The following is a 57,671-nucleotide window of genomic DNA, read 5'->3' on the forward strand; positions in this document are numbered from 1 at the left end:
ATGTCGTCGGTGCCGACGTAGGCGTCCAGAATCTCCTGCCAGGGACCGTGATCGAGCGTCTCGGTACTCGCTTCGTCACTGACGTCCCACCCCGCGATCTCCTTCGACTCCGGAGCGCCACAGGCCAGGGCCACCGCCATCACCGCCGCCAGGACTGTCAGGTAGCGATTCGTCATGGCTCTTCCCTTCGTATCTCGCCCCGCCGGCGCAGCGCGATGTCGGCGGCCAGTGCCAGGCTGATCAAGCCGAACTCCAGTCCACGGACCCAGAGCGGCTGTTCGTATGGTTGCAACGTGTAGTCGGGCAGATTGAGCCCGGTGATGTAGCTGAGCAGGATCGCTACCGATGCCGTCCACGCCCAGACGCTCGGAAAGACTACCGCGAAGGGCAGGAGCCAGAGCAGGTACCAGGGATTGATCACCGGCGACAGCACCAGCAGTACACCGAACAGCCAGTCGCCGCGGGGGATTCCGCGTTCCCTGCCGCGGGTGTAGCGAAGGACGTAAGCGGCCCAGAAGGCGGCGAAGAGCAGCGCGACCACGACCCGCGCCCCGGACGGCGCAAGCGCCGTCTTGAGCAACGCGAACACCGCCGAGTTGAACTCCCAGTCCCGCGCAAAGGTCAGAAGCGAGGTGAGATCAGTACCTCCCATGACCACGAACGGCACGTAGACCGCTGCCGCCGTGGCCACGAAGAGGAGCCAATGCCGGAGCCGGGCGCGCAGCAGGATGAGGGGCGCCAGCACCAGAGCGAACGTCTTGGCCGCTACGGCCAAGCCGAGAAGCGCGGCGGAGATCCACCAGCGGTGGTGCCGTTCCGCGGACCGCGGCCGGTCGTCGGAACCCCCTCGCGTCTGCGGCGAGGACGCGCCAATCGGGTCGCGGGCAACAACGATAGCGGCCAGCAGCAAGCCGACGCCGACGCCGTCCGGATGCGCCGTGAAGGCGATTTCCTTGACCACCAGCGGGCACCACGCGTAGAGGAGCACGTTGCGAGCGGGCGCCAGCCGGAGCAGGAGGACGACGACAGCCAGATCGACGGCGATCAGGATCGCCTGCAGCACGGCGACGCTCGCCGGCTTGATCCAGTACGCGATGAGAAAGACGACCTCCGTGACCGGCGCATAGATGGTCGGCAGCTCCGGGTAGTTCACGCCGTCCAGGACGCCCTGGAACAGCACCGGCACCGCCGGGTCGACGAAGAACTCCTCCGGCGCGGTGCCGTAGGGGGTACCGGCAACCGCGAAGCGGTAGGCGTCCCACAGGTAGCGGTAGAAGTCGTCCTCGTAGAACGGACCGCCGACGAGCCCGGTGAGGCGAAAGGCGATGGCCCAGAACAGCAGGCGGGAGACGGGAAACGGTTCCCCCGCCCTATGAAAGTGAAAGAAAAGGCCGAAGGCCGGCAGGCCCGTCCACGCGGCCAGGACCAAGAACGCCCGCAGGTCGGGCTCGCCGGGCTGACGCGCGAGCAGCGCCAGGGCCGCGTAGCCCAGCGCGCACCAGAGACCGACCCCGTCGACGTACGTCAGCGACCGCCGCGACGGCACCGTCGCAGACTCAGCCAACCCACTCCGTCCAACCGAATCCGCGATGACCGAAGTCGAAGACCCCCGGGTGCAGCAGCTCGGCCAGGATCTCCGCCGACTCGACGACCCGGGGCCCCGGCCGGTTGAAGTACTGGTTGCCGTCGGTCAGGAAGACGCGGCCGCTTCGCACCGCGGATAGATCGGACCAGCCGGGCTGAGCCGCCAGTGGCGGCATCTCGGCCGCGGTACGCGGGATGTCGAAGCCGCAGGGCATGACCGCGATCACGTCGGGATCGGCCTCGATCACCTGCTCGAACTCGAAGTAGCCCGAGTGCCTTCCCGCCTCGCCGAGCATGACCTTGCCGCCGGCGATCTCGACCAGTTCCGGCACCCAGTTCTCCGCGTGCATCAGCGGGTCGATCCACTCGATGCAGGCGATCACGGGTCGTTCGCCAAGCCCGCTCGAGCGCTCGCGGATCGCGTCGAGCCGGGCGGTCAACCCGGCGTTCAGCCGCTCTGCCCGCTCCTGGCGGCCGAGGGCCCCGGCAACCGTGCGGATGTCGTCGAACACGTCATCGAGTGCCATCGGCGCCAGCGACACGATGCGCGGCTCGGACGCCACGAGCTCGCACACGGCCTGCTCCACGTCCTTCAGGCTGACCGCGCACACCTCGCACTGAGTCTGGGTCACGATCACGGTCGGCGCGAGCTCGTCGAGGAGGCCCGCGTCGACCCGGTAGACGGAGAGGGCGTCCGCCACGATCGCGCGCACCTGGTCGTCGATCGCGCGGCTCGAGCCGTCGACGTCGACCTTCGACGACGAGCAGACCGGCAGCTTCCCCACTGACTGCGGGTAGTCGCACTCGTGCGACCGGCCGACCATGCGGTCCGCGAAGCCGAGCGCGCACACGATCTCGGTGGCGCTGGCGATCAGCGAGACGATGCGGGGCTCGGTCATCCCGTAGCCGCCTCCGCGGAAACCGGGGAGCCCGCTGCCAGAAGGTCACAGAAGCCAAAGCCGTCGCGTTCCGTGACCTCGCCGATCTCGATCTCGATCGACCAGTCGAAGATCGGGCCATCGAACACGAACGTATGGAACTCGCCGTTCTCGCCGCACGGATCGACTCCGGACGGAAGATCGGCGAGGAAGGCGTCGTCGAAGGCACGTCCGGCGAAGGAGACGGGCAGAACGGCCGGATTGACGCAGACGGTAAGCGCAAGGAAGCCGTCGCCGATGAAGGAGCGTGCCAACTCGTCCGTGGGCGTGTGCCAGATCGGGAACTCGCACTCGAGCCCCGCTTCCGCGAGCTGGCGGACGCGGTACTCGCGGAGATCCTCGAGGAACAGATCGCCGAAACCGACCCGTCTGATTCCCCGTTCGCGGAGCTTCGCGAACGCCTTGCCCATTTCGCGCTCGTAGACCACGTTCGACGGCTCGGGCGGCACGACGACCTCGGTCAGCGGAAGGCCGATCGAGTCCGCCTGCTCCCGCAACAACGAGCGGCGCACGCCGTGCATGCTGACCCGGTCGAAGGCGTCGGTCACGGTCGTGATCAGCTCCACCACGTCGAAGCGCCCGTCGGCGCGGAGTCGCTGGAGGGCCAGACAACTGTCCTTGCCGCCGCTGAAGCAGAGTGCGATCGGTTCCGGCATGGTGGGTCGAGGCTAACGCCTACCGAGGAGGAGTACCGCCGCCGCGGGCAGCACCGTCACCGACGCCAGCAGGCATGCCGGCAGGCCAACCAGCATCACCGCGGCCATCGTCTCCAGGCCAGGGTGATCGGTGAACAGCAGGATCGAGAAACTCGCCGTGGTGGTCAGCGTCGTCATCGCGATCGCCCGGCCTACCGACAGGGCAGCCCCGCGAACGGGCTGAGCCGGATCGTCCAGGAACCTGTGGACGACATGGATGCCGTCGTCGATGCCGAGACCGAAGATCAGCGGCAGCACGAGCCAGGTCATCACGTTGAAGGGGATGCCAACCCAACACAGCACGCCCAGGGTGAACGGCACCGCGGCCAGCACGGGCAGCACCGCCAGCAGGACCGAGGCGGGCCGCCGGAAGTCGACGCAGAGGACGAGGAGCACGAATCCCAGGATCGCCCCGGCGATCCAGGGGATCCACGGCCGGTCGCCGATCATCATTCCCTCCACCACCGCCAACAGCCCGCTGGCACCTGGGTCGATCGCCTGCACCACCTCGCGCTGACGCCGGGCCAGGGCGCCGTCCGCCTTCGAGTCCGCGGCGTAGGCGTAGACCAGCAACTCCCCGGTCGGCGCGATGAACTTGTCGCGCAAGCTGGGCGGCAGGGAGTCGATGTTCGGTGGCCCAGCCGCCGCGGCTCGACGGAGCGCCCCCACTGCCAAGGCCCGGGGATCGCCCATTCCCCCGCCGGCCGCGGCCGTCCCGTCCTCGGCTCCCAACACGCGGTGCAGTGCCGCGGCCCTCTCCGCCAGATCGGCCGGCAGAATCGTGCCGAGGCTGACCGTCTCGCTGAACAGCGGGTGACCGTCCAGCCGGCCCCCGAACTCCCGAGCCTCTTCGAGGCTCTCCGCGGCCAGGATCCACGGTGCGCCGTTCGTGCCCAGGACCTCCTGGATCCGGTCGACCATGGCGATGGCCGGCACGCCGCGGTTCATGATCCGCTCCAGCCGCGTCTCGACCTGCAACCACGGCAAGCCCGCAAGGGCCGCCGCCACGAGGACACCGCTCACCACGAGGCAGCGAACTGGTCGCTCCGTCGCCCACCGCACGACGGAGGGGAGGCCGGGAACGGGGACGGGCGTCGGACGCCCGGCCGGGGCCGCAGCCGCGGTTTCGAGCCGCCGGCGGTGTCGCCGCTGCCGCAGCACCCAGACGGAGGGCAGGACGAGCAGCGTCAACGGCAGACAGAACAGGAGACCCAATCCGCCAGAGAGGCCGAGATGGAGCGCCACCGGGTCCGGCGCGGTCGCCGCGATGAGGAACGCCCCCGTCGTCGTGATGCCCCCGGCGACCACGCCACGGCCGGCGCCGGACAGGGTACGCCGCAACGCCTGCTCGAACGAGCGACCATGAGCCAGTTCCTCTCGCTGGCGCACGAACAGGTGGACGGCGAAGTCGATGCCGAGACCGAAGACGGTGACGCCGAAGAACGTCTCCATGACCGTCAGCTTCCCGGTCAGGAGGCCGACCGCGCCCAGAGCGGCGCCAATCGAGAGGATCAGGACCGCGGCCACCGACAGCATGCCGCCGGGTCGCTTCTCGACGATCCGGAAGAGCAGCAGGACGAGCACGAGGCTGATCGGTGTCAGGCGCTTGATCGCGCCCAACGTCTGCTCCTGGTCGCCCGCCGACAGCGCCGGCAGGCCCGAGAAGCCCGCCGTCACCCCGGAACCGGCCAGGGCGCTCTCGATCGCGGCTTCGATCTCGAAGAACGGGCTCTCGCCCACCTCTTCCGCCAGCGGGTCCTTCGCCATCTTGATCTCGACGAGGCGGGCGCCGGGCACGCTGGCCACCGCGCCGCGAAGCGCCACGGCAGAGGCGGCGAACTCCGCCAGATTCGCAACGTCGTCCGGCCGCTCGACGAGGGCGAGCCAACGGTCGAACAGAGGCCGCTCGACAAGCCACGGCGCCTGCTCCGCGAGCCACTCGAGCGGCAGTGGGCGTCGGGCGGCGGCGACTGACGGCAGCGCCGACGCGGCCTCGATCGTGCGGTCTACGGCCTGATCGAGTCGCTCCTCCTCGCCCTCGAGCAGTACCAGAAGCAGACCGCCGAGTTCGTACTGCTCGGACATCTCGAAGTAACGGCCGACGTGCTCGTTGGCCCGGTTCATGACGCCTGTGAACGTGAGATCGACCGTCGTCGCCGGCAGCAACGCGGCCAGAGCGAGCGCCGGCAAGACGGCACAGGCGATCGCCCTCCACGGCGAGCGAATCGTCCATCGCGCAACCGCGTCGAGTGCCCGTCTCATGCTCATGGAACGCTGCTACAGTCCCGCGCGCCCGTGGCCCTGAAGATGGGGGCCGCAGAACGAGGAGAAGAGATGAAGTTCGGCATCATGTTCGCCAACACCGGCCCGTTCGTCGATGGCCCGCCCGCCGCGGGTCTGGCTCAGGCAGCCGAAGCCGCCGGCTTCGACTCGCTATGGACCGTGGAGCACGTCGTCGTCCCGCGCGGCTACGCCTCCCCCTACCCCTATGACGAAAGCGGCAAGATGCCCGGCGGACGCGAGGACTTCGACATCCCCGACCCGCTCGTCTGGCTATCCTACGTGGCCGCGGCGACCAAGAGCATCAAGCTCGCCACCGGCATCCTGATCGTCCCGCAGCGTAATCCCCTGGTCACCGCCAAGGCCGTCGCCACGCTCGACAAGCTCTCCGGCGGGCGCGCCGTCCTGGGCGTGGGCGTCGGCTGGCTCGAGGAGGAGTTCAACGCCCTCGGCGTGCCGTTCGCCGGCCGCGGACGCCGTCTCGACGACTACATTCGCGCCTTCCGGGCCCTGTGGACCGAGGACTGCCCGAGCCACGACGGCGAGTTCGTCTCCTTCGCCGACTGCTATAGCCGGCCGCAGCCCGTCCAGGACTCCGTGCCGATCGTCGTCGGCGGCCACTCGGACCGCGCCGCCCGCCGCGCCGGCGAACTGGGCGACGGTTTCTTCCCCGCTCTCGGCGACGTCGACAAGCTGAAGCACCTGCTCGGCATCATGCGCGAGAGCGCCGAGGCGGCGGACCGCGACCCGGACGCCATCGAGATCACCGCCAACGGCGGACCGCCGGATCACGTCGCACGCATGGCCGAACTCGGCGTCTCCCGCGTCATCTTCCCGCCGATGCCGCCCGACCGGCTCGCCCAGTTCGGCGAAGAGGTCATCTCGAAGTTCAGTTGAGCCCCACTGGGTGCGCCGGCGTGACATCCGACCGCCCGCAGACGGGCGCTCGGACTGTGACGCTGGTGGCGCGCGGACGCGCCACCAGGGTTCCCGCCGACATCAGGCGCGATGCCGCGCAGCGGCGAGCCTACGCGGTGGTAACTTCCCCCGCATGATCCAAGCTCAAAGTCGCATTCGCCCCCTGCTCCTCGCATTCGCCCTGCTGCTCGCCGCTGCCACCCCCTCAATCGCCTCCGAATCCAAAGCCGACGACCCCGTCCGCATCCTCTTCCTCAGCAAGTCCTCCGGCTTCCAGCACTCGGCGATCAAGCGCACCGACGGCCATCCCAGCCACGTCGACACCGTGCTCGCCCAGGTAGCGACCGAGCGGGGCTTTGAGATCACGTCCACCAAGGACGCAGGCCTCATCAACGCCACCCAGCTCGCCAACTTCGACGTCGTCATCTTCTACACGACCGGCGACCTGACCCAGCGCGGCGGCACCGGCGAGGGCTTCTTCCGCGGCGACGGCAATCCCCCGATGAGCGCCGACGGCGTCTCCGACCTGATCGCCTGGATCGAAGCCGGCGGCGGTTTCGTCGGCTTCCACCCCGCGACCGACACCTTCCACGGCGAGAACGACGAGGTCACCCCCTACGTCGGCATGATCGGCGGCGAGTTCGTCCACCACGGCGCCCAGTTCCCGGGGATCGTCCGTGTCGCCGACGCCGGCCACCCCACGATGAAATCCATCGAAGACGGCTGGAAGATCATGGACGAGTGGTACCTCTTCAAGAATGTCGCGAAGGACCACCTCCACGTCCTGGCGCTGATGGACCCCGGCGAAGAGCGGGCCAAGCAGGAGGTCTACGACATCCCCCCGTACCCCATCGCCTGGTGCCGCGAACTCGGCTCCGGCCGCGTCCTCTACAACGCGATGGGCCACCGCGAGGACGTCTGGGACCACGAGATGTTCCAAGCCTGGGTCGGCGACACAATCGCGTGGGCGGCAGGCGAAGGTGAGGCAGCCGCCACGCCGAACTGGGGGGACGTGGTTCCGTAACCTACTGATCGCGCTCCTGCCGGATTCTCTCGAGTTCCTGTTGGAACAGCTCGTTGTACCGTTCCTCATCGAACGATGGACTACCCATCGGACCTCCGTGTGGACTATCTGCCGTTGACAACATCCAGCGAGCCAAACCGCCGAACACCGAGAGTCCGACGACAATGGAGCCGAGCAATACACCGGCGAGGATCTGACCCAAGGCCACTGCCCACACCGTCTGCCAGAAAGATATGGGTTCTCTACTCATTTCTCTTACCTCCACTCCGATAGTCAGCGTGAACGCGACGTACTCTGCCCTCGCGCCGCCGTAGTCCCTTCAGTGTAGCCACACCGCACTCGCAGTTCGGCACGCTCGGCGGGAGCAGCAACGAAAGACTGAAGAGGGGCATCTCCAAGAGGACGATCTCGGCTCCACTTCATTGGATTTCTTTGTGTTCCTCGATGCCTAGGTGATAGATTCAGTCACCCAAACGGAGGTCCCCGACGGGCCGGTCTCGCGGCCTCCGACACCGCCAAGCCGACCGTCAGGTCCAGCATCGGATGACAACCGAATGATTGACAAGGAAACCGGCATGAGCACCAAGGAGCGCCTGGGCGAGGAGATCGCCACGCTCGCAGCGCGGATCGACGCGGCGACGTACGAGTTGCTTGTTCTCATTCGCAGGTTCGACGAAGAGGAGGGCTGGAACTGCGGCTTCCTCACTTGCGCCCAGTGGCTCACCTGGCGAATTGGCCTCGCACCCGGCGCGGCCCGCGAGAAGGTGCGGGTCGCTCGCGCCCTGGGCGAACTGCCCCTGATGAGCGAGGCGATGAGAGGGGGTCAACTCTCCTACTCCAAGGTGAGAGCGTTGACGCGCATCGCTCGGCCCGAGACGGAGAAGGACCTCGTCGAACTCGGGAAGGCCGGAACCGCGGCCCACATCGAGCGGGTCGTCCGGTCCTGGCGGAGGATCGACCGTTCGGTCGAGGCTGCCGACGACGAACTGCGCGACGCGTCGAGCCACGTGAGAACGCACATCGACGAGAACGGCATGTTCGTGATCCGCGGGCGTCTGGCGCCGGAAGCGGGCGAGGTAGTGATGAAGGCGCTCAAGGCGGCCAGCGAGAAGCTCTACGCGGAGGGCCAGGAGGACCGGCAACCCGCCGGCAAGGTGCGGGCCGATGCGCTGGTGCTCGTCGCCGAGAGCGCGCTCAAGCGCGGTCTCGACCCTGGCTCAAGCGGCGACCGGTTCCAGGTCGTCGTTCATGTGAGCGACGAGGAACTGAGGGCCCCGGAGGAAGGTCCGGCGGTCGGCTGCGCGTCGTGTGCTTCCACCGAAGCGCAGGCGGCAGACGTTTCCGCGGAAACGTCACCGACTCGCCCGCAGCAACATTCCGCAGCGAGGGCTGAAGCCGAACACGTTTCCGCGGAAACGCCCGACGGATTACAACCGGCACATGGGCGATCCTCAGTCGGCGGCGCCTGGCTGGGGGACTCGCACATCCCTGTTTCCGCGGAAACAGTCAGACGGATCGCCTGCGACGCCGGCAAAGTCCGGATCACCCACCGATCGGGCCAGATTCTGAGCGTCGGCCGCAAGACGCGCACGATTCCACCTCCGATCCGGCGCGCCCTGGAGTTCCGCGACCAGGGTTGCCGCTTCCCCGGATGCACCTCAAAGCACTGCGATGCCCACCACATGGTCCATTGGGCCGACGGCGGCGAGACGAAGCTCTCGAACCTCTTGCTTCTCTGCCGGCGGCACCACCGACTGCTCCATGAAGGCGGCTTCAATGTGCGGATGAGCGAGGACGGCGCCGTGCAGTTCTTCCATCGCCGGGGACGGCCGCTGGAGGAGAGTCCGGCGCCACCGCCGGTCGGACTCCACGCCGCACGGGAGTTGGTCGAGCACCTGGAGAACGCCGGCATCCTGGTCACGGGCAAGGAGTCAATGCCGAGTTGGGACGGCCGGCCGCTCGACCTGCCCTACGTCATGGAGTGCCTGTGGAAACCGCCACCGCACCTCGAAGCGGCGGCAGCCCGCGACGAAACACAGCCCGCGCCGCGTAGGGGCCAACGGTTCGGAACTGCGGCATGAACAGGATGACCGACCAGCGGTACCTGCTCGAGGACCAGTACCGGGACCCCGCAAACCTGCAAGATCGCGCCCGGTTGCATGCCCGCTTCAGCGTCAATCCGCGAGGCTGGTTGCCATGGGTCTTCGATCGGTTCGCCTTCGGGAAGGAGGCGCGCCTGCTGGACCTGGGATGCGGGCCAGGAGACCTTTGGCGTGCCAATCGAGCACGGATTCCGTCGGGATGGGACATCACGCTGGCTGATCTCTCTCCTGGCATGCTCGACGCTGCCGCCACACAGCTTGGCAAGGAACGGTTCTCCTATCGCGTCGCCGACGCCCAGGATCTGCCGTTCGACGACGACTGGTTCGACGGAGTGATCGCCAACCACATGCTCTACCATGTGCCCGATCGGGAACGGGCACTGGTCGAGTTGCGCCGGGTACTCAAGGCTGACGGACGTCTGTACGCCGCGACCAATGGGCTCCCTGACGGAATCGGCCTGGGCGCCTGGGTACGGCAAGCGTTGCATCAGGAGGACCAGCGCCCGGAGGAGAGCACGATCGACCTCTTTAGTCTTGAGACCGGCCGAGCCCAGTTGAAAAGGGTGTTCGCCTCCGTCGCAATTCACCGCTATGAGGACGCCCTGGAGATCACCGAGGTCGAACCCCTGATCGCCTATGTGCGCTCGACTGGCGGAACCCTGGCGAATCCCGACAAAATAGACGAGTTACGCGACGCGGCGGCCATGGAGATAGAACGCCATGGCTGTCTACGTCTGGCCAAGAACGCCGGGATGTTCGAGGCAAGCGCGTGCGCCGAGCTTTGACAACGTCCGGACTGGGAGCGGGCTACCGTTTCCGAGGCACGATGGAGATCCCATGAAGAACCCACCTGAAGGCTGGCCGAGAATCTCGCCCTCCCTCTTCTACGAAGACGCCGCAGCCGCGATCGACTGGTTGACCCGGGCCTTCGGATTCGCGGTGCAGGAGAGGGTAGAGGACGAGCAGGGGCGAGTCGTCCATTCGCAGCTCGTCCTGGACGGCGGCCTCATCATGGTCGGGCAGACAGGTCTGCAGCGGGACCGGGAGTTCCAGAAGTCTCCGCAGGCGGTCGGCGGCGCGAACACGCAGTCCCTGGCCGTGTACGTCGACGACGCCGACGCGCACTGCGAGCGGGCACGGGCAGCGGGCGCCGTCATCACGATGGAGCCAGCGACCCAGGACTACGGCGAGGGCTACTGGGTCGACCGGAGCTACGGAGCCCTGGACCTGGAGGGACACCACTGGTGGTTCCTCCAGCGACTGCGTTAGCCCGGCGGCACCGGGAACAGACACCGGCCGCGGGCGGGTTCTGCACTACAGCGTCACTCGACGCGCTAGCCTCGTCTACTGAACCAGAGGCTCACTCATGTTCGACTCCCGGCCGGCCCTGCTCCCAACGAAGTTTCCCCCGTTGCGGCGCCGGCGGATCGCCACGTTGCAGGTGAACCTGGGGTACCGCTGCAACCTGAGCTGCGTCCACTGTCACGTCAACGCCGGACCTCACCGGACGGAGATGATGTCGGCCCGGGTCGTCGACGAGGTGATCGCGGCACTCGACCGGATGGACATCGAGACGCTCGACCTCACCGGCGGCGCACCGGAGTTGCATCCGGAATTCCGCCGCATCGTGCGGGAAGGGCGCCGGCGAGGCATCGAGGTCCTCGATCGCTGCAACCTGACGGTGCTGTTCGAGGAGGGCCAGGAGACCCTGGCCTCCTTCCTGGCGGAGGAAGGCGTCACTGTCGTCGCCTCCCTGCCCTGCTATCTGGAGGAGAACGTCGAGCAGCAACGCGGCAAGGGAGTCTTCGGCGACAGCATCCGGGCTCTCACCCTGCTGAACGACCTCGGCTACGGCACGGGCAACGGGCGGCGACTCCACCTGGTCTTCAATCCGGTCGGCGCCGTGCTGCCGCCACCGCAGGCGAAGCTGGAGGCAGCCTACAAGCGGGAACTGAAGCGCCGATTCGGCATCGTGTTCGACTCGCTCTTCGTACTGACGAACATGCCGATCAACCGCTTCGGCGCCGTTCTGACGGCGCAGGGCCAGCTCGACGACTACATGACGCTGCTACGGGACAACCACTGCGCGGAGAACGTCCCGGGCGTCATGTGCCGCGACACGATCAGCGTCGACTGGCAAGGCCATCTGTACGACTGTGACTTCAACCAGATGCTGGGGCTGCCGGCGATGATGGAGGGGCGCCCCGCGCGTCTGGCCGATCTCGTCCAGGGCGGTCCGCTCGAGACTGGCTGTATCGCCACGGCGAGCCACTGTTTCGGCTGCACCGCCGGCCAGGGCAGCAGCTGCACCGGCGCTCTGGACGGCTGAACCGCCCACTATGCGCAGGCACGACGCGGCAACAAGTGGGCTTCCTGTTTACGCCTTAGTTGCGCTATGATGGTCTCTTCCCACTTCCACGTCTCTTCTCGTTCCGTTTCACGGTGCCGTGACTTCCCTGCCCGCAGCTCTCACCGACCCGCAGTGGCCGCGGTCCCTGGTGCGCCAGATCCGGCGCGGGCGGGATCTGGTGAGCGGCGACGACCCGGCCGGAATCCATGAAGTAGAGGCCGGCGTCTTCGCCACGCGGCTTGCGAGCGTCGACCGCCTGCTGGACGGCGGCATCCGCCGCGGGCAGACGATCGAGCTGGTCGGTTCCCGGAGCAGCGGCCGCTTTTCCCTGGTGCTGGAACTGCTGGCCGGCGCCACCGGGAGCGGTGAATCGGCGGCGCTGGTCGATCTGGGGGACCACTTCGACCCGCAAACGGCGGCGCGCGCCGGGGTCGTCCTCGAACGGCTGCTCTGGGCACGGCCCAGGCGATTGAAGCAGGCGCTGGGTAGCGCCGAGGTGCTGATCGGCGGCGGCTTCCCCCTGGTCGTGCTCGACCTCGGTCTGCCGCCGGTCCCCGGCGGCCGCGGCAAGGAATCGGCGTGGCTGCGGCTGCGGCGCGCGGCGGACGACCATCAGGCGGCGCTGCTGATCGCCGCGCCGTACCGCGCCGGCGGCACGGCGCCGCAGAAGGTGCTCGATCTCGGGTCGCGAACGTCGCCGGTCCGCGCTCTCTGGGCGCGGGCCGCACCGAGGAGCCCGCGCTTGCTCGACGGGCTCGCAACCCGGCTCGAACTCGCCAAGTCGCGTGGCGAGCGGCCGGGTGCCGCGGCCGAAGTCGAGCTGCGCGTGCTCGCAAGCAGCCTGCGGCATCCCCTGCCCAGCGCGCCGCCCCGTCGGACGGAGAACCGCCGCGCCAATTCTCACGTCGAGGTTCTGCGCCGTGCCGGCTGAACACCGGAGATCCCGCATCGCGTGCATGAAGGCGGCTTCTGAGGGTCACAGCCCACTAGCCGCCTGCGGCTCCGGAACGCATCATGCCGACTAGACGAAAGACCCGCATCGCGTGCATGAGAGCGGCCCTCTTTCCACTAGCCGCCTACCTGCGGGGGGCGCCGGAGCTTGCCCGCGAGGCGGTCGTGGTCCACGAAGGTCCATCGGCGCGGATCGTCGCCGCCTCCCGGCTGGCGCGGCGCGCCGGCGTGCGGCCGGGGCTGACCGTGGCCCAAGCCCGGAACATCGAGTCCGGCCTCGCCTCTCGCACCCGCGACCCGGAGCGCGAGCACACCGCGCAGGAAGTGCTGCTCGAGATCGCCGGCACCTTCTCGCCCCGAGTCGAGGACGGCGGCGAGGGCATGGTCTACCTGGACATCGCGGCCGAGGACGAGCACAGCCTCGGCCAGTCGATCATGCGGGACATGGACGCCGCCGGATTGCCCGGCCGGGTCGGCATCGCCGGTAGCAAGCTGGCCGCGCGAGCCGCGGCCGCCCTGCCGCGGTCGCCGAACGTCGTGGCGCCCCGCGGCGAGGCCCGGTTTCTGGCGCCGTTGCCGCTCAAGTCCCTGTTCGAGGGCGGCAGCCGCGACCCCGACCCGGCGCAGGACGACGACGACCAGGAAATCCTCCACACGCTGAAGCTCTGGGGACTGCGCACGGTCGGCGACCTGGCCGGTCTGCCGGCAGCCGAGGTCCACAGTCGCCTCGGCGAGCGCGGCACGGCGCTCCATTCCGCCGCCCGGGGCTTCGACCCGGAGCCGCTGACTCCGCGTCCGCCAGCGCCCACCTTCCGCGAGGCGCAGACCTTCGAGTGGCCGATCGACAACCTGGAGCCGTTCCTGTTCGTCGCCCGCGGCGCCGTCTCCCGGCTGGCGGCCCGGCTCGACGCCCGGGGCATGGGCTGCAAGCGGCTCGAGCTGTCGCTCAAGGTCGAGCCCGAGGGCCTCCACGAACTGGCCATCGAACTGCCGGCGCCCACCCGTGAGGCGCGGACGCTGCTGTCGCTGATCCGTCTCCACCTGGAAGCCGAGCCGCCCCGGGCGCCGATCACGTCGATGCAACTGCTCGCCCACCCCGACGTTCCGCGCCAGACGCAGCTCAGCCTGCTCGGGCCGGCCGCCCTGTCGCCCGACCGCCTGGCCGCCGTCACGGCGCGGCTGCTCGCCCTGCTCGGGCCGAACCGCGTCGGCTCGCCGCGCACCCGGAACGGCCACCTGCCGGAACGGTTCCGTCTAGCCGACTACGACCCGCCCCCGCCGCCCCGGATCCGGCTCGAACCCCGGCCCGGCCGCGGCATGCTGGCGGTGCGCACCCTGCGGCCGCCGGTCGAGGTCGAGGTGCTGACCGCGGAGAGCGAAGAGACGGATCGCGCCACGCCCTGCCCCGCGCCGCGACAGATCAATCCCCTGCCGACCGAGGACCGCCACGTCCGCATCGAGGGCGCCGTCCGCACCGCCGCCGGTCCCTGGGAAATCGAGGAGGGTTGGTGGCGGGAAGCGCCGGCACTGCGGGACTACTGGGACGTGGAACTGCGGAACGGCGCGGTGTGCCGGATCTATCGGGACCGGACATCGGAGCGGTGGTTCGCGGACGGGGTGTATGACTGAGGGGTTCAAACCCCATTCGCGCCCGCAATCACCTGCTCCACCACTACCCGGCCACCGATCAGGTGTTCCTGGATCACCCGTTCCAGGACCTCGGGCGTGCAGCCCCAGTACCAGACGCCCTCCGGATACACGACGGCTACCGGGCCTGCGTCGCAGATGCGAAGGCAGTTCGCCTTCGTCCGCATCACCGTGCCCGACTCGGTGAGGTCCAGCTCGAGCAGCCGGCGCTTGAGGTAGTCCCAGGACTCGAGCGACAGCTCCCGGTCGCAGCACTTCGGCTTCGTCTGGTCGCAGCACAGGAAGATGTGCCGCTGCACGTTGGCGATGCCGATCGCCTCCGCCTTGCGCCGGGCGCGGTCGAGAGCTTCGCGGTCCATGGCCGCGATGATTCCACGATCCCGGTGGCTAGACTCCTGCCGATGAAGCTCTACGAAGCCGCCTACCCGTTTCAGGACGACGTGCTGGCCCTGCCGGTCGAGGACCTCGACGCCACGGCGCAGTGGTACGCGGACGGTTTCGGCCTGCACGAAGTCGAGCGCCGCGAAGAGCCCGTGCCGACGGTGATCCTGGAGCGCGACGGCGTCCGCATCGGCTTCGCGATCAACGGCGGCGACGCCAGCATGGACGGCGCGGCGATCCTGGTCACCGACATCAAGGCGGCTCGGGCCGAACTGAAGCGCAATGGCGTCAAGGTCAAGAACTGGCGCATCGACAAGCGCGACGGCAAGAAGTTCCGGGTCTTCTTCGTCGTGGCGCCGGACGGGCTCTGCTACTACTTCCATCAACCGCTGAGCAGCAGTTAGCCAAAATGACTCGTCGCCACAGCGGGCCCGCGGCCATCGTCGCGCTCTTGCTGATCGGCCCGCTGCCCGCCGCCGCCCAGGACTTCGCCGAACTCCTGGAGATCCGCCGCGTCAGGGAAACGCTGGACCTGAACCAGGTGCCGGAGCCGGATCTTTCCCGGGTGCCCGCGGTCGACGCCGAGCGGCTCCGCGACTACAGGACGCTCACGGCCGGCGCCCTGCAGCATGCCGCCGAGCCGATGCAGGCGCAGTTGGCGGCGAACACCTTCGGCGATCTCTGCGCGCGCTACCTGCACTACGAGCTGCACGACGCGGCGGCGGTCTGTCTGGACCAGCTCCGGGAACTGGCGCCCGCCGACTTCCAGTGGGCCTACTTCAAACTGCTGTTGCAGATCGCCACCGGAGACCTCGAAGGGGCGGTAGCAGCCGCTGAGGAGGCGCTAGCGATCCGGCCGGACGACCCGCCGACGCTCATCCGGCTGGCCGAACTCCAGGTGGCCGGCGGCCACGTCGACGCCGCGGAAGCCGCCTACGAGGCGGCGATCGAGGCCTACCCGGAGAGCGCCACGGCCCGCGTCGGGCTCGGCTACATCGCCCTGGAGCGGGACGACCCGGCGAAAGCGCTCCAGATCTTCCAGGAAGTCGCCGCGACCCAGCCGGAAGGCAGCGAGGCGAATCACCACGTCGGCCTCGCCTATCGAGCGCTGGGCGACGCCGACCGGGCCGCCGAGGCGTGGCGGCTGAACCAGGACGTCCTGATCCCGATGTACGACCCGCTGCTCGAACGGCTGCGGCCGCTCGAGGAGGACGTCACGCTGCCGCTCGACCGAGCCGTCGCCGCGGCCGCGGAGGGCGACTACGACCGCGCGATCCGGCTGTACGAGGAGATTCTGGAAGCGGACGAGACGGACGAAGAGGCTCACTTCCGCCTCGCCGGTTCCCTGCTCCTGGTCGGCGAGGACGAGCGCGCGGAAAGGCACCTGCGCCGGACGATCGCGCTCAATCCGGAACACGGTCCGGCCCACTACGCGCTCGCGATGTTCCTGAACCGCGCCGGCATCAGGACGGAGAGCGCCGCCCACCTGGAGCGGGCGGCCGACCTCATGCCGGAGAACCTGCCCTGGCGCCTCCAGCGGGCACAGATGCGAGCCGGCCTCGGGGATGCGGCCGGCGCCATCTCCGAACTCGAGCAGATCGTCACCCGGGACCCCGGCATGGTCGAGGCGCGGCGGATGCTCTCCGCCGTGCTGGTCGGTACGGGCAAGACGGAGGAAGCCGTCGTCCAGTTGCAGGCCCTGGTCGCCCTCACGCCGGACGATCTGCAGGCGCGCTTCAACCTCGGACTCATGCTGTTCGAGACCGGCCGCTACGCGGAGGCGCGCCGAACCCTCGACGACACCCTTGCACGATTCCCCGGCGACGTGGCCACCCGTCACCTGCTGGCGCGGCTGCTCGCGGTCAGCCCCGAGGAGACGGTGCGCGACGGCGCCCGCGCGGTCGAGCTGGCGCAATCCGTCGTCGACGAACAGCCGGCGCTCGACCACCTGGAAACGCTCGCGATGGCGCTGGCCGAGGCCGGCCGATTCGACGACGCGGTCACCTGGCAGCAACGGGCGCTCGAACAGGAACGCCAAGCCGCCGGCGGCAACTCGCCGCAACGGCTCGACCGGCTGGCGCTCTACCAGGCCCGCCAGCCGCTACGGGCACCCTGACGGCGGGTCAGGCGCCGGGCGCGCGGTAGGGCACGCTCTTCGCCACCGCGCCGTCGATCTCTTCCGGCGTCATCAGGACGCGCATCGTCACCTCGATACCGCCGCCGGCGTTCAGGGTCATTGAGACCGCGACCGCGGTCTCGTTGTCCGGAAGGTCGACGATCATCAGCAGGTCGGTACCACCGAACGCGTAGTAGATGGCCTCCACCGTGCCGCCTGCGCCCTCGACGGTTTCACTGAGCGCCTTCCGCCGACGGCTGCCGCCTTCCTGGATCAGGCCCTGGACGCCAGCGTGAGTGTAGTTCGCCTCGATCAGATACTTCGTCACTTTCCCATCTCCTTTTGCTCAAAACGGCGAGAATTGGGTGAAAACGCCTGTACCGGGTGTTCGCTTTCCATGTTGCCACAGCGCGGGCGAACGTGCCTCCACTATCTTGCTTTCCGTTACCGCCTGATTTACGCTTCATGGATGGCCCGGGACAGTTCCCCCAAACCCAAGGTCCCCAAACCCAAAGTCGACGTGCCGGCCCGCAACATGGGGCTGTCCGGTTCCGTGCGCAAGGGCAGCGGCTACGGCGATCGCGGCGGCAACGACCTGCTCGACGCCCGGGGGGAACCCAACCCCGGCTACGCCGCGCCGGGCGCGGTCAAGGAGCAACTGCGACGGCGACGGTTCCGGACTCCGCCAAAGCGCCGCCGCGGACCGCCCCCGCCCTACGCCGAACTCCACGCCGCGTCGTCGTTCTCCTTCCTGCGCGCCTCGTCCCAGCCCGAGGATCTGGTGGCGCGGGCGGCGGCGCTGGGCCTGCCGGCGGTCGCCCTGGTCGACCGGAACGGCGTCTCCGGCGCGCCGCGCTTCTACAAGGCGGCACGGGAGGCGGGGATCCGGGCCCTGGTCGGCGCCGAGGCGGTGATCGACCGGCCGCAGGCGTCCGCGGTTTCGCGGCAGCGCGAGGAGCGGCCAACGCTGGACGACCAGGAGAACCGCGTCAACCTGCTCGTACGAAACCGCCAGGGCTACCGCAACCTCTGCCGCCTGCTGACCGCGGGGGCGCTCAACCATCCCAAGGGCGAGGCGCGGATCGACTGGACGCTGCTCGAGGAGCACGCGGCGGGGCTCCACTGCCTGGCCGGCGCCGAAACCGACCCGGTCGGGCGGGCGCTGGCGCGGGAAGGGCTGGAAGCGGCCAGGCGCCAGCTCGAACGGCTGCACGCCGTCTTCCCCGGCCGCCTGCACGTGGAGCTCTCGCGCCACGGCATCCGTGCCGAAGAGCACCGCAACCAGGCCCTGGTCCGGCTGGCGGACGGGCTTCGCGTGCCGGTCGTCGCCACCGGCGGCGTGCGCTACGCCGCGGCCCGCGACAAGCCCCTCTACGACCTGATGACCGCGATCCGGCACCACGTGACGGTCGACGACGCGGGCGCCCGCCTCGCCCGCGAGCGCCAGCGCCGCCTGAGGGCTCCTACGGAGATGCACCGCCTGTTCGCCGATCTCCCCCGCGCCGTCCACGCCGCGCACGAACTGGCCGGGGAACTCGACTTCACCCTCGCCGACCTCGGCTACCGCTTCCCGGACTACCCGGTGCCCGAGGGCGAGACGCCGATCTCCCATCTCCGCGAGCTGACCTGGCAGGGGGCGCGGGAGCGCTTCCGGCCGCTGACCGCCAGGGCCGGGGCGCAGCTCGAGAAGGAACTCGCCCTGATCGAGAAGCTCGATCTCGCCGGCTACTTCCTGATCGTCTGGGATGTCGTCCGCTTCTGCAAGGAGCAGCGGATCCTCGCCCAGGGCCGCGGCTCGGCCGCCAACTCCGCCGTCTGCTACGCGCTCTCCATCACCGCCGTCGACCCGGTGAAGATGGACCTGCTGTTCGAGCGCTTCCTGTCCGAGGAACGCGGCGAGTGGCCGGACATCGACATCGACCTGCCGTCCGGCGACCAGCGCGAGAAGGTCATCCAGTACGTCTACCGGCGCTACGGCCGGCACGGCGCGGCGATGACCGCGAACGTGATCACCTACCGCGACCGCATGGCCGCGCGCGAGGCGGCGAAGGCGCTGGGGTGCTCCAAGTCCCAGGTCGACCGCCTGGCCAAGGGCCTCGGCCACTGGCACTACGATCTCTCCCGCGGCGACAGCAAGGTGATGGACGAAGAGCTCACCGAACTCGGGTTCGATCCCCGCGACCGGCGCATCCAGATCTTCGTCCGCCTGTGGCGGCAGCTCCAGAACCATCCCCGCCACCTGGGACAGCACTCGGGAGGCATGGTGCTCTGCGCCGGACGGCTCGACGAGATCGTGCCGCTCGAACCGGCGGCGATGGAGAACCGGGTCATCGTCCAGTGGGACAAGGACGACTGCGCCGACCTGGGGCTGATCAAGGTCGACCTGCTCGGTCTCGGCATGCTGAACGCGCTCGAGGAGGCGGTGCCCCTGATCTGCCGCCACGAGGGCAGGGAGGTCGACCTCGCCCACCTGCCGCCCGACGACCCGGCAACCTACGAGATGATCTGCCGCGCCGACACGGTCGGGGTCTTCCAGATCGAGAGCCGGGCGCAGATGGCGTCCCTGCCGCGCCACAAGCCGTACAAGTTCTACGACCTGGTGATCCAGATCGCGATCATCCGTCCCGGCCCGATCGTCGGCGGCATCGCGCATCCCTTCTTCGAGCGCCGGGTCGGCCGCGAGGAGGTCTCCTACCCTCACCCGCTGCTCGAGCCGATCCTGCGGCGCACTCTCGGCGTGCCGATCTTCCAGGAGCAGATCCTGAAGGTCGCCATGGTCGCGGCCGGTTTCTCCGGCGGCGAGGCGGAGGACCTGCGGCGGGCGATGGGCTTCAAGCGCTCCGTCGAGCGCATGCACGAGATCGAGCAGCGGCTACGCTCGGGGATGAACGAACGCGGCATCACCGGCGAAGCCCAGGAACAGATCGTCAAGGCGATCACCTCGTTCGCGCTCTACGGCTTCCCCGAGTCGCACTCCGCCAGCTTCGCCCTGATCGCCTACGCCAGCGCCTACCTCAAGCGCCATCACCCGACCGCCTTTTTCCTGTCGCTCCTGAACGCCTGGCCGATGGGCTTCTACCACCCGGCGACCCTGGTCCGCGAGGCGCAGCGCGCGGGGACCGCAGTGCTGCCGATCGACGTGAACGAGTCGGGGGTCACATGCCGCTGGCAGGACCGGCCGGCGGACGCCGGCGAGCCGGAGCGGCCCGGTGAACCGCCTCCGGCCGGCGCGATCCGCCTCGGATTGCGCTACGTCAAGGGCCTGCGGCGCGGAGCGGCCGAACGGATCGAGGCCGAGCAGGCGGCGAGGCGCTTTGCGAGCATCGAGGATCTCGCCGAACGCTGCCGCCTGCGCCGGAATGAACTCACAGCACTGGCGTCCCTTGGCGCATTGCCTGGCCGCGGCCGGCGCGCCGCGTTGTGGCAGTCGGCCCAGGTCGAGAAGCCGAAGGGACCGCTGTTCTCGGGTCTCTCAACCGCCACTCCGTCGCCGCTCGAAGAAATGACGCCGATGGAAGAAACCGCCGCCGACTTCGCCGTCGCCTCGATCACCACCGGGCCCCACCCGATGGAGTACTACCGCCGCGCGCTCGACCGCCGCCGCGTCGTGCCCGCGGCCGCCCTCCCGGACCAGCCCGCCGGCCGCCGCGTACGTACCGCCGGTTCGGTCATCGTCCGCCAGCGCCCGGGCACCGCCCGCGGCCTCCTGTTCCTGACCCTGGAGGACGAGACGGGCATGAGCCAGGCGGTCGTCATGCCGGACCAGCTCAAGAAGCACCGCCGCACGATCGTCTCCTCCTCCGGCCTGATCGTCGAAGGCGTGCTGCAGAAGAAGGACGGCTCGCTATCCGTCAAGGCCGACAGGTTCTGGCCCATCGACCGCCTGGAGCGGATCCCGAGCCACGACTTCCGGTAGGAAGAAGTGAAGAAGGGCCGTCCACAACCGATGTCATCCGGCCATTGCAGCGAGGAGGTCGCGACTTGACAAGGACTCCATCCTTGCTACGGTAAGGACATGAGCAAGGTCACGAGCAAACTCCAGTTGACGCTGCCGAAGGCGCTCGCCGTGGAGTACGGGATACGGCCCGGTGACGACGTACGTTTCGAGGGCGCCGGCGAGGTGATACGTATGGTCCCCGAAGGCGCGGACCGCGCGCCTGCCGACCTGGATGCGGAGGCTCGACTGCGCCTCTTCGACGCGGCAACGGCTCGCCAGGAGGCGCGTCAGGCCGGGCGACGCGCGCCCGACCAGGGCAGCCGGGGGTGGACACGGGAGGAACTCTACGAGCGTGGCCGCTCGCGTACTGATTGACACCAACGTCCTCGTCTACCGCTACGACCATCGCTTCCCGAAGAAGCAATCGACGGCTTCCGCGGTTCTGCGCGAGTACCTCCGAACCGGAGTCGCCCGCGTCCCGCACCAGGCGATCGTCGAGTTCGTCGCGGCGACAACGCGGGGACGACCCGGCCAACGACTGCTCGATCCGGCCGACGCTCGACGCGAGGCCGAAGAGATCATGGCCCAGTTCGACGTGATCTACCCCGACGATGCGGTGCTGCGCATGGCCCTGCGCGGGGCGGCGGCCTACGGCCTGTCCTGGTTCGACGCGCACCTGTGGGCCTACGCCGAAGTCCATGGCCTGTCTGAACTCCTGTCCGAGGACTTTCAGCACGGCCGCATGTACGGGACGGTCACCGTACACGATCCGTTCCGCGACGCCTGATCTTCCGGGACGATCTGGCGGCTCTACCGGCCGCGGACGGGAATCCCCTGCCGGTACTGCTCGAGCCTGCGGTTCAGCATCTCGACCAACCGCTCCCGATCGGGCGAGTCGTTCCGCGCGTCGCCGACGATCTCGAGCGCCCTCTCCACCGTCCGCGCCGCCGCTGCGAAGTCGCCGGTCTCGGCCTGGGCGGCCGCCAGCGTCTCGAGCAGAGCCGGCTCGGCGCCGCCTGCTACCGCGTTCAGTTCGAGGGCGATCAGAAGAGCGAACTGGCCGTCACGCCGAGCGGCATCCGGATGGGTCGCCAGGGTCCAGGCGATGTCGTTGCCCCGCGCCAGGAGGTTCCGGTCCTCGAGGTAGGCGCGACGGAGGTGTTCCGCGCCCTCGGCGGCGCCGGCCGGACCGCTGCGGATCAGGGTCAGGCCGAACTCGTGCCGGCCAGCGGCGTGATCGGGGTCGTGCGAAAGCAGCGCCCTGTAGTTCTCGATCGCCTCTTCCAGGCGGCCCGCCGCGGCCGCGATCCGGGCCGCTCCGTAGAGCGCTTCGGTGTCCCGCGGTTCGACTTCGAGGATCGCCCGGTAGTGTCCCCAGGCGGCGCCGAGTTCGTCGCTGCGGACAGCGGCTTCCGCCAGGACCCGATGCGCTTCGACGTGGCGCGGATCGAGGGTGACGACGGCCGCGAACTGCTCCATCGCCTCCCGCAGGCGCTCCGCCTTGCCGAGCAACTGGCCGTAGAGATACCTCAGTTCCACGTCCCGCGGGCTCACCTCGACCGCGCGGCCGAGCTCCCGCACCGCATCATCCGTGCGTCCCTCCCGGTCGAGCAGCTCGGCAAGGCGCACCCGTGCCGACACGTCTCCCGGATCGGCGGCGAGCGCCGCCTCGGCCTGCGCCCGCACCGAGCCCGTGTCGCCAGCGTCGAGAAGAGCGTTCTGCCAGGCGGCCCGCGCGGCCGGATCGTCGGGTTCGAGGTCGAGAGCGGCGCGGGCGTACCTGGCCGCGGCTTCGTTGTCCCCACGCCGGCCTTCGAGCACCGTCAGGCGCTGGAGCGACTTGAAGAGGCGGTCCCGCGCCCCCTGCCGCTCGAACGACGCTCCACCGCCATCGTCGAGGCGCGCCTGCTCGACCTCCACCGAACGCCGCAGCAGGGCTACCGACTCCTCGGGAAACCGCTCCTCGTACCAGCGCGCGTAGCTCGCGAGCGACACCTCGTCCGGGGGCTCCGTGTACCAGCGGCCCGGAAGCGTCGCCGACGCCACGCGCAGGTCGGAATCGCGCGCATCCAGCAGTTCGAGGTCCGCGAGCAGGACATCGGCGGTGACGCCTCCCCGGTAGAGCACGGCGACCCGGCCCTCGCCGTCGAGCAGCATGGAGAACGGCAGCGACAGCGGAAAGCGGCGGTCGAACAGCGATCTCTTGACGATCTCGACCTTGTCCAGCGTCTCCTCGGTCGCCATCCCGTACGGGAACGGGAAGGCGATCTCGTCCATGAAGCTCCGCGCCGCTTCTTCGGTCGTGGTCGCCACCTCGCCCATGCCGTCCGTCGATAGCGCAACGACTTCGAGACCCGCGGCGCGGAGCGCACCCTCCTCGTTCGCCAGGTCCTGCAGCTCGAAACGGCAGGGAACGCACCAGCTCGCCCAGATGTTGACCAGCACCGGCCGGCCCTGGCCCGTCTCGACCGCCACCGGTTCTGCGGCAGCGTCGAAGGAGCGGAGCGTCAACGATGGTGCCGGCGGACGCGGCGCCAGCACTACTCGCGCGCCCGTCGTCGCCGCCGGCGGCTCCTGGGCGCGCGGCGTCAACGGCGCCCGCCCTGGCCGCGCCGGCAGTGTCTCCGCCCGGCCGCTGCCCTGGACGATCCGGTAGCGGCCCCCGGCCTCGACTCCGGCGAACGTCTCGCTGCCGCCCCCGGGCCAGCGGACCCTGACCGAACCCGAAACCTCGCCGTCGCCGAGACCGAAGTGGAGCCAGCGGCTCGACTGCGAGAGGAAACCCTCGCCGGCCCGGACGGAGCGCCGGAGGATGCCGGACGAGGTCGGGACTTCCACTCGCGCTCCGACCGCATCCCGGTTCGTGCCGGCGCCGTCTCCTTCGAGGCGCAGAGTGACAAACCGGTCCCCTGCCGGGAGTTCGTTGCGCATCAGCCGCAACCGGGGCGCGGTCCGGTTGCTGATCGCCACATCCAGGTCGCCGTCGCCCTCCAGGTCGAGGAAGGCGACGCCGCGGCCGTCGTCCGGAAAGTCCAGACCGCTGACCGCCGACGCGTTGGCGAAGGCGCCGCCAGCCTCGCCGGGGTTCAGAAAGACACAGTTCCGCTCGTTGCCGCTGAAGGACAGCCCCTCGTCCAGCCGTTCGTGGAGCGCTCGCAAGGATTCCAGATACGGCTCCAGCGAGCGATCATCCGGCGAGTTGGGCGCGCGCGGCACGACCTGCCGCCAGAAGAAGCTTCACAGGTCGTCCGGGAGCGTCTGGGTCAGGTTGCCGTTGGCAACGACCAGGTCCTCCCAGCCATCGTTGTTGATGTCGGCGAAGACGGACGACCAGGACCAGCGGCCCATCGTGACGTTGGCTTCCACGCTGCGATCGACGAAGCCGCCGCCGGAAGCGCCAGCGAACAGGGAGTTGCCCCGTGCCATCCTCTGCACTTGGGCCAGCGGACCGGCGCGTTGGCGATCGCGTTCGAACTTCCGCTGGTAGGTGATCCGGTTGCCGGCGGCCGAGAACATGTTGCCGATGTAGACATCCATCAGGCCGTCCCGGTTGTAGTCGGCCCAGCTCACGGACATGCCGGACGAGATGTCCTCGACGCCGACATCCGCCGCGATGTCGACGAAGCGGCCACCGTCGTTGCGGTACAGGTTGTTGCGGCCGTAGTCGTTCGCCACGTAGAGGTCCGCGTCGCCGTCGCCGTCGATGTCCTCCCACGACGCGGCCAGGCTGAAGCGGCGGTTGTTCGCCTCGAGCCCCGCCTCGGCGGTCGCATCGACGAAGCGGAAGCCGCCGTCGTTGCGCAGCAACACGTTGCGGCCGCCGTTGTTGGCATCGTGGTAGGGCACGGGGCTTGCCACGCCGCGCTCGTCGTAGGCACGCCGGTAGCCGCAGACGTAGAGGTCGAGGTCGCCGTCGTTGTCGTAGTCGGCCGCCGAGAGCGAGTTGCTGTCGGGGATGTCGCCGGCGATGTAGCGGACGCGGGCAAAGCCGCCGCTGCCGTCGTTCTCGAGCACGAGGACGGCGGGCCGGCTGGACAGCACCAGGTCCGGGTCGCCGTCGTTGTCCAGGTCGACGAACAGCCCGGCCAGGGCCCGCTCCAGGAAGTCGACGGCCGCTTCGGCCGAGCGGTCATCGAACGTGCCTTCCCGGTTCTGCACGTAGAGCCGGTTCGGCAGCCCACCCTGCTCGGGCAGGAAGAGATCATCCAGACCATCGCCGTTCACGTCGGCGATCGACACGCCCTGCCAGCCCGTCTTGTTGTAGCCCGACGCCTTGGTGATCCGGTTGAGCCACGCGTCCGGTGGCTGGAGCAGTTGTTCCCGGTAGCTCGGGTTGTGGCCGACCGCGGCCTCGGTGACGTCGACGAAGAGAGGGCCGCGGGGAGCCCTCGTCTCCTCGTAGTCGGCGACCTCGACCCGCAGCAGCAAGGGAGTGCCGCCCGCCGGCAACCTCCAGACGGTCGACCAGACGGCATTCACCTGCCGGCTACCGGCTGTCCCCGCCGCCGACGCCTCGAAGTAGGCCAGCGTGGTGAACCCGTCCGACCCGGCATCGATCGAGTAGAGCTTGAAGTCCGCGCGCAGAAACCCACCCCCCGCCAACCGCTCGGCCAGGTCTCCAAGCGCCCGCGAGAAGCCCTCGACGCCCCGGTAGGCGACACCCGCGCCACCCGTACTCCCGCTGTCGACCGCGAAGGCCGGTCCCCGATACCGCGCGATCACTTGGTCGGGGACGAACCCCGCCGACTCGAACGCCTGATGGACGACCGAGCTGACGTCGCCGGAGCGCGCCAGAGCGCTCTCGTCTCCAGCCACCTCGACCAGCAACGCAGCCACACGCTTGAGCTGTGCCTCAGCCTGTTCGCTGAGCGCCTCGGTGTCCCAACCGTCGGCCCGCGGATCGACCGCGGCAGCGAAGTTCTCGGCCTCGAACGCAGGGGTGACGGTCGCCTCCTGCGTCGCGGACGCGCGACTCTGCGCCAGGGCTGCCGCCGGCCCGACCGCCACGACCAAGCCCAGGACTGCCGGCAGGATGCGCATCGCGGAGAGCAACTCTAACCGCCCCGCTCCTCTATGATCGGCCCGTGAGCCCCAGCTTGAGGACCCCCTTCGGCCTGGGGCAGACCAAGCCGCGCCACTATCTGGAGATGGCCAAGGTGGCCTGGCGAAACCGGGACGAGGCCGGATACACATGGCGCATCCTTCGGGACGGCGTCTGCGACGGCTGCGCGCTGGGGACCTCGGGGCTCCGCGACTGGACCCTGGACGGCGTGCATCTCTGCATGGTCCGGCTCGACCTGTTGCGGCTGAACACGATGCCGGCTCTCGACCCGGCGGTGCTCGCCGACGCCAATGCTCTCAGGACACGCGGCTCCACAGCCCTGCGCGGTCTTGGACGGCTGGCCCACCCGATGCTGCGGCGCGCCGGCGAGCCGGGCTTCCGTCGCGTCTCCTGGCCCGAGGCGATCGAGATCGCGGTCTCCGGGCTGGCCGAGGTCCGCCAACGCGACCCCACCCGTGCGGCCTTCTTCCTGACCTCGCGCGGCATTCCCAACGAGACCTACTACGTGGCGCAGAAGGCCGCACGGTTCTTCGGTACGCCCCACGTCGACACGGCCGCCCGCCTCTGCCACGCCGCCTCGACGATCGCCCTCAAGAGAGCATACGGATACGCAGCGGCAACGAACTCGTACCGGGACTGGCTCGATGCCGAACTGATCGTGTTCTTCGGTTCGAACGTGCCGAACAACCAGCCGGTGACCGTCAAGTACCTCCACCATGCGGTCCGGCGGGGCACCGAGATCGCGGTCGTCAACCCGTATCGCGAACCAGGACTCGAGCGCTACTGGGTGCCGTCGGTGCCTTCCAGCGCGGTGTTCGGTACCGACCTGGCGCGGCACTGGTTCGCCGTCGACACGGGCGGGGATCTCGCCTTCCTGAACGGCACGATGAAGGCCCTGCTCGATCTCCCCGGAGGCGTCGCAAGGGACTTCGTGGAGAGCTCCACCGAGGACTTCGACGCTCTGGATGCGGCCCTACGGCAGACCTCCTGGGAGGAGCTCCAGAGGGCCAGCGGCACGTCGCGAGCCGAGATGGAGCGCTTCGCCGAACTGCTCCGCGCCAAACCGAAGACCGTGCTCGTCTGGTCCATGGGTCTGACCCAGCACCGCCACGGCGTCGACACCGTGCTCGCGCTCTGCAACCTGGGACTGATCCGCGGCCTGCCGGGCCTTTCCGGCGCCGGCCTGGTGCCCATTCGCGGCCACTCCGGCGTCCAGGGTGGGTCGGAAGTCGGCTGCGCACCGGTATCGGAGACCGAGATTCTCGACCACTGGACCAAGGTCTGGGGCTTCCAGCCGCCGCGCGGTCCCGGTCTCGCAGCCACGGGGCAGATCGAGGCCGCAGCCGACGGCGACATCGACGCTTTCTGGATCCTGGGAGGCAACTTTCTCGAAACGATGCCGGACCGGGAGCGCGTCGAGCGCGCGCTGCAACGCCCGGGCATCCGCATCCACCAGGACATCGTGCCGAGCAGCGCCATGCTGGTCGAGCCGAGCGACACGGTGCTGTTGCTGCCGGCCACCACCCGCTATGAGATCCCCGGCGGAGTCACCGAGACGACGACCGAACGGCGGATCGTCTACTCGCCTCCAATCGCACACGGCGGCGCCCCGGCAAGACGCCTCGGCGAATGCCGCCCGGAGTGGGAGGTGCTGTGTGAGGTCATCGCCGGAGTTCGGCCCGAGCCGGCCGGCGTGCTCGACTTCGCGGATACGGCCGCGATCCGGGCCGAGATCGCCATGGCCGAGCCCCGCTATGCCGGGATCGAGAACCTGAAGCGAAAGGGAGACGAGTTCCAGTGGGGTGGCGAGCGCCTGTTCGAGGACGGCAGTTTCGCCACCGCGTCCGGCCGGGCGCGTTTCCACCCCGTTGAACCGCCCGCGGAGCGCGAACTGGGGAGCGGCGAGCTGTTTCTCTCGACCCGCCGCGGCCGCCAGTTCAACTCGATGGTCCACGGCGACCGCGACGCGCTGACCGGTCTGAAACGGTCCGACCTGCTGATGAACGCCGGCGACGGCCGCACACGAGGCATCGGCGAAGGCGATCGTGTGGTCGTGTCGTCACCGGTCTCCCGGATGGAACTGGTCGCACGCTTCGGCCCGATCAAGGCCGGCAACGTCGAGGCCCACTGGCCCGAGTGCATGGAACTCCTTCCGTGGTCGCTCGACCCGGACTCCGGCGAACCCGAGTACGGGGTTCGCGTACGGATCGAACGGCTGAGGCACGAACATTGACGCCCAGGACGCCGGAAGCTGAGTCCCCCGGGCGTTGCGCGGCCCGCCGGACGCATGTCGAACGACGCCCGGGCGAAGCTCGCCACGACGAGGTGGCGATCGAGGAACCACTCGAGATCCGGGTCGACGGCGAGGCCCTGGTCGTCACGATGCGCAGTCCAGGCGCCGAGGTCGAGCTCGCGCTCGGCTACCTGTACGCGGAGGGTCTGATCGAGAGCGCCGGAGACGTGGACGACGCCGCCGTCCGCTCCCCCTCCGCTCAGGAGCGAGGGACGGTTCCGACGATCGAACAGGTGGACCCGGTCCCGGGATCCATCGTCGATGTGCGGCTCTCCAGCGCGGGACACCGGCGCGCCCGGCGCGCGGCGATCGCGGCCAGGCGGGAGGTCGCCTTCCGCGTCACCAGCGCCTGTGGCGTCTGCGGCAAGCCGTCGCTCGACGACCTTTGGGTGCGCCTGCCGGCGATCCGACCGCTTGACGTCGAACCGGACCGCGAACGACGGCTCGTCCAGGCGCTGCCCGCCAGGATGACGAAGCACCAGCGCCTCTTCCGGGATACCGGCGGCGTGCATGCCGCTGCCCTGTTCGACGCCCGTGCCGGCGGCGCCGAGTTCCTGTGGCTGTACGAGGACATCGGCCGTCACAACGCGGTCGACAAGGTGATCGGCCGCGCGCTGCTGTCCGGACGGCTGCCCCTGGAAGCGACGATGCTCGTGGTCAGCGGCCGCCTCGGCTTCGAGATCGTCCAGAAGGTAGCGGTCGCGGGCGTGCCGCTGATCGCGGCGGTCGGCGCGCCGTCGACGCTGGCGCTCGACATCGCCCACCTGGCGGGCGTTCGGGTCTACGCCTTCGTGGCGGGCGACCGCGGCAACTTCTATCCGGCGGCACCCGTCCAGGCGCGCCTCGTGACCGAACCGGATTGACGACATGCGCGCGCGGGCATAGGTTGACCTGGAAACAGGTTGACCTCTTGAGGGAGGGCACACAATGGCGAGAACCTGCAAGTGACGACGGCTGCCGCGGTTGCGGAGGAACGGACGGCCTCGGGCCTGACGTTCTTCGATCACGTCAACGCCGCCTTCGACGAAGCGGCAAAACACACCGAGCACGATCCCACGCTCCTGGAGCAGGTGAAGTGGGTCAACTCGGTCTACCGGATGAGCTTCCCGCTCCGTCGCGACGACGGCTCGATCGAAGTGATCCACGCCTGGCGCGCGGAGCACAGCCATCACCGGCTGCCGACCAAGGGCGGCATCCGCTATGCGATGAACGTCAACGAAGACGAGGTCATGGCGCTGGCCGCGCTGATGACCTACAAGTGTGCTCTGGTCGACGTCCCCTTCGGCGGCGCCAAGGGCGGGATTCAGATCGATCGCGGCCGCTACTCCGAAGGCGAACTGGAACGGCTCACGCGTCGCTACACGGCCGAACTCCAGCGCAAGTCCTTCATCGGTCCGGGCAAGGACGTGCCCGCGCCGGACTACGGCACCGGCGAACAGGAGATGGCCTGGATCGCCGACACGTACTCCCAGATCGAACACGGCGAAGTGAACGTGGCCGCCTGCGTGACCGGCAAACCCGTCGAGCACGGCGGCATTCAGGGCCGCACACAGGCGACCGGACTCGGCGTCTTCTTCGGCGTCCGCGAAGCGTGTTCCTACGAGGACGACATGGCAAAGCTCGGCCTGGAACCGGGCATCGCGGGCAAACGAGTCGTCATCCAGGGACTGGGCAACGTCGGCTACCACGCCGCGAAGTACCTCCAGGGCGCCGGCGCGAAGCTGGTCGGTCTGGCCGAGTTCGAGGGCGCGATCGCGGACCCGGGCGGACTCGACATCGATGACGTGGTCGAACACCGCAAGACGACCAGGTCGATCCTCGACTTCCCCGGCGCGTCCAACGTCGAGCCCAGCCACAAGGCGCTGGAACTCGACTGCGACATCCTCATCCCGGCTGCACTCGAAAACCAGATCACCAGAGAGAACATCGAGCGCATCTCCTGCCGCATCCTGGCCGAAGCCGCGAACGGACCCACGACTTCCTCCGCCAGCAGAGCCGCGGCGAAACGCGGCATCCTCGTGATCCCGGACGTCTACCTGAACGCCGGCGGTGTCACCGTGTCCTACTTCGAATGGCTCAAGAACCTCTCCCACGTCCGCTTCGGACGGATGCAGAAGCGGTTCGAGGAGAGCGTGCGCAAGGACCTGCTGCACGCGATGAGTTCGGCCACCGGCGCCAGCTTCAGCCGGGACGAGATCAAGATCCTGGCGCGCGGCGCGGATGAGATCGACCTGGTGAACTCCGGCCTGGAAGAGACGATGGCCACCGCGTATCACCACATCCGCAGATTCCGGCAGAAGGTCGGTCCGGGGGTCGACCTGCGCACCGCGGCCATGGCCCTGGCCATCGACAAGGTCGCCGCTTCCTACAAAACGGCCGGGATCTTCCCGTAGCTGGCACCTCTCCCCTCTGGCCCCCTAGCAGAATCCCGTCTTGATCTCGCTGCTGCTGATCGTTCTCGGCATCGCCGTGCTCTGGGCCGGCGGTGAGATCCTCGTGCGCTCGGTGACCGGTCTGGCCGCGGTTCTGCGCGTCAGCCCGACGGTGATCGGGTTGACGGTCGTCGCCTTCGGCACCTCGGCGCCGGAACTTGGCGTGGCGGTAGCCGCCGCGCTGCGGGATTCCGCCGGTCTGGTCTACGGCAACGTCGTCGGCTCGAACATCGCCAACGTCGGTCTGATCCTTGGTGTCTCGGCGCTCGTCGTGCCTCTCCACAACCACACCGACGGCGCCGAGCGCCAGGCCATCCGCCTGGTCCGGCGCGAGTTGCCCTTCATGCTGGGCACGTCACTTCTGGTCCTGGTGTTCGTCGCCTTCGGATATCTCGGGCGCGTCGCCGGCATCGTCCTCCTCGCGCTGATGGCGTACTTTCTCGTCGTTCTGGTCCGCGCCGGAGACACCGACGCGGCGGATCCCCAGGGTGTCAGTCCGGTCAAGTCTGCCCTTGGCACTCTGGTTGGACTCGCGCTACTCGCCGTCGGCGCGGCCGAACTCCTGGTGCCCGCGGCGAAGGACCTTGCGCTGGCCCTCGGCGTCAGCGAACTGGTGGTCGGACTCACCGTCGTGGCGTTCGGAACCAGTGTGCCCGAACTCGCCGCCTGCCTGGTGGCGGCGTACCGGAATCAACACGGCATCGTGCTGGGAAACATCATCGGCTCGAACGTGTTCAACATTCTGCTGGTCCTACCGGTCGCGATTCTCATACGTCCCTTCGAAACGACCTTCCTCGCCGAGGGGCTCGACGCGTCGGTCATGCTCTTCTTCAGCCTCCTCATGTTTCTCGCCGTCTACCTGCTGCGACACGGGCGCAGCATCGGACGGACCTGGGGAACGCTGCTCGTGGCAGCCTACGGGGGCTACGTAGCCTGGCTCTTCAGCAAACTATGACCGTCACCCAACCGACAGCGAGCGGCAGCCTGCCCTTCGCCGACCGTCACATCGGCCCCCGGGCCGCCGAGATCGAGCAGATGCTCGAGGCGCTCGGGCAGACCTCGCTCGCGAGCCTGATCGACGCGGCCGTACCGGCGGCGATCCGGAGCGATGGGCCGACCGGCGGCCTCGAACTGCCACCGCCGGCGTCCGAAGCCGGGGCCCTGGTCGAGCTGGACGAGATCGCGAGCAGCAACCAGGTGCTGCGCAGCTTCATCGGCATGGGCTACCACGGCTGCGTCACGCCACCCGTGATCCAGCGCAACGTGCTCGAGAACCCCGGCTGGTACACGGCCTACACGCCCTACCAGCCGGAGATCTCCCAAGGCCGGCTGGAAGCGTTGCTTAACTTCCAGACCATGGTCGCCAACCTCACGGGGCTGGAGATCGCGAACGCCTCCCTGCTGGACGAACCGACGGCCGCCGCCGAAGCGATGTCGCTTTGCTGGGCGGACAGGCGACGACAGGGGAGGTTCTTCGTTTCGGAAGGCTGCCATCCGCAGACGATCGAGGTGGTCCGCACCCGCGCCGAAGCGCTCGGCATCGAGGTCGAGGTCGGCGATCACGAGAGGCTCGACCCGAACGGCATCTTCGCGGCACTGGTGCAGCAACCGGCGACCGATGGCGGCGTCCACGACTACCGGCAGCTGGCAGCGCGGGTGCGGGAAGCGGGCGGCCTCGTGATCGCAGCCGCCGATCCGCTGGCCCTCTGCCTGCTGGAAGCGCCCGGCGAATGGGGAGCCGACGTCGCGGTGGGCAACACGCAGCGCTTCGGCCTGCCGATGGGTTTCGGCGGGCCGCACGCGGCCTACATCGCCGTCCGCGACCGCCTGAAGCGGCGGCTCCCTGGCCGCCTGGTCGGCGTCACGCACGACGACCGTCACCGCCCGGCGCTCCGCCTGGCGCTCCAGACCCGGGAACAGCACATCCGGCGCGACCGGGCCACGAGCAACATCTGCACCGCTCAGGTGCTGCCAGCGGTGATCGCGAGCTTCTACGCCGTTTACCACGGCCCGGGTGGTCTCCGGTCGATCGCCGAGGCGGTTCACCGGCGCGCGTGCCGCCTGGCCGAACGCCTTCGCACCCTCGGCTTCGAGCTTGAGGCGGACACCTTCTTCGACACGGTGACGGCGAAGGTCGACGGTCTTCCGGAGGAGCAGCAGGTGCTTGCCGCAGCTGTTCGGCGGAAGCTGAACCTGCGCGGTTGGGGTTCCGGCGCGATTTCCGTCGCCTGCGACGAGACGACGACCGACTACGACATCGAATCCGTGCTCGCCGCCTTCGCCGAAGTCCGATCGTCGTCCATTCAGGTCGCGGCCGGCACTCCGGAGCCGCTACCCGAAGCGCTGCGCCGGACAACCCCCTGTCTCGAACACCCCGTGTTCAGCAGCTACCGGTCGGAGACCGAACTCCTCCGCTATCTCCACCGGCTCGAGGCGCGGGACCTGTCGTTGACGACTTCGATGATCCCCCTCGGCTCGTGCACGATGAAGCTGAACGCAACGGCCGAGATGATGCCGATCACCTGGCGCGGGTTCGCCCACATGCATCCCTACGCGCCCGAGGATCAGACTGCCGGCTACCGGCGGCTCTGCGGCGACCTCGAGGAATGGCTGGCCAGGATCACCGGCTTCTCGGCCGTCTCCCTGCAGCCGAACGCCGGCTCGCAGGGCGAGTACGCCGGCCTGCTCGCGATTCGCAGCTACCACGAGAGCCGCGGCGAGGGTGCCCGCACCGTCTGTCTCATACCGACATCAGCCCATGGAACGAACCCGGCGAGCGCGGTGCTGGCAGGCCTGAAGGTCGAGCCCGTCAGGTGCGACGACGAGGGGAACATCGATCTCGACGACCTGCGTGCCCGGGCCGACGCTCACAGCGAGGACCTCGCCGCCCTGATGGTCACCTACCCGTCGACCCACGGTGTCTTCGAGGAAGCGATCCGGGAGATCTGCGCCGTCGTCCACAATCACGGCGGACAGATCTACCTGGACGGCGCGAACATGAACGCCCAGGTCGGCGTCTGCCGGCCAGGCGAGTACGGAGCCGACGTCTGTCACCTCAATCTGCACAAGACGTTCTGCATTCCACACGGAGGCGGAGGACCCGGAATGGGGCCGATCGCAGTCGCCAGCCACCTTGCGCCGTTCCTGCCGCGTCATCCCCTCGCCTCCATCGGTCGATCGGACAGCACGGGGACCCTGGGCGACGGCACGGTGGGTGCGGTCAGCGCGGCGCCCGTCGGCAGCGGCTCCATCCTGCCGATCTCCTGGGCCTATATCCGCATGATGGGCACCGCAGGCCTCCGCAGCGCCACCGAGGTCGCGATTCTGAACGCGAACTACATCGCGCAACGCCTCGCGCCCCACTACCCCGTCCTCTATCGCGGCGCCGGAGGCCTGGTCGCCCACGAGTGCATCCTCGACCTGCGTGACTTCAAGTCCTCGGCCGTCGAGGTCGACGACGTGGCGAAGCGGCTGATCGACTACGGCTTCCACGCCCCCACGATGTCCTTCCCCGTTGCCGGAACGCTCATGGTGGAACCGACGGAGAGCGAATCGAAAGCGGAGCTCGACCGCTTCTGCGACGCCATGGTCGCCATCCGGGCCGAGATCGCGGCGGTCGAGCGGGGGGATGTGGAGATCGACGACAGCCCGCTACGCGGCGCGCCACACACGGCTGCCGCCATCGTTGTCGACGACTGGGATCGTCCGTACTCCCGCCGGCAGGCCGCCTTCCCGGCACCGTGGACCGACGACCACAAGTACTGGCCTCCCGTCGGTCGCATCGACAACGTGCACGGCGACCGCCACCTCATCTGCACCTGCATCGGCATGGAGCCGTTCGAGGCGGTCGGTGCGCGAGGCGCCTTCGTCCGCTGAAACGCGCTACTTCGTCAGCCCGTACTCGATCGCGTCCGACAAGGCTTCCCAGCTCGCCTCGATGATGTTCGTGCCGGCGCCGACCGTGGTCCACCGATCGCCGCCAGCCACGAAGTCCACGAGCACCCGGGTCGTCGCGGCCGTGCCCTGGGCACTGTCCAGAATGCGAACCTTGTAGTCGGCAAGCCGCATTTCGCCCAAGGCCGGGTAGTGCGGTTCCAGGGCCTTGCGCAGGGCGTGGGCCAGGGCGTTGACCGGACCGTTTCCCTCGGATGCGGTATGCGCGATCGTGCCGTCCGGCACCTCGACCTTGACCGTCGCCTCGGCGACGAGACCCCGACCATCGCGGTGCTCGACCACGGTCAGGAAGTCGATCAGACGGAACGGCGCTTCGTATCCGGGTTCCGCCCGGCGCAACATGAGCTCGACGGAGGCCTCCGCGGCCTCGAAGCTGTAGCCGCGGTTCTCGAGATCCTTGACCTTGTGCAGCACCTCCCGGGCGTACGGCGTGTCGGCACCGACGCCCGTGCTCTCCGCCAGATGGACGATGTTGCCGCGCCCCGAGAGTTCGGACACGACGGTGCGCATCTCGTTGCCGATCAACTCAGGCTCCACGTGCTGATAACTGGACGGCTCCTTGAGCATGGCCGCCACGTGGATGCCGCCCTTGTGGGCGAAGGCGCTGCGACCGACGTAGGGCAGGTGATCGTCGTGGGCGACGTTCGCCACCTCGGCGACGTATCGGGACAGCGAGGTCAACTCGCGCAGACTCTCGTCGGTGACGCAGGAGTAGCCCATCTTGCACTGGAGGTCCGGAATGATGGTCACGAGGTTCGCGTTCGCCACCCGCTCGCCGTAGCCGTTGATCGTGCCCTGGACCATGACCGCGCCGGCGCGCACCGCGGCCAGGGTGTTGGCGACGCCGCATCCGGCATCGTCGTGGGTATGGATACCGATCCGGACATCCGGGCCCAGTTCAGCCCGCGCCGCGTCGACCCCCGCCTCGATCTGCCACGGCAGGGTTCCGCCGTTCGTGTCGCAGAGCACAACGTAGTCGGCGCCCGCCGCGGCCGCCGCCCGGAGCGTGCCGAGGGCGCACTCCGGGTTTCCGGCCAGGCCGTCGAAGAAGTGCTCCGCGTCGTAGATCACCTCGCGGCCGAGATCCTTGAGGTAGCCGACCGTGTCGCCGATCATCGCCTCGTTCTCGCGCGCGTCGGTCTCGAGCACCTTCTCGACGTGCAGGTCCCAGCTCTTGCCGACCAGTGTGACGGTGGGTGTGTCCGCAGCGACGAGTGCCTGAACGTTGCCGTCGTGAGCGCAGGCGCTGTGCTTGCGCCGCGTGGCGCCGAACGCACAGATCTTCGCCTGCTCGAGATCGACTCCGCGAATGGCCTCGAAGAAGTCGGCGTCCTTCGGGTTCGAGCCGGGCCACCCGCACTCGATGTAGGGAATGCCGAAGGCGTCGAGACGCCGGGCGATCGCCACCTTGTCGGCCAGGGACAGCGAGATGTTCTCCCGCTGCGTGCCATCGCGCAGCGTCGTGTCGTAGAGCTCGATCCGGGTGGCGGTCACAGCGGCATCCTCACATCGGTTCCTCGAGACCGGGTCCCTGCAGCAGTTCGATCAACTCCTCACGCGAGAAGATCTTGTTCAGTCGCGGATCGTCCTCCTGCACCACGCTTTCCATCAGCCGGCGCTTTCGGTCGATGATCGCCGCGATCCGTTCTTCCAGTGTCTCCTCCGTGATCAGCTTGAACACGTGGACCACCCGCTTCTGCCCGATGCGGTAGAGGCGGTCCGTCGCCTGGTCTTCCCGGGCGGCGTTCCACCAGCGGTCGTAGTGGATCACGACCGAGCCGCCCACCAGGTCGATCCCCGTACCGCCGGCCTTCAGGCTGCCGAGAAACACGCGGCAGTCGTCGTCGTTGTTGAACCGGTCGACGACCTTGCCGCGTTCGCGGGTCGAACCCGTCAGGGTGACGTAGTCGATGCCGAGCTTCGTCAGATGGCGTTGCAGGATCGCGATCATCCCCAGGTACTGGGTGAAGACGACCACCTTCTGCCCGCTGTCGAAGCTCTCCTCCAGGAGTTCCTTGCACAGATCCCATTTGCCCGACTCGTAGTTCTCGTAGCGGTCGAGGTCGTTTACCGCCAGCGCGGGATGATCGCAGATCTGCTTCAGCATGTTCAGCAGAGCGAAGATGTGGATGTACGGCAGCGATCCCCTTTCGCTCCGCAGCGTCTTCATCAGCGCCGCGCCCTTGGTTTCGATCGTCTGCCGGTACATGCCGAACTGCTCCTCGCTCAACCGGCAGGTGCGGATGTCCTCGATCTTCTCCGGCAATTCGTCCAGAACCGCGGTCTTGACCCGACGCAGAACGAAGGGCGCTGTCAGACGCCGCAGGTTGACCGCGTACCAGGAGTCGGCGTCGAGTTCGTTCGGCCCCATGAAGTCGACGTAGCTGTCGTCCCCGCCGAGATAGCCGGGAAGCACGAGATCGAACAGTCCCTTCAGTTCAGTCAGCGAGTTCTCGATCGGCGTACCGGTCAGTCCGAGCTTCATGCGCGCCGACAGCGCCACCGCGGCACGGTAGCCCTGCGTGCTGCGGTTCTTGATCTGCTGCACTTCGTCGAACACGACCAGGCCCCACAGCCGCTCGCCGAACCGCTCGACATCGTTGCGCATCACGCCGTACGAGGTGAGCACCACGTCCCCCTGCGCCAGTGACTCCTCCAGATCGCGGTGAGGTCCGTGGTAGTAGACCGACCGCAGCACCGGAGCGTACTCGCGCAGCTTGTTCCGCCAGTGACTGATCACGGTGCGCGGGCAGACGACCAGAATCGGCAGATCAACAGCCAACTGCTCGCGCAGAATGACCATCAGCGCCATTGCCTGGTGGGTCTTCCCCAACCCCATGTCGTCGCACAGCAGGCCGGCCAGACCGTTCTCGTACAGGAACTTGAGCCACTCGACGCCGAGTCTCTGGTAGGGCCGGAGGATGCTCTTCAATCCCTCCGGCTCCACCAGCGGATCGGCGGGCCTCAAGGCCAGAAAGCGGCGCAGGAAGTCCGTGCGGTCTCCCTCGCCCTCGACCCGGATCGGGGCCGCGCTCGAGGCCTGAAGGCGCAGCAGCTCAGCCGAAGAAAGACGCACCCGGCCGGCGTCGCCGTTGCTCCCGACGCCAGTGCGACCGCCACGCGCCTCGCGCCGGTCGGGCAGCGAGCCGAGATTGCGCAGCGCCGGTGCATTCAGATCGATCCAGCCCGAAGCGGTCTCGAGATACGGCTGGCCGGTTCGCTTCGCTTCGAGCAACTCGTTCAGGCCAACGTCGCCGCTACCGAATCCGTAGCGAATGGACAGCAGGTCGTCATCCTCGTCTTCGCCCTCGGGCGCGATCTCTATGTAGTCGAACTCGGTGAGAATGCCGAGGCTGGCCAGAGGGTTCTCGGCCAGGGTCGGCGACGGCTCCGAGGCCGGCTCGTCGGAGCGAAACGTGCCGATACCGGCCAGCTCGAGTCCGAGGATCTTCGGCTCGCGCCAGCTCCCGTCACCCCGTTCCGACCGCCTAACGAGGACGCCCAACTCCTCGAGGAACACCAGGTCGCCGTACCGGAAACGGCTGCGCCCCGGGTCGTCGAGAATCTCCTCACCCTCCGCGGCCAGGCGCAGGACATCGAGCTTGTGCCGCTTTTCGATCCTCGTGTCCGGTCCAACGTAGAAGAGGTCTGCCGCCGGCAGTGGCACGACCGACGCCTGCCCGGTTTCCGCCAGCAGCTCGAGCGCGTCGGCCACGCGCCTCCGTGGCACCGCGATCTGAAAACGGACCGCTTCGTCGGAATCGACCCGGACCTTCAGAAACAGGCTGCCGCTGCGCAGGTCGACCGCGGGCTCGAGCCGGATCCGGGCCTTGACGAGCTCCCCCATTCCAGGCCCGCCGCCCGGGATGTCGCCGTACTCTCGCAACGCGTGGTACGCGACGCGGCACCAGAGACTGCGCTCGAAGAACTGCCGGTTCGTCTGCATCCCGGCCTTGTTCAGGTGCTGCTCCTCGGGCGTCCGCATGAACGTGGAAAGCCGCTCCAGGAGACCGGAACGGTCGGCCGTCGAAATCTCCGCCGAGAGCTTCCCGATGCGCTCCAGGAAGCGAACCACGGACGGAGACTGCTCCAGGTAGCGGAGCGCCTCGACGCCACCCGGCGTGAACAGCCGAATCGCCCCACCCGGCTGCTCCTGGAGAACGCTGCAATCCGAAGCGGCAGGAAGGTCGTCCTGGAAGAGCCTCTGAGCGAGGCGGAACCAACCGCTGCGCGTGAACAGGTCGAACCAACTGCCGCCGAGGGCGCCGTGGAGTTCTCGGATCTGGCCTTCGAGCTGCTTCAGATGACGGCAGCCGCTGCGCCGGCCGGCGGAGCAACTGCAGAACGTGAGCGGCCTCTTCGACCCGGCCACGTTGGCGAGGTGCACTGCCGAGCCCGGCTCCGGATCGTGCGCATCGGGCAGCAGTCCGATACCGGTGCGGTGGAATTCGAGGCGAGGGAAGAGCTTCACGACAGGGTCGCCAGTTGGCTTTGGGGCTGAGAGTCAACACGCTCGGAAGCGAGGCCGGACCAGCGCGAAAGGCCGATCCGCTACGCTGAACGCGTAAACGCTCGACTATACCGCCGATTCGGCGGTTTGTGGTGTCGTCTCCTGCCCGAAACTGGCCGCGATTTCCGAACCCGGCGGATCGCGAAACGTCCGACGAAGAACGATGGACCGCGTGTACCGCTTGAACCGCAGGGAGGCTCTGGCGACTGCGGCCGGTCTCCTCGGTTTCGGCAGTCACACGCCGACCCGGAGCGCACAGAGGAGGGTCCGGGAAGGCGGTTCCGGTCCGCGTCTGGCGGAACTCGACCGAATGCTGGGCGAACAGGTCGAGAAGGGGTTCGCCGGCAGTGTGCTCGTTGCCCGGGGCCGCGAGGTGCTGCACCTTGCCGGCTACGGCCTGGCGGACCGGGAGGCCGGCGTCCCCTTCCGGCCTGAGACCGTGTCGACAATCGGCTCGATCACCAAGCAGTTCACCGGCGCGGCGATCCTCAAACTCCAGGAACAGGGCCACTTGAACGCCGGCGACTCGGTAGGGCGTTTCTTTCCGGAGGCGCCCGCAAGAAAGAGGGCGATCACGATCCACCAGCTCCTCACCCACACGGCCGGTCTGCCGCCGGCGCTGGGTTCCGACGAGGAGTACGTCGGTCGTGACGACTACCTGCAGGAGGTCTGGCGCACCGAGCTGCGTTATCCACCGGGCGAACGGCACGACTACTCCAACACGGGCTACTCCGTTCTCGCCGCGATCGTCGAACGCAGCACCGGCAGACCCTACGAGGAGTTCCTGCGAGGGGAGTTCTTCGAACCGCTGGGTATGCATCACACCGGCTATCGCCTGGCCGACTGGTCGGAGGCACACGTCGCCGCCGGCTACCGGGACGGCCGGCGCTTCGGCCGGGTCATCCAAAAGCAGAACCGCGAAGCCGGCTTCTCCTGGCACCTCGTGGGCAACGGAGGCATCCACTCGACCGTTGAGGACATGTTCCGCTGGGTCAAGGCTCTTCGGGGCGGCGAAGTGCTGTCGGCCGAGTCGCTCGGCACCCTGTTCGGCGAACATGTGGACGAGGGATACGGCGACTCCTTCTACGGCTACGGATGGGTCACCTTCCAGCTTCCGAGCAGCGAGAGGATGATCGGCCACAACGGCGGCAACGGCTTCTTCTTCGCCGACCTGAACTTCTTCCCGAACCGCGGCGACCTGCTCTACTGCGTGCTGATGAACGACGCAGGTCACGAGGAGGTGAGCCGCACGATTCGCCAGCTGCTGCTGGAACAGCCGCCCGGAGCGCGATCGCAGGAGGACCCGCAATGAGCATCACGCGCAGAGAGACGACGCGCAGTCGGCGCGACTGCATCCGAACGATGGCCGCTGCCGGCGGCGCCGCCGCACTGGCGGGCTGCACTCCGAACACGCGGGCCGCTTCGGACACGGGCGACCAGGACGCAGCGACCGTCGAGGCGGTGCACTTTCCCGAGGGCTACCCGCCGTATCCGTCGGCCGCAGCCACCGAGGGCGCCTTTGCGGAATACGTATCCCCCGGCAACGTCGGCGTCATGAAGGCGTTCGGCACCGAGCTTCACTTCGGCCAGCGCGAGGGTGCCCGCGTCCAGGACGCGTTCACGAAGAAGTGGTACTGGGACTGCCACCGCAACGGCACCCTGTACAACCTCGGGCATCGCAACCCGGACATCATCGCCGCGGTCAAGGAGGCGCTGCACCAACTCGAGATCGGCAACCTGCTTCTGATCTCGGGCTACAAGGCAAAGGCGGCCGAGAAGCTGATCGCCAGCACGGGCGGAGCCCTGACCGGCGTCACCTACACGGCCAGCGGCGCGGAATCCACGGAGGTCGCGATCCGAGCCGTCCGCGGCATGACCAGGCGGACGAAGCTGGTCTCGCTCGAGGCCTCCTACCACGGCCACACCTGCTTCGCCCTGGCTGCCGGCGACAACCCGGACAACCACGAGCGGTACCTCCTCGACTTCGACGACTTCGTCTTCGTGCCGTACAACGACCTGGACGCGATGACCGCCGCGGTCGACGACGAAACCGCCGCGGTGCTGATCGAGTCGTCGCCTGCGCAGTCGGGATTCCCGGTTCCCGATTCCGGCTACTTCCAGGCCGTGAACGACATCTGCCGGAAGAACGGAGCGAAACTGATCATCGACGAGGTCCAGACCGGCCTGGGCGCGACCGGGAAGTTCTGGTTCTGGCAACACCACGGCATCGTCCCGGACATCGTGACCACCGCCAAGGGCCTCGGCGGCGGCATCCTCGCCAACGCCGCCGTTCTGCTCGCCCCCGAGATCAAGGAGTGGTTCTTCGACACCGCGATCCCCCACTCCTCGACCTTCGGCGGCAACGAACTTGGCTGCGTCGCCACCGCCAAGGTCTGCGACCTGACGATGGCGCCCGGATTCCTGGAGCAGGTGAACGCGCTGGCCGAGCAGTTCGCCGAGGGGCTGCGGGGCGGTCCCTACCGGGTCAACCAGCACGGGCTGTGCATGGGCATCCTCTCCGAGGAGATGGGCAAGATGGAGATGACCGCGAGGCTCTTCGAAGCCGGAATCTTCACCGTGCCGGCCTGGTACACGGACGGTGGAGTGGAGTTCCGACCCATCCTGACGCTCACCGAGAACGAGGCGGACGAGATCATCCGCATCTTCCGGGACACCGTCGGCTAGCAGCTTGCGCCGCAGGACGCGGCGAAGCCAGTTCTGCGACGCAGGATGCTAGTGAGGTGGGGGCTGGGGCCAAACACGGAGTCCGCGACGGGTTTGGCGGCTCTAGGCGCCACGCCGAGTGCGCCAGTCGCACCGTCCACTTGACAGCCGCTCCCGTCCTCTCCTACGCTCCGCTGCACGCTTTGCCATCCGGCGGGAGCGAACGTAGACCCATACCCACAGCACCTTCCACCTAGAAGGGACTCTCGAACCGGCCATGACGCGCCTGGCCTCACGATCGACTCGCAGGAACGCTCGGACACCCGGGCGACCCGCCCTCCTGGCGCGTGCGCTGCCGCGACAGGTCGCCGATCTCGGCGTTCCCGCCGGGCTCCTGCTACTGGTCCTGATTCTGGTCCTTCTCGTCCAGGGGGCTAACTAGGCGCACAAACCGGAACCCGAAGCGATCTAGAGCCCCCAGCACAGCCTGGGGGCTTTTTTGGTTCGGCCGCTAGCGGAGCAACTGCATGCCAATAGAACGATCTGAGTGGATCTGGCTCGACGATCAGTGGAAGCCGTGGGACGAGGCCACCGTCCACCTCACCACGCACGGCCTGCACTACGGTTCCTCGGTCTTCGAGGGCATTCGCGCCTACGACACCGGCGAAACGACGGCGATCTTCCGCCTCGGCGCTCATGTGCGGCGCCTGTTCGACAGTTGCCGGATCATGCGCATGGATCCAGGCTACACACCGGATCAGGTCGAGGAGCTGTGCATCGAGGCGGTCGCCCGCAACCGCCTCGAATCCTGCTACATCCGGCCCTTGATCTACAGGGGTAACGAGGAGATGGGCCTCAATCCCACCGACTGCAGCTCCAGGCTCGCCATCTACGCGGTCAGGTGGGGGCGCTACCTAGGAGAGGAGGCGATCGAACAGGGCGTCGACGCCGCGGTGAGCTCCTGGCGGCGCTTCAACTCGAACACGGCCGTACCGCTAGGCAAGATCAGCGGGCAGTACGTGACGAACCAGTTCGTGTCCATCGAGGCGCGCCAGCACGGTTACGCCGAGGGCATCATGCTCGACGACCGCGGCCTCGTCTGCGAAGGTGCGGGCGAGAACCTGTTCCTGATCCGCGACGGTGTGATCCACACACCACCCCTCTACAACTCGATCCTGGGCGGCATTACCAGGGACTCCGTGATCACGATCGCCCAGGACCTGAAGTACGACGTGCGCTTCCAGCCGATCGCGCGCGAAGAGCTGTACCTGGCCGACGAACTGTTCATGACCGGCACAGCCGCGGAGGTAAGCCCGGTGCGTTCCGTCGACCGCATTCCGATCGGCTCCGGCAGCCGCGGCGAGATCACGCACCACCTGCAGGAGGAGTTCTTCGGCCTCGTCGAGGGCCGGCTCCCCGACCGACACGACTGGCTCACTCCCGTACCCCGACTGGCTGCGGCAACATCGGCCGCCGGGGCCTGACAGAGGAGGCCGAGATGACCGACGACACGACCGCTGCGGATCGAGCGACTGAAGAGGCCGGCATGAACACGGAGGCCGTGGTGCTGACCGGCGCCGAGATCGTCTGCGAGTGCCTCCTCCGCGAAGGAGTCGACATCGTCTTCGGCTATCCCGGCGGGGCGATCCTGCCCACCTACGATGCGCTGACCAAGTACCCGCAACTCCACCACGTTCTGACCCGGCACGAGCAGGGCGCGTCCCACATGGCGGACGGCTACGCCCGGGCCACCGGCAAGGTCGGGGTCGCGATGGCGACCAGCGGCCCCGGCGCCACGAATCTGGTCACCGGTATCGCGACCGCGATGATGGATTCCTCGCCCATCGTCTGCATCACCGGCCAGGTGCCGACCGGCGCCATCGGCACAGACGCCTTCCAGGAGACGGACGTCACCGGGATCACCTTGCCGATTACGAAGCACAACTACCTGGTCACCAGCCTGGACGAGCTGGCAGAAGTCATGCGGGAGGCCTTCCACATCGCGCGTACCGGCCGGCCGGGCCCCGTGCTCGTCGACATTCCCAAGGACATCCAGAATCAGTCCACGAACTTCGTCTACCCAACGGAGCCGGTCACGCTGCCGGGCTACAAGCCTCCCAGAGTCGGACGTGCGGATCAGGTCGACGCCGCCCTGAAACTCATCCGCGAGTCGAGACGTCCCATCATCCTGGCCGGACACGGCATCTCCATGTCGAACGCGAACCGCGAACTTGCGCAACTCTGCGAGCGGGCGCAGATTCCGGTCGCGCTCACGCTGCTCGGAAAGGGCGCCATCTCCGAGCAACACCCGATGTGCCTCGGGATGATGGGGATGCACGGCGGCGCCGAAGTGAACCACGCCATCCAGCAGGCCGACCTGCTGATCGCCCTCGGTATGCGCTTCGACGACCGGGTAACCGGCAACCTGGCGACCTACGCCCGGAACTCACGCAAGATTCACGTGGACATCGATCCCTCCGAGATCAACAAGAACGTGAACGTCGACGTCGGCATCGTCGGCGACCTCGGTGAGGTTCTCCGGCAATTGCTGGACCGCGTCGAACGCCGGCCGAACGACGCCTGGTTCGACCGCATCGCGGAGTGGCGGGCGGACTCGGAGCTGCGCGAGATCGTGCGGCCCGCCGAGGCGCCCCAGCATCCCGCCGTGCCCGAGGGCAAGCTGCTCGGCGCCCAGGTCATCCGTGATCTGTTCGAGTTCACCGGCGGCAACGCCGTGACCGTCACCGATGTCGGCCAGCACCAGATGTGGGAGGCCCAGTACTACCAGCACGAACGGCCTCACAGCCTGATCACGAGCGGCGGGCTCGGCACGATGGGGTTCGGCCTGCCGGCCGCCATCGGCGCCAAGATGGCCCGGCCCGACCAGGAGGTGTGGGCGATCGTCGGCGACGGCGGCTTCCAGATGACCTCGATGGAACTCGCTACCGCGGTCCAGGAGCAGGTCAACGTGCACATCGCCGTGATCAACAACGGATTCCTCGGCATGGTCCGCCAGTGGCAGGAGTTCTTCTACGAGGAGCGCTACAACCAGACGCCCATGGTCAATCCGGACTTCTGCAAGCTGGCGGAGGCCTATGGGATCCCGGCTACCCGGGTCACCGAACGCGGCCAGATCGAAGAGGCCGTGAACGAAAACCGGGCCCGCACCGCCGGTCCGACCCTGATCGACTTCGTCGTCGAGAAGGAGGAGATCGTCTTTCCCATGGTGCCGGCCGGCGCCGACCTCGACGACATGATCCGCCGGCCGACGCCGGAGGAGTTCGAGCGCAAGCGCCGCGAACGGGCGGCGGCAGCGGAGGCTCCCGAAGAGCCAGCGCCGGAACCCGAAGCCCCGGCCGCGGCGGCCACCGTCGGCACGCGGTTCGGAGTCTGAGGACGAGGGGACGATGGCCAAGCACATCCTGGCGGCGCTGGTCGAGAACCGCCCGGGCGTTTTGGCCCGGGTGTCGAACCTCTTCAGACGGCGCAGCTTCAACATCGACAGCCTGTCCGTGGGACGCACCCAGCGAGAGAACATCTCCCGCATGACGATCGTCATGGAGTCCGACGCCGCCGAGGCCGACCGCCTGGTCAAGAACCTCTACAAGCTGGTCGACGTGGTCCATGTCGACCACCTCCACAGCCAGCCGTCCGTGGTCCGCGACATGGCCCTCGTCAAGGTCAGGGCATCGTCGGAGAACCGGCGTGAAGTCATCCAGCTCTGCGACATCTTCCGTGCCCGCATCATCGACGTGAGCGCCGAATCCCTGGTGGTCGAGATCACGGGCGAGGAAGAGAAACTCGAGCACTTCACCGAACTCGTGCGTCCCTTCGGGATCGTCGAGATGGTCCGAACCGGCGTGATCGCTCTCGGACGCGGCGGCCACACCCTGAAGGACGAGGGATACAAACCGAACCGCACCCGATCCGCCCGCCGGCGCAACGTGCTCTGACGGCCCGGAACCCGCTCACTTCATCCGACGAGGACTCTGTTCAGATGGCAAAGCTCTACTACGACGACGACGCCGATCTCTCCCGCCTTACGGGCAAGACAGTCGCGGTCATCGGCTACGGCAGCCAGGGCCACGCCCATGCGCTGAACCTACGCGACAGCGGGCTCGAAGTCGTCGTCGGACTGCGGGCGGGAAGCGGCAGCCAGGCCAAGGCCGAGGCCGACGGTCTCGAAGTGCTGAGCAACGCCGCCGCCGCCGCCAAAGGTCAGATGATCATGATCCTGGCCCCCGACACCGCGCAGGCGACGCTCTACGAACAGGACATCGCGCCGAACCTCGAAGCCGGGGACACACTGATGTTCGCGCACGGCTTCAACATCCGCTACGGCGAGATCGAGGCGCCGGAAAACGTCAACGTGTCCCTGGTGGCGCCGAAGGCGCCCGGACACCGTGTGCGCGAAGTGTTCACCGAGGGCGCCGGCACGCCGGGCCTCGTCGCGGTCGAGAACGACGCGACGGGCGGCGCCCTGGCGGACGCCCTCGCCTACGCCAAGGGCATCGGCTGCACGCGGGCCGGCGTGATCGAGACGACCTTCGCCGAGGAGACCGAGACCGATCTCTTCGGCGAGCAGATCGTGCTCTGCGGTGGCGCCTCGGCGCTGGTGCGCGCCGGGTTCGAGAAGCTGGTCGCGGCCGGCTACCAGCCGGAAGTCGCGTACTTCGAATGCCTGCACGAGTTGAAGCTGATCGTCGACCTGATGTACGAAGGCGGCCTCGGCTACATGTGGTACAGCGTCTCCGACACCGCCGAGCACGGCGGCTACCACGCCGGCGATCAACTGATCACGAAGGACGTGCGCGAGGTGATGGACAAGGTGCTCCGCGACATCCAGGACGGGACCTATGCCCGCGACTGGATCGCGGAGAACAAGAACGGCCGGCCGCGGTTCGATCCCCGCCGGGCGACGGAGAGGACGCATCCGATCGAGGAAGTTGGCCGGGAACTGCGTCGGATGATGCCGTTCCTGGACGCCAAGGAGGTGTAGACATGAAAGGACGAAAAAGTCGGAACGGCGACTACGTCCGAATCTTCGACACCACGCTGCGCGACGGCGAGCAATCGCCCGGCGCAACGATGACCAGCGCCGAGAAGCTCGAGGTGGCGCGCCAACTCGCCGTGCTCGGCGTCGACATCATCGAAGCCGGTTTCCCCGCGGCCAGCCCCGACGACCTGGAGGGGGTGCGGCGGATCGCGCGCGAGGTAGGGGCCCGAAAGGGCCCGGTCATCGCGGGTCTCGCCCGCTGCTGGCGCGAGGACATCGACAAGGCCTGGGAAGGAGTCCGGGACGCCGCCAGGCCGCGCATTCACGCCTTCATCGCCACCTCCGACCTGCACATGGAACGCAAGCTGGGGATGACCCGGGAGCAGGTGTTGAGCCAGGTCGGCCACATGGTCGCGCATGCCCGCTCCTTGTGCGACGACATCGAGTTCAGCCCCGAGGACGGCAGCCGCTCCGACCCGGACTTCCTGGTCGAGGTGCTTTCGCTGGCGATCAAGGAAGGCGCCACAACGCTGAACATTCCGGACACGGTCGGCTACGACATGCCGGTCGAGTACCGGGACCTGTTCCGCTACCTGATGGAGCACACGGACGGCGCCGATCGGGTGATCTGGTCGGCCCACTGCCACGACGACCTCGGCTGCGCCACGGCGAACACCCTGGCCGCGATCGAGGCCGGCGTCCGCCAGGTCGAAGTGACGATCAACGGCATCGGCGAACGCGCCGGGAACACGTCGCTCGAGGAAGTCGTCATGGCGCTTCACACCCGGCCCCAGGTCTACGGCGTCGGCACCCGTCTGAACACGACCGAACTCGTGCGCACGAGCCGCCTGGTGGCGCACTACACCGGCATCGCGGTGCCCCGGAACAAGGCGATCGTGGGTGAGAACGCGTTCGCGCACGAGGCCGGCATCCACCAGCACGGCATGCTCCAGGATCAGCGCACCTACGAGATCATGACCCCGCAGACCGTCGGCCTGACCCAGAGCAAGCTGGTCCTGGGCAAGCACTCCGGCAAGCACGCGCTGCGGGTGCGCATGGAGGAACTCGGCTTCGAACTGAACCGGGAAGAACTCGGCGAGGCCTTCCGGCGCTTCAAGCAGCTCGCCGACCAGAAGAAGGACATCACCGACGCCGACCTGCAGGCGCTCGCGAACCAGGAGATCCTGGCGCCAACGGAGATCTTCACGCTGCTCGAGCTGCAGATCTCCTGCGGGCGGCCCGGCATGCCGACCGCGACCGCCCGACTGCGCGGTCCGAACGGCCAGGAGTACATCTCGCCGGGTGTCGGGACCGGCCCCGTCGACGCCACCTTCAGCGCGATCGACGCGGTCGTCGAGGCCGAGAACACGCTGCTCGAGTACAACGTCCACAGCGTCACCGAAGGCATTGACGCGATGGGCGAGGTCACGGTGCGGATCAAGAGCCCGGCCTCCGGCCCCGGCGACGGCCGGATCTTCGGCGGTTACGGCGCCGACACGGACGTCATCGTCGCCTCGGCCAAGGCTTATCTCGCGGCCCTCAACCGGATGCTGACCGTCATCGGCACCAAGTACACGGCCGGCGAGGGCGCACCGGCGACTCTCAGGGTCTCGAGCCCGCAGCCGGTGGAAGCATGAGCCAGACCCGGACACTGTTCGAGAAGATCTGGCGGCGCCACCTGGTCGCGGCCGAGGAGCGCGGCCTGCCTGCAACGCTCTTCATCGATCTGCATCTGGTTCACGAAGTGACCTCGCCCCAGGCGTTCACCGACCTGGCCGAACGGGGATTGACCGTGCGGCGGCCCGATCTGACCCTGGCGACGATGGACCATTCGACGCCGACAGATCCCTCGATCGATGGCGCAAGGCTCAGGGTGCTCGACCCGGAGGGCTCGGCGCAGCTCGACCAGTTGCAGGCGAACTGCGAACGCTACGGCATCCCGCTGTACGCGATGGGCGACGAGCGGCGCGGCATCGTGCACGTGATTGGACCGGAACTCGGCGCCACTCAGCCCGGAATGACGGTCGTCTGCGGCGACAGCCATACGAGCACCCACGGCGCGGTCGGGGCGCTCGCCTTCGGCATCGGCACCAGCGAGGTCGGCCACGTCCTCGCCACGCAGTGCCTCTTGCAGCACCGGCCGAAGACCTATGAGGTCCGGGTCGACGGCCGGCTGCAGGAGGGCGTGGTCGCCAAGGACATCATCCTGGCCGTGATCGCCAGGCTCGGGATCGGCGGCGGCACGGGCCACGTGTTCGAGTACACCGGCGAAGCGATCCGGTCGCTCGACATGGAAGGCCGGATGACGGTCTGCAACATGTCGATCGAGGGCGGTGCCCGCGCCGGGCTGATCGCGCCCGACGACGTGACCTTCGATTACCTCGAGGGGCGGGCGATGGCACCGTCCGGCGAGGCCTGGGAGGCGGCGCTCGAGGACTGGCGTTCCCTGCCCACCGACGAGGGGGCGGTCTACGACCGGACCACCACGGTCGACGGTTCGAGTCTCGAACCGATGGTCACCTACGGGACGAATCCAGGCATGGCGATCCCGATCGCCGGCGCGATTCCCGAAGACGCGGCGGTCGAACCCGAGAAGCGAGCCTCGTTCCGCAAGGCGCTCGACTACATGGCGCTCGAACCGGGCCAGCAGCTTGAGGGCAAGCCGATCGACGTCGTCTTCGTCGGCAGTTGCACGAACTCCCGCTACAGCGACCTTGCGGCCGCCGCGGGCGTCCTGCGGGGACGCAAGGTCGCCGACGGCCTCCGCGTGCTCGTGGTGCCCGGGTCCGACGCCGTGAAGCGGCAGGCGGAGCGCGACGGCCTCGCCCAGATCTTCGTCGACGCCGGCGCCGAGTGGCGCGAGGCCGGTTGCTCCATGTGCCTGGCGATGAACGGCGATCAACTGGCGCCCGGCCAGTACGCGGTCAGCACCTCCAACCGCAACTTCGAGGGCCGCCAGGGCGCCGGCGGACGCACCTTCCTGGCGAGTCCGTTGACTGCGGCCGCGTCGGCTATCACGGGCCGCGTGACCGACGTCCGCGAGGTGCTGTCGTGAGCAGCCGCTTCGATCGCTTCACCGGCACCCTGGCGCCGCTGCCGATCCAGAACGTCGACACCGACCAGATCATCCCGGCCTCCTACCTCAAGGTCACCGACCGCAGCGGCCTCGCCTCCGGCCTGTTCTCCCGCTGGCGCTACCGGGACGGAGACCCGGAAGGCGAACCCATCTCCGACTTCGTGCTGAACCGCGCCGAGCACGCCGAAGCCAGGATCCTCCTGGCCGGCGACAACTTCGGTTGCGGCAGCTCCCGCGAGCACGCGCCCTGGGCCCTCGTCGGCTACGGCTTCCGCGTTGTGATCAGCACCTCCTTCGCCGACATCTTCCACAGCAACGCGCTGAAGAACGGCCTGCTCGTCGTTCCGGTGACGGAAGAGGTGTCCGCGTCCCTGTTCGCCGCCGTTTCCGCCGATCCGGCAGCCGAAGTCACGATCGACCTGGAAGCGCAGACACTACGCCTCCCCGACGGCAGTGAAACGGCCTTCGAAGTCGATCCCTTCGCCCGCCGCTGCCTGCTCGACGGCACGGACCAGCTCGGCTATCTACTGAAGCAGGGGCCGGCGATCGAGGCGTTCGAGGCGGGGCACCCCTCGCGGCTCGACACGCGGTCGGCCTGAGGGGCCGGCCGGCGCCAGCGCATGCAAGCGAACATCGTCCTTCTGCCCGGCGACGGCATCGGGCCCGAAGTCACCGCCGAAGCAGCCCGGATTCTCAGAGCGGTCGCCGACCTGGGCGAGCACGAGTTCCGGCTCGATTCCCATCCGATGGGTGGAAACGCGATCGACGACTTCCAGAATCCGCTGCCACCCACGACACTGGCCTCCTGCAAGGAGGCCGATGCGGTGCTGCTCGGCGCCGTCGGCGGACCGAAGTGGTCCGACCCGACGGCCGAGCTCAGGCCTGAGCAGGGGCTCCTCGACCTGCGGGCCGAACTCGGGCTGTTCGCCAATCTACGACCGGTGCCCGTGTTCGAATCGCTCGCCCCGTTCGCGCCGCTCAAGCCCGAACTGCTGCGCGGCGTGGATCTCCTGTTCGTGCGCGAACTGACCGGCGGCATCTACTTCGGTCCCCGCCAGGAACAGGGCGACGGCGACGTGGCGCACGACACCCTGGTCTACTCGACCGGCGAAGTGGAGCGAGTCGCCCGCGTGGCGCTGAAGGCTGCCCGGAGGCGCCGAAAGAAGGTCGCGTCGATCGACAAGGCGAACGTCCTTGCCTCGATGCGGCTTTGGCGCCGCGCAGTGACCGAGGTCGCCGGCGCCTACCCCGACATTGAGGTGACTCACCACCTGGTGGACGCCTTCGCCATGCAGTTGATGCGCTCGCCCGCGGACTACGACGTGATCCTGGCCGGCAACATGTTCGGCGACATCCTGAGCGACGAGGCTGCGATTCTCGCCGGCTCCCTCGGCATGCTGCCCTCGGCGTCGCTGGGCTCCGGGCGACAGGGCCTGTACGAACCGGTCCACGGTTCGGCGCCCGACATCGCCGGTCGCGGCATCGCGAACCCGATCGGCGCGATCCTGAGCGCCGCGATGCTGCTCCGGCACAGTCTTGATCTCGAGGTCGAGGCGGCCCAGGTCGAAGCGGCGGTCGCGGCGGTTCTGGACGACGGGCTGCGCACCGCGGACCTGGTGCCGGAGGGCGGTCAGGCCGTGTCGACGGAGGAGTTGGGAAGGGCGGTGGAGGCGAAGCTCTGACGGAACGCGACGCTACGACTGGAACAGGACCAGCAGGACGGCGCCCAGGACGAGCCGATACGCGACGAAGACCTGCAGACTCCTACGCCGGACCCAGCCGAGCAGCGCGCCGATCACCAGGTAGCCGACGACGGCGGATAGCGCCGCGACCAGGAGCAGAGACGGAAGGTGCGAAACCGGCAACTCGCCGCTGAGCATCTCCAGGGTGTTGTTGCCGGCGACGAAGATGCCGGCGGGAATCGCCATCAGGAAGGCGAATCGCGCCGACGATTCGCGGTCGAAGCCGAGCAGCCGGCCGGCGCTGATCACGACTCCGGCCCGGGAGGCGCCCGGCACGAGCGCCATGGCCTGCGCAACGCCAAACACCACCGCTCGTGGCCAGGTCAACTGCCCGAGCCGGCGGTCCTGTCCACCCCAGCGGTCGGCCGCCCCTAGCACCAGGCCGAAGCCGATCGTCGCCCAGGCGATCACGCCGGGACTACGGGCGGCGCCGGCCACCCAGCCTTCTATCGCGATACCGATGACGAGCACCGGCACCGACGCGACGGCCAGCAGGGGGATCATCCGCCGCGCGTTCGCGTCGCCGGCATCCACGCCCGGGCGCAGAGCCCGGACGTAGACCACCAGGTCCTTCCGAAAGTAGGCGACGACAGCCAGCAGCGTGCCGGTGTTCGCCGCCACGTCGACCGCAAGGCCCTGGTCGGGCCAGCCGAACAGCCGCGGCAACAGGATCAGGTGCGCCGTCGAACTGATCGGCAGGTACTCCGTGAGCCCCTGTACCAAGGCCACGAGAATCAACTGCACGGGCCCCACGAAGCGAGGATAGCGCCCGCGGTGCGGATACGATGCGCGCCATGACCAAGCCACGCACGTACCTCAGCTTGATCGCCGCAACTCTTGCCCTGCTGGTGGCGATTCCCGCCTGCGCCCAGGAAGAGGCCAGCGCCGCGGCCAACGATGAGCCGCCCCTCCCGGAAACCTGGGACCAGAAGGCCTCCTACGCGCTCGGCGTGAACGTCGGCAGCAACCTGGGGCCGAACGACTTCCTGCTCGACCCCGATCTGTTTCTCCGCGGCTTCAGGGACGCACTGGAAGGTACGGAGGCGATGGAGTCCGACGAAATCGACAGCGTGCTCAGGGAACTCGGCGCCAAGATGCAGGCGCACGCGGATCGCCAGCGACAGGCGGCGCTGCTCGAGAACACCGCCCGCAGCTCGGCGTTTCTGGCCATGAAGGCAAAGGAAGAAGGCATCGTCAAGAGGGACTCCGGCCTGCTCTACCGCGAACTCCGGGCCGGCGAGGGCGAAAGCCCGACCGCGGCCCAGGCAGTGACCGTCCACTACCGGGGCACCCTGATCGACGGCACGCAGTTCGACAGCACCTACGACCGCGACCAACCCGCCACCAGCCCCGTCAACGGCTTCATTCCCGGCTGGGTGGAGGCGCTCCAGTTGATGAAGCCGGGCGCAAAGTGGGAACTCTTCATCCCGGCCGACCTGGCGTACGGCGCGGACGGCGCACCGCCCGCCATTCCACCGGGCGCCGCACTCAGGTTCGAAATCGAGCTGTTGGAGGTCCAGTAGCCGAAGGCGGCCGGCCCCCTCGGTCAATCCGCTTCGACGGTGAATCGGTAGCCGACGCCGCGGACGGTGTGGAAGTGCCGCGGTCGCTCGGGATCGGGCTCGAAGCGCTTGCGCAACCGGAGAACGAAGTTGTCGATTGTTCGGGAGGACGGGAACGCCTCGTAGCCCCAGACGCGGTCGAGAATGTCCTCGCGCGAGACGACTTCCCCTTCCCGCTCCGCCAGGGTCTTGAGGATCATCGCCTCCTTCTGGGTCAGCTGCTGGTTCTTCCCATCCCAGGAGGCGCCGGCGAAGGCGGTGAAGTCGAAGTGGTTGTCACCGAAACGCACGACATCCGGCCCCGTCTCCGCCACGCCCCACGCACGGCGCCGCAGGATGGCCTGGACCCGAAGGAGCAACTCGGTGAGGTGGAAGGGCTTGGCGAGGTAGTCGTCGCCCCCGGCTTCGAGCCCGCGAATGCGATCGTCGACCGTCGCCTTCGCGGTGAGGAACAGCACCGGTGTATCGACACCGTTCCGCCTCGCCTCCTCGCACAGCGTGAAACCGTCCACACCCGGCAGCATCACGTCGAGAATCACCAGCTGGTAGCGGGGATCGCGGATCCGAGCCAGCGCCTCCTCGCCGTCGCCGATCCAGTCGACGTCGAGACCCTCCGCCTCGAGGTTGAAGCGAATGCCGGCGGCCAGATTCTCCTCGTCCTCGATCAGGAGGACCCGGGCCGCCTCGTCGGTCGCGGCTCTCACGAGGCCCGCTCCTCGGCCGATTCACGGGCGGGCCAGGTGACGCGAAACGTGGCGCCCCGACCCGGGCCCTCACTGCTCGCCTCGACTTCGCCACCTTCCAGGGCAACGAAGCCGCGCACGAGGTAGAGACCCAGACCGCTGCCCTGCTTGTTGCGCCGTAACTCACTGCCGGGCCGGTAGAACTTCTCGAACAACCGCTGGCTCTCGGCGGGCTCGAAACCGACACCGTCGTCGAGAACCAGGAGTTCGACCGCCGAACCGAGGCGCCTGGCCGTGACCTCGACCCGGCTGCCCGCCGTCTGCGCCGACTCGATCGCGTTGCCGATCAGGTTCCGCAGCACCGTGCCGAGCCCGACGGGATCCGCCCGCAGGCCGAGACCGGACTCGACCTCGACCTCGATATCGATCCCCTCCGCGCCATGCACGCGGTGTCCAAGCTCCGCGAACGCCAGGGAGACTGCCTCGGAGAGGTCGACCGGCTCACGGCGCGGCACCGCTCGTCGCTCCTCCAGACGCGTCGTCTCCAGCAGGTTGCCAACGAGACGTTCGAGCCGGCGCAAGTCTTCCAGGTTGCGCTCCAGGAGTCCGCGCCGGTCCGTCGCCGCCAGGTCGCGCAGCAACAGGGTTTCTGTCGTAAGCCGCAGACTCGCCAGCGGACTCCGCAACTCGTGAGATACCGCCGCCAGGAAGTTCTGCTGGCGGTTCAGCAGGTCCGCCTCCCGGTGCAGGACCCGCCATAGCACCAGAATCCCGCCGGCGAGCACGAGCAGGAAGAAGGCTCCTTCCCACCGATACTGGGACAGGTGGCTGCCTCGCTCCGCTTCGATCTCCTGGAGGGCGTCCGGACGGATCCGCGCGCCTTCCGCCCCGATCAGAAGGTCCGGGTAGAGGTCGCGAAGCTCGTCGGACGGCTGACCGGCCAGAAGCGACGCCTCGGCGGCCGTGCGGTCGACCTCCAGACGAGCCACACGATCCTCGGCAATGCGGTCCGCAATCCGTGCCTGGTCGACCAACCACCAGACGACCTGGACCGCCGTGATGGCGAGCAGCAGCAGAAAACCGACCTGGAGCCGTCGCACGCGCAGATTCTCTGCCGACGACGCGGCGCTCAGCCCGAACGAGGAGAATGGCCTCGGCATCGCCTCCGTATTCTGCTATGAAGGCGCGCCGATGCTCGAACCGGTCTCCGTCCACCGTGTCCCGTCCACCGACGGCGTCGAACTCGCGGTCTACGACTTCGGCGGTGAAGGCCCCGATCTGATCGCCGGCCACGCCACCGGCTTTCACGGGCGGGTCTATGACCCGATGCTCGAGCGGCTCGACGGCTTTCGCCGGATCAGCGTCGATCTGCGGGGGCACGGCGACGCGACCGCGCCCGACGGCCTCGACTACAGCTGGGAGAGTTGCGCGGAGGATCTGGTCGCAGTGATCGACGCGCTGGAACTCGGCTCCGAGCGACCGCTGTTCGGTTTCGGCCACTCGATGGGCGCCGCCTCGTTACTGATGATCGCGCCCGAGAGGCCAGGGCTGTTCGCCGGACTGGCCTGCTACGAACCGGTCATCTATCCACCCGGCGTCACGGACGACGACGCCCGCCTCGGCGTCTGGGTCGAACGGACAAGACGTCGCCGCAAGCGCTTCGCGTCGCTCGAGGCCGCCGTCGCCAACTACGCGGAGAAGGTCCCCTACTCCCTGCTCGACCCGGAAGCGCTCGAGGTCTACGTTCAGCACGGCTTCGCGCCGTCAGCGGACGGCGCGGTCGAGATCAAGTGCCATCCGGACATCGAGGCGCAGCTCTACCTCATGGGGCCCCACCATCGTGCCTGGGACGGGCTCCACCGGGTGGAGTGCCCCGTGACCCTGATGCGAGGCTCCGTGCTCATACCCGGGCCCGCATACTGGGCCGAGGCGATTGTCAGCGAGCTGCCGCACGTGCTCTTTCTGGAGATCGAGGGCCTCGGCCACCTGGGCCCGCTCGAGGATCCGGAACAGATGGCGGCCCTCGTGACCTCAGCGCTCGCCGCCTAGGAGCTCCCGCCCGCGGGCCAGCGCTTGCCGCTCCTCGACCCGCCGGCCGAGGCGGTTCAGGATGTCGGCCAGCACGAAGTAGCCGAGCGCGCCGTCCCGGCCGACCGGCTCGCCCTCCAGACCGCGGCGCACGAACGTCTCGGCTTCTTCGAGGTCGCGGCCGTGGTCCATCAGCGCCTTCGCCAGGTGGAAGTAGCCGACGGTGAAGTCCGGAGCCGCTTCGACCGCGCCGCGGTAGGCCTCGATCTGGAGATCCTCGCGACCCTGCCGGCCGTAGAGGCGGCCCAGGTTGAAGCGGGGCCGGTGGTCCCGGGCGCGCAATTCGGCCGCCTGCCGGTAGGCGCTGATCGCGTCCTCCATCCTCCCCGACTCGTCCAGCAGGACAGCGAGGTTGAAGTGGGCCTCGCCCAACTCCGGGTTCGAAGCGATGGCCTGGCGGAACTTCGCCTCCGCATCGCCGCTACGGCCCAGCAGCGCCATCACCTCGCCCAGCTTGTTCGTGATGACCGCGGGCGGTTCACGCCCTTCGGCGGCGGCGGCCAGCACTCCCTCGGCTTCGCTCAGTTCGCCGCCGTCGACGTGGATCCGCGCCAGCGCCATCGTCGCCTTGGCGTCCTGACCCGCGACTTCTAGCAGCCGGCGGTAGCCGACCACCGCCTCGTCGATGCGTCCCAGTTCGCGGTAGGCGTTGGCGAGGCCGAGCAGCGACTGCCGGTGCTCCGGATCGAGGGCCAGCGCGCTCTGGAAATGACCGATCGCCGGCTCCGGATCGCCCCCGAGGAGGGTGATCGTGCCCAGAAGCTGGTGCGCGTCGAGCAGCCCCTCGTCTTCGGACAGCGCCGCCCGCAACTCGGCCGCCGCCGCGTCCTCGTCGCCGGCGCCGAACGCGCTCTGCGCCCGCATGATCGCGCGGTGCAGGTGCGCCTTGTCCTTCGGATCGGCGCGCGGGCCTTCCGAGTCCCCCCGACCGGCGGCACCGCGGCCGGCGAGGTAGCCGAGGGCACGCAACTGTGCCAGCGTGTCTTCGTCGAGATCCGGTTCGGCGCTGGAACTCGGGGCCGTCCGATCGAGTTCCGCCGCGAGCTCGAGAGCCTCCGCCCGCAGGAGGCGCGACAGATCGCGCTCTTCGAGGAGGATGTTCGCGAGTTCGCCCGGGTCCTCGAGCAGGGAGTAGAGCTCGGGTTCGGGCGCTTCGATGTACTTGTGCTCCGCCGTGCGCAGCGAGCGAAGCGGCGCCCAGCCGTAGTGGTCGAGGGCGTAGAAGGATTCGGCGTAGACACCCCGTTCGGCAAGCGGATTCGGCAGGCCCTGCATGTCCGGGAGCAGACTCCGGCCCTGGGCCGCGCCGGCTCCGTCGAGGTCCAGAAGCTCGATCAGCGTCGGCGCGATGTCGACGTGGCTCACGGCGTCAACGACCAACCGGCCCGCCTCGACGCCGCCGGGCAGCCGGACGATCAGCGGCACATGGACCGTGGAGTCGTAGACGAAGAACCCGTGGTAGCTCTCGCCGTGGTCGCCGAGTCCTTCGCCATGGTCGGCCGTCAGCACGACGACCGACCCATCGAACACCCCGCGCTCCTCGAGAGCGGCGCGGAATTCGCCGATCAGCGAGTCCGTGTAGGCGACCTCGCCATCGTAGGGCCGTCCCTCGTACTCGGACCGGAACGGCTCCGGCGGGTCGTACGGATCGTGAGGGTCGAACAGGTGGAGCCACAGAAAGAAGGG

General features: G+C 68.4%; 45 protein-coding genes (2 of these 45 cut by a window edge). 30 read left to right on the forward strand and 15 right to left on the reverse strand.

Annotation, left to right across the window (positions count from 1 at the left end):
• The 5 genes in view from OXG83_09325 to OXG83_09345 are tightly spaced (at most 12 nt apart) and all read right to left on the reverse strand, a layout consistent with a single transcriptional unit that may run on beyond the window.
• Window positions 1-176, reverse strand: partial view of a DUF547 domain-containing protein gene (locus OXG83_09325; GenBank protein MCY3965229.1) — the start only. Its footprint begins 646 nt before the window's first position; only the first 176 of its 822 coding nucleotides appear in the window; it begins with the start codon at window positions 174-176; its stop codon lies beyond the left edge, outside the window.
• Window positions 173-1,564 (reverse strand): glycosyltransferase 87 family protein, encoded by a 1,392-nt coding sequence (locus tag OXG83_09330; GenBank protein ID MCY3965230.1) that lies wholly within the window; start codon window positions 1,562-1,564, stop codon window positions 173-175. Before OXG83_09330 ends, OXG83_09325 begins: the two co-directional genes overlap by 4 nt.
• Complete coding sequence (locus tag OXG83_09335) at window positions 1,557-2,483, reverse strand: cobalamin-binding protein (GenBank protein MCY3965231.1); 927 nt, start codon at window positions 2,481-2,483, stop codon at window positions 1,557-1,559. Before OXG83_09335 ends, OXG83_09330 begins: the two co-directional genes overlap by 8 nt.
• Window positions 2,480-3,178 carry an adenine nucleotide alpha hydrolase gene (locus tag OXG83_09340; protein MCY3965232.1) on the reverse strand — a complete coding sequence of 233 codons (699 nt, stop codon included), beginning with the start codon at window positions 3,176-3,178 and terminating at the stop codon, window positions 2,480-2,482. The genes OXG83_09335 and OXG83_09340 overlap by 4 nt, the downstream gene beginning before the upstream one ends.
• Window positions 3,179-3,190: 12 nt before the next feature.
• Window positions 3,191-5,485 carry an MMPL family transporter gene (locus OXG83_09345; protein ID MCY3965233.1) on the reverse strand — a complete coding sequence of 765 codons (2,295 nt, stop codon included), beginning with the start codon at window positions 5,483-5,485 and terminating at the stop codon, window positions 3,191-3,193.
• Between the two features lie 66 nt (window positions 5,486-5,551).
• Between OXG83_09345 and OXG83_09350 the strand changes: the two genes are divergently transcribed.
• The 8 genes from OXG83_09350 to OXG83_09385 all read left to right on the forward strand — a co-directional run bounded on the left by OXG83_09350 (window position 5,552) and on the right by OXG83_09385 (window position 14,471).
• A complete protein-coding gene (locus OXG83_09350) occupies window positions 5,552-6,394 on the forward strand; it encodes an LLM class F420-dependent oxidoreductase (protein MCY3965234.1) in 843 nt (280 codons plus the stop codon).
• Between the two features lie 154 nt (window positions 6,395-6,548).
• A complete protein-coding gene (locus OXG83_09355; protein ID MCY3965235.1) occupies window positions 6,549-7,439 on the forward strand; it encodes a ThuA domain-containing protein in 891 nt (296 codons plus the stop codon).
• 554 nt (window positions 7,440-7,993) lie between these two features.
• A complete protein-coding gene (locus tag OXG83_09360) occupies window positions 7,994-9,520 on the forward strand; it encodes a DUF222 domain-containing protein (GenBank protein ID MCY3965236.1) in 1,527 nt (508 codons plus the stop codon).
• 5 nt (window positions 9,521-9,525) lie between these two features.
• The gene (locus OXG83_09365; GenBank protein ID MCY3965237.1) at window positions 9,526-10,326 is read left to right on the forward strand and encodes a class I SAM-dependent methyltransferase; all 801 of its coding nucleotides are present in this window, start codon (window positions 9,526-9,528) and stop codon (window positions 10,324-10,326) included.
• 52 nt (window positions 10,327-10,378) lie between these two features.
• Window positions 10,379-10,810 (forward strand): VOC family protein, encoded by a 432-nt coding sequence (locus OXG83_09370; GenBank protein MCY3965238.1) that lies wholly within the window; start codon window positions 10,379-10,381, stop codon window positions 10,808-10,810.
• Window positions 10,811-10,907: 97 nt separating this feature from the next.
• Window positions 10,908-11,870: an arsenosugar biosynthesis radical SAM protein ArsS gene (gene arsS / locus OXG83_09375; GenBank protein MCY3965239.1), complete on the forward strand. Its 963-nt coding sequence runs from the start codon at window positions 10,908-10,910 to the stop codon at window positions 11,868-11,870.
• 118 nt (window positions 11,871-11,988) lie between these two features.
• On the forward strand, window positions 11,989-12,822 hold the full coding sequence (locus OXG83_09380) for a hypothetical protein (protein ID MCY3965240.1): 834 nt from the start codon (window positions 11,989-11,991) through the stop codon (window positions 12,820-12,822).
• Window positions 12,823-12,905: 83 nt separating this feature from the next.
• Window positions 12,906-14,471 carry a DNA polymerase Y family protein gene (locus OXG83_09385; GenBank protein MCY3965241.1) on the forward strand — a complete coding sequence of 522 codons (1,566 nt, stop codon included), beginning with the start codon at window positions 12,906-12,908 and terminating at the stop codon, window positions 14,469-14,471.
• A gap of 5 nt (window positions 14,472-14,476) precedes the next feature.
• Here the strand turns inward: OXG83_09385 and OXG83_09390 are convergent, their stop codons facing one another.
• Window positions 14,477-14,848: a (2Fe-2S) ferredoxin domain-containing protein gene (locus OXG83_09390; GenBank protein MCY3965242.1), complete on the reverse strand. Its 372-nt coding sequence runs from the start codon at window positions 14,846-14,848 to the stop codon at window positions 14,477-14,479.
• A gap of 42 nt (window positions 14,849-14,890) precedes the next feature.
• Between OXG83_09390 and OXG83_09395 the strand changes: the two genes are divergently transcribed.
• Complete coding sequence (locus tag OXG83_09395; protein ID MCY3965243.1) at window positions 14,891-15,274, forward strand: VOC family protein; 384 nt, start codon at window positions 14,891-14,893, stop codon at window positions 15,272-15,274.
• A 5-nt stretch (window positions 15,275-15,279) separates the two neighbouring features.
• Complete coding sequence (locus OXG83_09400; protein ID MCY3965244.1) at window positions 15,280-16,986, forward strand: tetratricopeptide repeat protein; 1,707 nt, start codon at window positions 15,280-15,282, stop codon at window positions 16,984-16,986.
• Window positions 16,987-16,993: 7 nt separating this feature from the next.
• On the opposite strand, the gene OXG83_09405 is transcribed toward OXG83_09400, so the two are convergent.
• Window positions 16,994-17,314: a GYD domain-containing protein gene (locus OXG83_09405; GenBank protein MCY3965245.1), complete on the reverse strand. Its 321-nt coding sequence runs from the start codon at window positions 17,312-17,314 to the stop codon at window positions 16,994-16,996.
• 141 nt (window positions 17,315-17,455) lie between these two features.
• Here OXG83_09405 and OXG83_09410 point away from each other — a divergent pair, with 141 nt between their 5' ends.
• The 3 genes from OXG83_09410 (at window position 17,456) to OXG83_09420 (ending at window position 21,710) form a co-directional block, all read left to right on the forward strand.
• A complete protein-coding gene (locus OXG83_09410; GenBank protein ID MCY3965246.1) occupies window positions 17,456-20,902 on the forward strand; it encodes an error-prone DNA polymerase in 3,447 nt (1,148 codons plus the stop codon).
• A 99-nt stretch (window positions 20,903-21,001) separates the two neighbouring features.
• Complete coding sequence (locus OXG83_09415) at window positions 21,002-21,298, forward strand: AbrB/MazE/SpoVT family DNA-binding domain-containing protein (protein MCY3965247.1); 297 nt, start codon at window positions 21,002-21,004, stop codon at window positions 21,296-21,298.
• The gene (locus OXG83_09420) at window positions 21,276-21,710 is read left to right on the forward strand and encodes a PIN domain-containing protein (GenBank protein ID MCY3965248.1); all 435 of its coding nucleotides are present in this window, start codon (window positions 21,276-21,278) and stop codon (window positions 21,708-21,710) included. The genes OXG83_09415 and OXG83_09420 overlap by 23 nt, the downstream gene beginning before the upstream one ends.
• 23 nt (window positions 21,711-21,733) lie before the next feature.
• On the opposite strand, the gene OXG83_09425 is transcribed toward OXG83_09420, so the two are convergent.
• Together OXG83_09425 and OXG83_09430 are read right to left on the reverse strand one after the other, a co-directional pair.
• Window positions 21,734-24,082, reverse strand: a complete 2,349-nt coding sequence (locus OXG83_09425; protein MCY3965249.1) for a tetratricopeptide repeat protein — start codon at window positions 24,080-24,082, stop codon at window positions 21,734-21,736.
• A 78-nt stretch (window positions 24,083-24,160) separates the two neighbouring features.
• Window positions 24,161-25,975: a VCBS repeat-containing protein gene (locus OXG83_09430; protein MCY3965250.1), complete on the reverse strand. Its 1,815-nt coding sequence runs from the start codon at window positions 25,973-25,975 to the stop codon at window positions 24,161-24,163.
• Window positions 25,976-26,019: 44 nt separating this feature from the next.
• Here OXG83_09430 and OXG83_09435 point away from each other — a divergent pair, with 44 nt between their 5' ends.
• The 5 genes from OXG83_09435 to gcvP all read left to right on the forward strand — a co-directional run bounded on the left by OXG83_09435 (window position 26,020) and on the right by gcvP (window position 34,586).
• A complete protein-coding gene (locus OXG83_09435; protein MCY3965251.1) occupies window positions 26,020-28,218 on the forward strand; it encodes a molybdopterin-dependent oxidoreductase in 2,199 nt (732 codons plus the stop codon).
• 92 nt (window positions 28,219-28,310) lie between these two features.
• The gene (locus tag OXG83_09440) at window positions 28,311-29,141 is read left to right on the forward strand and encodes a formate dehydrogenase accessory sulfurtransferase FdhD (protein ID MCY3965252.1); all 831 of its coding nucleotides are present in this window, start codon (window positions 28,311-28,313) and stop codon (window positions 29,139-29,141) included.
• A 75-nt stretch (window positions 29,142-29,216) separates the two neighbouring features.
• Window positions 29,217-30,671 carry a Glu/Leu/Phe/Val dehydrogenase gene (locus OXG83_09445; GenBank protein MCY3965253.1) on the forward strand — a complete coding sequence of 485 codons (1,455 nt, stop codon included), beginning with the start codon at window positions 29,217-29,219 and terminating at the stop codon, window positions 30,669-30,671.
• Window positions 30,672-30,711: 40 nt separating this feature from the next.
• Entirely contained in the window at window positions 30,712-31,665 is a 954-nt protein-coding gene (locus tag OXG83_09450) for a calcium/sodium antiporter (GenBank protein ID MCY3965254.1), read from the forward strand.
• Window positions 31,662-34,586, forward strand: a complete 2,925-nt coding sequence (gene gcvP / locus OXG83_09455; protein ID MCY3965255.1) for an aminomethyl-transferring glycine dehydrogenase — start codon at window positions 31,662-31,664, stop codon at window positions 34,584-34,586. Before OXG83_09450 ends, gcvP begins: the two co-directional genes overlap by 4 nt.
• 6 nt (window positions 34,587-34,592) lie before the next feature.
• Here the strand turns inward: gcvP and cimA are convergent, their stop codons facing one another.
• Complete coding sequence (gene cimA / locus OXG83_09460; GenBank protein MCY3965256.1) at window positions 34,593-36,158, reverse strand: citramalate synthase; 1,566 nt, start codon at window positions 36,156-36,158, stop codon at window positions 34,593-34,595.
• A gap of 10 nt (window positions 36,159-36,168) precedes the next feature.
• Window positions 36,169-39,135 (reverse strand): DEAD/DEAH box helicase, encoded by a 2,967-nt coding sequence (locus tag OXG83_09465; GenBank protein ID MCY3965257.1) that lies wholly within the window; start codon window positions 39,133-39,135, stop codon window positions 36,169-36,171.
• A gap of 202 nt (window positions 39,136-39,337) precedes the next feature.
• Between OXG83_09465 and OXG83_09470 the strand changes: the two genes are divergently transcribed.
• The 10 genes from OXG83_09470 (at window position 39,338) to leuB (ending at window position 51,592) form a co-directional block, all read left to right on the forward strand.
• Window positions 39,338-40,486, forward strand: a complete 1,149-nt coding sequence (locus tag OXG83_09470; protein ID MCY3965258.1) for a serine hydrolase — start codon at window positions 39,338-39,340, stop codon at window positions 40,484-40,486.
• Window positions 40,483-41,859, forward strand: a complete 1,377-nt coding sequence (locus OXG83_09475) for an aminotransferase class III-fold pyridoxal phosphate-dependent enzyme (protein MCY3965259.1) — start codon at window positions 40,483-40,485, stop codon at window positions 41,857-41,859. The genes OXG83_09470 and OXG83_09475 overlap by 4 nt, the downstream gene beginning before the upstream one ends.
• A 506-nt stretch (window positions 41,860-42,365) precedes the next feature.
• Window positions 42,366-43,322 carry a branched-chain amino acid transaminase gene (locus OXG83_09480; protein ID MCY3965260.1) on the forward strand — a complete coding sequence of 319 codons (957 nt, stop codon included), beginning with the start codon at window positions 42,366-42,368 and terminating at the stop codon, window positions 43,320-43,322.
• A 62-nt stretch (window positions 43,323-43,384) separates the two neighbouring features.
• On the forward strand, window positions 43,385-45,232 hold the full coding sequence (gene ilvB / locus OXG83_09485; GenBank protein MCY3965261.1) for a biosynthetic-type acetolactate synthase large subunit: 1,848 nt from the start codon (window positions 43,385-43,387) through the stop codon (window positions 45,230-45,232).
• A gap of 13 nt (window positions 45,233-45,245) precedes the next feature.
• Window positions 45,246-45,791: an acetolactate synthase small subunit gene (ilvN, locus tag OXG83_09490; protein MCY3965262.1), complete on the forward strand. Its 546-nt coding sequence runs from the start codon at window positions 45,246-45,248 to the stop codon at window positions 45,789-45,791.
• Window positions 45,792-45,835: 44 nt separating this feature from the next.
• Complete coding sequence (ilvC, locus tag OXG83_09495) at window positions 45,836-46,837, forward strand: ketol-acid reductoisomerase (protein ID MCY3965263.1); 1,002 nt, start codon at window positions 45,836-45,838, stop codon at window positions 46,835-46,837.
• Window positions 46,838-46,839: 2 nt separating this feature from the next.
• A complete protein-coding gene (locus OXG83_09500; GenBank protein MCY3965264.1) occupies window positions 46,840-48,471 on the forward strand; it encodes a 2-isopropylmalate synthase in 1,632 nt (543 codons plus the stop codon).
• Complete coding sequence (leuC, locus tag OXG83_09505; protein MCY3965265.1) at window positions 48,468-49,889, forward strand: 3-isopropylmalate dehydratase large subunit; 1,422 nt, start codon at window positions 48,468-48,470, stop codon at window positions 49,887-49,889. The genes OXG83_09500 and leuC overlap by 4 nt, the downstream gene beginning before the upstream one ends.
• The gene (leuD, locus tag OXG83_09510; GenBank protein MCY3965266.1) at window positions 49,886-50,509 is read left to right on the forward strand and encodes a 3-isopropylmalate dehydratase small subunit; all 624 of its coding nucleotides are present in this window, start codon (window positions 49,886-49,888) and stop codon (window positions 50,507-50,509) included. Before leuC ends, leuD begins: the two co-directional genes overlap by 4 nt.
• Before the next feature lie 21 nt (window positions 50,510-50,530).
• Window positions 50,531-51,592, forward strand: coding sequence for a 3-isopropylmalate dehydrogenase (leuB, locus tag OXG83_09515; GenBank protein MCY3965267.1), 1,062 nt, complete (start codon window positions 50,531-50,533; stop codon window positions 51,590-51,592).
• Window positions 51,593-51,604: 12 nt separating this feature from the next.
• On the opposite strand, the gene OXG83_09520 is transcribed toward leuB, so the two are convergent.
• Complete coding sequence (locus OXG83_09520; protein ID MCY3965268.1) at window positions 51,605-52,396, reverse strand: undecaprenyl-diphosphate phosphatase; 792 nt, start codon at window positions 52,394-52,396, stop codon at window positions 51,605-51,607.
• 50 nt (window positions 52,397-52,446) lie between these two features.
• On the opposite strand from OXG83_09520, the gene OXG83_09525 reads away from it, so the two are divergent.
• A complete protein-coding gene (locus tag OXG83_09525; GenBank protein ID MCY3965269.1) occupies window positions 52,447-53,175 on the forward strand; it encodes an FKBP-type peptidyl-prolyl cis-trans isomerase in 729 nt (242 codons plus the stop codon).
• Window positions 53,176-53,198: 23 nt separating this feature from the next.
• On the opposite strand, the gene OXG83_09530 is transcribed toward OXG83_09525, so the two are convergent.
• On the reverse strand, window positions 53,199-53,918 hold the full coding sequence (locus OXG83_09530; GenBank protein MCY3965270.1) for a response regulator transcription factor: 720 nt from the start codon (window positions 53,916-53,918) through the stop codon (window positions 53,199-53,201).
• Window positions 53,915-55,057 carry an ATP-binding protein gene (locus tag OXG83_09535; protein MCY3965271.1) on the reverse strand — a complete coding sequence of 381 codons (1,143 nt, stop codon included), beginning with the start codon at window positions 55,055-55,057 and terminating at the stop codon, window positions 53,915-53,917. Before OXG83_09535 ends, OXG83_09530 begins: the two co-directional genes overlap by 4 nt.
• 31 nt (window positions 55,058-55,088) lie before the next feature.
• Between OXG83_09535 and OXG83_09540 the strand changes: the two genes are divergently transcribed.
• The gene (locus OXG83_09540) at window positions 55,089-55,946 is read left to right on the forward strand and encodes an alpha/beta hydrolase (GenBank protein ID MCY3965272.1); all 858 of its coding nucleotides are present in this window, start codon (window positions 55,089-55,091) and stop codon (window positions 55,944-55,946) included.
• Here OXG83_09540 and OXG83_09545 read toward each other — a convergent pair.
• Window positions 55,929-57,671: the 3' portion of a sulfatase-like hydrolase/transferase gene (locus tag OXG83_09545; protein ID MCY3965273.1), read on the reverse strand. The gene runs 582 nt beyond the window's last position; 1,743 of the gene's 2,325 nt are visible here — the last part of the coding sequence; its start codon lies beyond the right edge, outside the window; its stop codon occupies window positions 55,929-55,931. The two genes, OXG83_09540 and OXG83_09545, sit on opposite strands and share 18 nt — an antisense overlap.

It is taken from the genome of Acidobacteriota bacterium (assembly GCA_026707545.1).
In the GTDB taxonomy this organism is placed as follows: domain Bacteria; phylum Acidobacteriota; class Thermoanaerobaculia; order Multivoradales; family Multivoraceae; genus Multivorans.

Excerpts from the sequence above, each read along its gene's own strand:
- OXG83_09415 (MCY3965247.1), top strand. The coding sequence starts at position 21,002 with ATGAGCAAGGTCACGAGCAAACTCCAGTTGACGCTGCCGAAGGCGCTC.
- OXG83_09350 (MCY3965234.1), top strand. The coding sequence starts at position 5,552 with ATGAAGTTCGGCATCATGTTCGCCAACACCGGCCCGTTCGTCGATGGC.
- OXG83_09335 (MCY3965231.1), bottom strand. The coding sequence starts at position 2,483 with ATGACCGAGCCCCGCATCGTCTCGCTGATCGCCAGCGCCACCGAGATC.
- OXG83_09410 (MCY3965246.1), top strand. The coding sequence starts at position 17,456 with ATGGCCCGGGACAGTTCCCCCAAACCCAAGGTCCCCAAACCCAAAGTC.
- ilvB (MCY3965261.1), top strand. The coding sequence starts at position 43,385 with ATGAACACGGAGGCCGTGGTGCTGACCGGCGCCGAGATCGTCTGCGAG.
- OXG83_09360 (MCY3965236.1), top strand. The coding sequence starts at position 7,994 with ATGATTGACAAGGAAACCGGCATGAGCACCAAGGAGCGCCTGGGCGAG.
- ilvN (MCY3965262.1), top strand. The coding sequence starts at position 45,246 with ATGGCCAAGCACATCCTGGCGGCGCTGGTCGAGAACCGCCCGGGCGTT.
- leuB (MCY3965267.1), top strand. The coding sequence starts at position 50,531 with ATGCAAGCGAACATCGTCCTTCTGCCCGGCGACGGCATCGGGCCCGAA.
- OXG83_09385 (MCY3965241.1), top strand. The coding sequence starts at position 12,906 with ATGCCGACTAGACGAAAGACCCGCATCGCGTGCATGAGAGCGGCCCTC.
- arsS (MCY3965239.1), top strand. The coding sequence starts at position 10,908 with ATGTTCGACTCCCGGCCGGCCCTGCTCCCAACGAAGTTTCCCCCGTTG.
- OXG83_09470 (MCY3965258.1), top strand. The coding sequence starts at position 39,338 with ATGGACCGCGTGTACCGCTTGAACCGCAGGGAGGCTCTGGCGACTGCG.
- OXG83_09500 (MCY3965264.1), top strand. The coding sequence starts at position 46,840 with ATGAAAGGACGAAAAAGTCGGAACGGCGACTACGTCCGAATCTTCGAC.
- leuC (MCY3965265.1), top strand. The coding sequence starts at position 48,468 with ATGAGCCAGACCCGGACACTGTTCGAGAAGATCTGGCGGCGCCACCTG.
- OXG83_09480 (MCY3965260.1), top strand. The coding sequence starts at position 42,366 with ATGCCAATAGAACGATCTGAGTGGATCTGGCTCGACGATCAGTGGAAG.
- OXG83_09535 (MCY3965271.1), bottom strand. The coding sequence starts at position 55,057 with ATGCCGAGGCCATTCTCCTCGTTCGGGCTGAGCGCCGCGTCGTCGGCA.
- OXG83_09340 (MCY3965232.1), bottom strand. The coding sequence starts at position 3,178 with ATGCCGGAACCGATCGCACTCTGCTTCAGCGGCGGCAAGGACAGTTGT.
- OXG83_09345 (MCY3965233.1), bottom strand. The coding sequence starts at position 5,485 with ATGAGCATGAGACGGGCACTCGACGCGGTTGCGCGATGGACGATTCGC.
- OXG83_09390 (MCY3965242.1), bottom strand. The coding sequence starts at position 14,848 with ATGGACCGCGAAGCTCTCGACCGCGCCCGGCGCAAGGCGGAGGCGATC.
- OXG83_09475 (MCY3965259.1), top strand. The coding sequence starts at position 40,483 with ATGAGCATCACGCGCAGAGAGACGACGCGCAGTCGGCGCGACTGCATC.
- ilvC (MCY3965263.1), top strand. The coding sequence starts at position 45,836 with ATGGCAAAGCTCTACTACGACGACGACGCCGATCTCTCCCGCCTTACG.
- OXG83_09395 (MCY3965243.1), top strand. The coding sequence starts at position 14,891 with ATGAAGCTCTACGAAGCCGCCTACCCGTTTCAGGACGACGTGCTGGCC.
- OXG83_09370 (MCY3965238.1), top strand. The coding sequence starts at position 10,379 with ATGAAGAACCCACCTGAAGGCTGGCCGAGAATCTCGCCCTCCCTCTTC.
- OXG83_09355 (MCY3965235.1), top strand. The coding sequence starts at position 6,549 with ATGATCCAAGCTCAAAGTCGCATTCGCCCCCTGCTCCTCGCATTCGCC.
- OXG83_09365 (MCY3965237.1), top strand. The coding sequence starts at position 9,526 with ATGACCGACCAGCGGTACCTGCTCGAGGACCAGTACCGGGACCCCGCA.
- OXG83_09525 (MCY3965269.1), top strand. The coding sequence starts at position 52,447 with ATGACCAAGCCACGCACGTACCTCAGCTTGATCGCCGCAACTCTTGCC.
- OXG83_09540 (MCY3965272.1), top strand. The coding sequence starts at position 55,089 with ATGCTCGAACCGGTCTCCGTCCACCGTGTCCCGTCCACCGACGGCGTC.
- OXG83_09400 (MCY3965244.1), top strand. The coding sequence starts at position 15,280 with ATGACTCGTCGCCACAGCGGGCCCGCGGCCATCGTCGCGCTCTTGCTG.
- gcvP (MCY3965255.1), top strand. The coding sequence starts at position 31,662 with ATGACCGTCACCCAACCGACAGCGAGCGGCAGCCTGCCCTTCGCCGAC.